Annotated in this window: 52 protein-coding genes and 5 pseudogenes (1 of these 57 cut by a window edge); 54 read left to right on the forward strand and 3 right to left on the reverse strand. The window is 41.3% G+C overall.

All coding sequences use genetic code 11. From position 1 onward, the window contains the following. Positions 1-285: 285 nt before the first annotated feature. The 9 genes from gap (at position 286) to fucO (ending at position 11,993) form a co-directional block, all read left to right on the forward strand. Entirely contained in the window at positions 286-1,302 is a 1,017-nt protein-coding gene (gap, locus tag DW650_RS15450; RefSeq protein WP_015521575.1) for a type I glyceraldehyde-3-phosphate dehydrogenase, read from the forward strand. A gap of 100 nt (positions 1,303-1,402) precedes the next feature. Continuing rightward, positions 1,403-2,626, forward strand: a complete 1,224-nt coding sequence (locus DW650_RS15455; protein WP_118210443.1) for a phosphoglycerate kinase — start codon at positions 1,403-1,405, stop codon at positions 2,624-2,626. 265 nt (positions 2,627-2,891) lie between these two features. Beyond that, positions 2,892-3,641 (forward strand): triose-phosphate isomerase, encoded by a 750-nt coding sequence (gene tpiA / locus DW650_RS15460; RefSeq protein ID WP_006858104.1) that lies wholly within the window; start codon positions 2,892-2,894, stop codon positions 3,639-3,641. A gap of 88 nt (positions 3,642-3,729) precedes the next feature. Beyond that, positions 3,730-4,740, forward strand: coding sequence for a hypothetical protein (locus DW650_RS15465; protein ID WP_118210444.1), 1,011 nt, complete (start codon positions 3,730-3,732; stop codon positions 4,738-4,740). Between the two features lie 93 nt (positions 4,741-4,833). Further along, the gene (gene gpmI / locus DW650_RS15470) at positions 4,834-6,375 is read left to right on the forward strand and encodes a 2,3-bisphosphoglycerate-independent phosphoglycerate mutase (protein WP_118210445.1); all 1,542 of its coding nucleotides are present in this window, start codon (positions 4,834-4,836) and stop codon (positions 6,373-6,375) included. 367 nt (positions 6,376-6,742) lie between these two features. Then, positions 6,743-7,621 carry a phosphoribosylaminoimidazolesuccinocarboxamide synthase gene (locus DW650_RS15475; protein WP_243102988.1) on the forward strand — a complete coding sequence of 293 codons (879 nt, stop codon included), beginning with the start codon at positions 6,743-6,745 and terminating at the stop codon, positions 7,619-7,621. Positions 7,622-7,752: 131 nt separating this feature from the next. Next, complete coding sequence (gene purF / locus DW650_RS15480) at positions 7,753-9,216, forward strand: amidophosphoribosyltransferase (protein ID WP_117922226.1); 1,464 nt, start codon at positions 7,753-7,755, stop codon at positions 9,214-9,216. Positions 9,217-9,241: 25 nt separating this feature from the next. After that, positions 9,242-10,693 (forward strand): adenylosuccinate lyase, encoded by a 1,452-nt coding sequence (gene purB, locus DW650_RS15485; protein WP_118210447.1) that lies wholly within the window; start codon positions 9,242-9,244, stop codon positions 10,691-10,693. Positions 10,694-10,847: 154 nt separating this feature from the next. Next, on the forward strand, positions 10,848-11,993 hold the full coding sequence (gene fucO / locus DW650_RS15490; RefSeq protein WP_118210448.1) for a lactaldehyde reductase: 1,146 nt from the start codon (positions 10,848-10,850) through the stop codon (positions 11,991-11,993). 139 nt (positions 11,994-12,132) lie between these two features. Here fucO and DW650_RS15495 read toward each other — a convergent pair whose 3' ends face one another. Further along, positions 12,133-12,702: a TetR/AcrR family transcriptional regulator C-terminal domain-containing protein gene (locus DW650_RS15495; RefSeq protein WP_118210449.1), complete on the reverse strand. Its 570-nt coding sequence runs from the start codon at positions 12,700-12,702 to the stop codon at positions 12,133-12,135. A 247-nt stretch (positions 12,703-12,949) separates the two neighbouring features. Here DW650_RS15495 and DW650_RS15500 point away from each other — a divergent pair, with 247 nt between their 5' ends. From DW650_RS15500 to DW650_RS15630, 27 genes and pseudogenes are all read left to right on the forward strand, one after another. Next, entirely contained in the window at positions 12,950-14,551 is a 1,602-nt protein-coding gene (locus DW650_RS15500; RefSeq protein ID WP_118210450.1) for a xylulokinase, read from the forward strand. 26 nt (positions 14,552-14,577) lie between these two features. Continuing rightward, on the forward strand, positions 14,578-16,074 hold the full coding sequence (gene araA, locus DW650_RS15505; RefSeq protein WP_117922221.1) for an L-arabinose isomerase: 1,497 nt from the start codon (positions 14,578-14,580) through the stop codon (positions 16,072-16,074). Between the two features lie 186 nt (positions 16,075-16,260). After that, the gene (gene fsa, locus DW650_RS15510; protein ID WP_015521585.1) at positions 16,261-16,914 is read left to right on the forward strand and encodes a fructose-6-phosphate aldolase; all 654 of its coding nucleotides are present in this window, start codon (positions 16,261-16,263) and stop codon (positions 16,912-16,914) included. Positions 16,915-17,441: 527 nt separating this feature from the next. Then, entirely contained in the window at positions 17,442-18,281 is an 840-nt protein-coding gene (locus DW650_RS15515; protein ID WP_118210451.1) for a transketolase, read from the forward strand. Further along, positions 18,269-19,216: a transketolase family protein gene (locus DW650_RS15520; RefSeq protein ID WP_118210452.1), complete on the forward strand. Its 948-nt coding sequence runs from the start codon at positions 18,269-18,271 to the stop codon at positions 19,214-19,216. Before DW650_RS15515 ends, DW650_RS15520 begins: the two co-directional genes overlap by 13 nt. Beyond that, a complete protein-coding gene (locus DW650_RS15525) occupies positions 19,210-19,905 on the forward strand; it encodes an L-ribulose-5-phosphate 4-epimerase (RefSeq protein ID WP_118210453.1) in 696 nt (231 codons plus the stop codon). Before DW650_RS15520 ends, DW650_RS15525 begins: the two co-directional genes overlap by 7 nt. A 42-nt stretch (positions 19,906-19,947) precedes the next feature. Then, positions 19,948-20,991: an aldose epimerase family protein gene (locus DW650_RS15530; protein WP_118210454.1), complete on the forward strand. Its 1,044-nt coding sequence runs from the start codon at positions 19,948-19,950 to the stop codon at positions 20,989-20,991. Between the two features lie 43 nt (positions 20,992-21,034). Further along, the gene (locus tag DW650_RS20355) at positions 21,035-21,481 is read left to right on the forward strand and encodes a hybrid sensor histidine kinase/response regulator (protein ID WP_117922216.1); all 447 of its coding nucleotides are present in this window, start codon (positions 21,035-21,037) and stop codon (positions 21,479-21,481) included. Between the two features lie 231 nt (positions 21,482-21,712). Beyond that, positions 21,713-22,192 (forward strand): AAA family ATPase, encoded by a 480-nt coding sequence (locus DW650_RS20360; protein WP_158570887.1) that lies wholly within the window; start codon positions 21,713-21,715, stop codon positions 22,190-22,192. Next, positions 22,129-23,565, forward strand: coding sequence for a PD-(D/E)XK nuclease domain-containing protein (locus DW650_RS20365; protein ID WP_118210456.1), 1,437 nt, complete (start codon positions 22,129-22,131; stop codon positions 23,563-23,565). Before DW650_RS20360 ends, DW650_RS20365 begins: the two co-directional genes overlap by 64 nt. Positions 23,566-23,582: 17 nt before the next feature. Further along, positions 23,583-24,173 (forward strand): annotated as a pseudogene (locus DW650_RS15550) (AAA family ATPase); the annotation flags it as partial. Between the two features lie 15 nt (positions 24,174-24,188). Then, a pseudogene (locus DW650_RS15555) lies at positions 24,189-24,410 on the forward strand (PDDEXK nuclease domain-containing protein); the annotation flags it as partial. 635 nt (positions 24,411-25,045) lie between these two features. Then, a complete protein-coding gene (locus tag DW650_RS15560; RefSeq protein WP_117922212.1) occupies positions 25,046-26,047 on the forward strand; it encodes a lysozyme inhibitor LprI family protein in 1,002 nt (333 codons plus the stop codon). 26 nt (positions 26,048-26,073) lie between these two features. Then, entirely contained in the window at positions 26,074-26,136 is a 63-nt protein-coding gene (locus DW650_RS20780) for a hypothetical protein (RefSeq protein WP_442969844.1), read from the forward strand. 213 nt (positions 26,137-26,349) lie between these two features. Then, positions 26,350-26,637, forward strand: coding sequence for a hypothetical protein (locus tag DW650_RS20150; protein WP_243006913.1), 288 nt, complete (start codon positions 26,350-26,352; stop codon positions 26,635-26,637). 570 nt (positions 26,638-27,207) lie between these two features. Beyond that, complete coding sequence (locus DW650_RS15575; protein WP_118210457.1) at positions 27,208-30,780, forward strand: PD-(D/E)XK nuclease family protein; 3,573 nt, start codon at positions 27,208-27,210, stop codon at positions 30,778-30,780. Position 30,781: 1 nt separating this feature from the next. Then, on the forward strand, positions 30,782-34,450 hold the full coding sequence (addA, locus tag DW650_RS15580) for a helicase-exonuclease AddAB subunit AddA (protein WP_118210458.1): 3,669 nt from the start codon (positions 30,782-30,784) through the stop codon (positions 34,448-34,450). Between the two features lie 67 nt (positions 34,451-34,517). After that, positions 34,518-35,144 (forward strand): Maf family protein, encoded by a 627-nt coding sequence (locus DW650_RS15585; RefSeq protein WP_117922208.1) that lies wholly within the window; start codon positions 34,518-34,520, stop codon positions 35,142-35,144. A 42-nt stretch (positions 35,145-35,186) separates the two neighbouring features. Then, complete coding sequence (locus tag DW650_RS15590) at positions 35,187-35,444, forward strand: glyoxalase (protein WP_118210459.1); 258 nt, start codon at positions 35,187-35,189, stop codon at positions 35,442-35,444. Between the two features lie 100 nt (positions 35,445-35,544). Beyond that, positions 35,545-36,945 (forward strand): NAD(P)/FAD-dependent oxidoreductase, encoded by a 1,401-nt coding sequence (locus DW650_RS15595; RefSeq protein ID WP_118210460.1) that lies wholly within the window; start codon positions 35,545-35,547, stop codon positions 36,943-36,945. Positions 36,946-36,971: 26 nt separating this feature from the next. After that, positions 36,972-37,961 carry a peptidylprolyl isomerase gene (locus tag DW650_RS15600; RefSeq protein WP_117922205.1) on the forward strand — a complete coding sequence of 330 codons (990 nt, stop codon included), beginning with the start codon at positions 36,972-36,974 and terminating at the stop codon, positions 37,959-37,961. A gap of 18 nt (positions 37,962-37,979) precedes the next feature. Further along, positions 37,980-39,329 carry an MATE family efflux transporter gene (locus DW650_RS15605; RefSeq protein ID WP_118210461.1) on the forward strand — a complete coding sequence of 450 codons (1,350 nt, stop codon included), beginning with the start codon at positions 37,980-37,982 and terminating at the stop codon, positions 39,327-39,329. Between the two features lie 61 nt (positions 39,330-39,390). Continuing rightward, on the forward strand, positions 39,391-40,947 hold the full coding sequence (locus tag DW650_RS15610; protein WP_117922203.1) for an ABC-F family ATP-binding cassette domain-containing protein: 1,557 nt from the start codon (positions 39,391-39,393) through the stop codon (positions 40,945-40,947). A gap of 91 nt (positions 40,948-41,038) precedes the next feature. Then, a complete protein-coding gene (gene fliB, locus DW650_RS15615; RefSeq protein WP_118210462.1) occupies positions 41,039-42,307 on the forward strand; it encodes a flagellin lysine-N-methylase in 1,269 nt (422 codons plus the stop codon). Positions 42,308-42,366: 59 nt separating this feature from the next. Continuing rightward, a complete protein-coding gene (locus DW650_RS15620) occupies positions 42,367-42,600 on the forward strand; it encodes a hypothetical protein (RefSeq protein WP_117922201.1) in 234 nt (77 codons plus the stop codon). Continuing rightward, positions 42,581-42,895 (forward strand): YbjQ family protein, encoded by a 315-nt coding sequence (locus DW650_RS15625; protein ID WP_117922200.1) that lies wholly within the window; start codon positions 42,581-42,583, stop codon positions 42,893-42,895. Before DW650_RS15620 ends, DW650_RS15625 begins: the two co-directional genes overlap by 20 nt. A gap of 105 nt (positions 42,896-43,000) precedes the next feature. Continuing rightward, entirely contained in the window at positions 43,001-43,438 is a 438-nt protein-coding gene (locus DW650_RS15630; RefSeq protein ID WP_118210463.1) for a cupin domain-containing protein, read from the forward strand. A gap of 103 nt (positions 43,439-43,541) precedes the next feature. Here DW650_RS15630 and DW650_RS15635 read toward each other — a convergent pair whose 3' ends face one another. Beyond that, positions 43,542-43,841 (reverse strand): hypothetical protein, encoded by a 300-nt coding sequence (locus DW650_RS15635; RefSeq protein ID WP_118210464.1) that lies wholly within the window; start codon positions 43,839-43,841, stop codon positions 43,542-43,544. Positions 43,842-44,279: 438 nt separating this feature from the next. Between DW650_RS15635 and DW650_RS20785 the strand changes: the two are divergent. The 9 genes and pseudogenes from DW650_RS20785 to DW650_RS15675 form a co-directional block, all read left to right on the forward strand. Further along, positions 44,280-44,402, forward strand: a pseudogene (locus tag DW650_RS20785) (YaiI/YqxD family protein); the annotation flags it as partial. Further along, entirely contained in the window at positions 44,389-44,607 is a 219-nt protein-coding gene (locus tag DW650_RS15640) for an aspartate dehydrogenase (RefSeq protein WP_117922197.1), read from the forward strand. The pseudogene DW650_RS20785 and the gene DW650_RS15640, both read left to right, overlap by 14 nt. A gap of 2 nt (positions 44,608-44,609) precedes the next feature. After that, the gene (locus tag DW650_RS15645) at positions 44,610-44,951 is read left to right on the forward strand and encodes an arsenate reductase family protein (protein WP_117922196.1); all 342 of its coding nucleotides are present in this window, start codon (positions 44,610-44,612) and stop codon (positions 44,949-44,951) included. Beyond that, positions 44,951-45,361, forward strand: a complete 411-nt coding sequence (locus tag DW650_RS15650) for a peptide deformylase (RefSeq protein ID WP_117922195.1) — start codon at positions 44,951-44,953, stop codon at positions 45,359-45,361. Before DW650_RS15645 ends, DW650_RS15650 begins: the two co-directional genes overlap by 1 nt. A gap of 39 nt (positions 45,362-45,400) precedes the next feature. After that, positions 45,401-45,919: a hypothetical protein gene (locus DW650_RS15655; protein WP_118210465.1), complete on the forward strand. Its 519-nt coding sequence runs from the start codon at positions 45,401-45,403 to the stop codon at positions 45,917-45,919. Between the two features lie 60 nt (positions 45,920-45,979). Then, the gene (locus DW650_RS15660; RefSeq protein ID WP_118210466.1) at positions 45,980-47,692 is read left to right on the forward strand and encodes an ATP-binding protein; all 1,713 of its coding nucleotides are present in this window, start codon (positions 45,980-45,982) and stop codon (positions 47,690-47,692) included. A 320-nt stretch (positions 47,693-48,012) separates the two neighbouring features. Beyond that, positions 48,013-49,713 (forward strand): IS1096 element passenger TnpR family protein, encoded by a 1,701-nt coding sequence (locus DW650_RS15665; RefSeq protein WP_118210467.1) that lies wholly within the window; start codon positions 48,013-48,015, stop codon positions 49,711-49,713. A 75-nt stretch (positions 49,714-49,788) separates the two neighbouring features. After that, a pseudogene (locus tag DW650_RS15670) lies at positions 49,789-50,148 on the forward strand (DUF6017 domain-containing protein); the annotation flags it as partial. Next, the gene (locus DW650_RS15675) at positions 50,129-50,494 is read left to right on the forward strand and encodes a DUF6050 family protein (RefSeq protein WP_118210468.1); all 366 of its coding nucleotides are present in this window, start codon (positions 50,129-50,131) and stop codon (positions 50,492-50,494) included. The pseudogene DW650_RS15670 and the gene DW650_RS15675, both read left to right, overlap by 20 nt. 9 nt (positions 50,495-50,503) lie before the next feature. On the opposite strand, the gene DW650_RS15680 is transcribed toward DW650_RS15675, so the two are convergent. Continuing rightward, positions 50,504-50,710, reverse strand: a complete 207-nt coding sequence (locus DW650_RS15680) for a helix-turn-helix domain-containing protein (RefSeq protein ID WP_035779437.1) — start codon at positions 50,708-50,710, stop codon at positions 50,504-50,506. 168 nt (positions 50,711-50,878) lie between these two features. Between DW650_RS15680 and DW650_RS15685 the strand changes: the two genes are divergently transcribed. The 9 genes and pseudogenes from DW650_RS15685 to DW650_RS15725 all read left to right on the forward strand — a co-directional run. After that, a complete protein-coding gene (locus tag DW650_RS15685) occupies positions 50,879-51,241 on the forward strand; it encodes a hypothetical protein (RefSeq protein WP_330414667.1) in 363 nt (120 codons plus the stop codon). A gap of 99 nt (positions 51,242-51,340) precedes the next feature. Further along, positions 51,341-51,781 carry a hypothetical protein gene (locus DW650_RS15690; RefSeq protein ID WP_330414668.1) on the forward strand — a complete coding sequence of 147 codons (441 nt, stop codon included), beginning with the start codon at positions 51,341-51,343 and terminating at the stop codon, positions 51,779-51,781. A 6-nt stretch (positions 51,782-51,787) separates the two neighbouring features. Next, complete coding sequence (locus tag DW650_RS20515; protein WP_330414669.1) at positions 51,788-52,009, forward strand: hypothetical protein; 222 nt, start codon at positions 51,788-51,790, stop codon at positions 52,007-52,009. A gap of 97 nt (positions 52,010-52,106) precedes the next feature. Further along, on the forward strand, positions 52,107-52,601 hold the full coding sequence (locus tag DW650_RS15695; RefSeq protein WP_118210470.1) for a hypothetical protein: 495 nt from the start codon (positions 52,107-52,109) through the stop codon (positions 52,599-52,601). 18 nt (positions 52,602-52,619) lie between these two features. Then, entirely contained in the window at positions 52,620-53,540 is a 921-nt protein-coding gene (locus DW650_RS15700) for a hypothetical protein (protein ID WP_118210471.1), read from the forward strand. 156 nt (positions 53,541-53,696) lie between these two features. Beyond that, entirely contained in the window at positions 53,697-54,500 is an 804-nt protein-coding gene (locus tag DW650_RS15710; RefSeq protein ID WP_118210472.1) for a hypothetical protein, read from the forward strand. 220 nt (positions 54,501-54,720) lie between these two features. Then, positions 54,721-55,197, forward strand: a complete 477-nt coding sequence (locus DW650_RS15715) for a PcfB family protein (RefSeq protein WP_118210473.1) — start codon at positions 54,721-54,723, stop codon at positions 55,195-55,197. 47 nt (positions 55,198-55,244) lie between these two features. Then, positions 55,245-56,327 (forward strand): annotated as a pseudogene (locus DW650_RS15720) (DUF3849 domain-containing protein); the annotation flags it as partial. Positions 56,328-56,424: 97 nt separating this feature from the next. Next, positions 56,425-57,671: the 5' portion of an RNA-binding domain-containing protein gene (locus tag DW650_RS15725; protein WP_118210474.1), read on the forward strand. 133 nt of this gene lie beyond the right edge of the window; only the first 1,247 of its 1,380 coding nucleotides appear in the window; it begins with the start codon at positions 56,425-56,427; its stop codon lies off the right edge, out of view.

Here is a 57,671-nt window from a genome sequence, read left to right on the forward strand (position 1 = left end):
TTGGGACGGGCGATTTATTTCATAAACAAACCAACATTTGGTAAGTAGCTTATGATATAGTATAGCCTATCCCACAAAAGAAAAGAAGTCATATTTGTATATTTTGTATAAAATTCATGAAAAAACGACCGGAAAATTGCATATAGTGAAAAATTTAACAAACACAGAATAAAGTAGAGAAAAAGGCTTGAACTTTCAAAAGAAATTGGTTAAAATAAAGGAAGCTTGGGACGGGCATAAGTCCCATCAAGTTATCACATTTACAAATTCTAGGAGGAATTAAAAATGGCAGTAAGAGTAGCAATCAATGGTTTTGGCCGTATTGGTCGTCTTGCTTTCAGACAGATGTTTGGAGCAGAAGGATATGAAGTAGTAGCAATCAACGATTTAACAAGTCCTAAAATGTTAGCACACTTGTTAAAATATGATTCATCTCAGGGTAAATATGAGCATGCTGATGAAGTATCTTCAACAGATGATTCTATCATCGTTTGCGGTAAAGAGATCAAAATCTACGCATTCCCAGATGCAAACAACTGCCCATGGGGAGATTTAAAAGTTGACGTTGTATTAGAGTGCTCCGGTTTCTATACAAGCAAAGAAAAAGCACAGGCTCACATCAATGCAGGTGCTAGAAAAGTTGTTATCTCTGCTCCAGCAGGAAATGACCTTCCTACTATCGTTTATAATACAAACCACGAGACATTAAAAGCTTCTGATACAATCATTTCAGCAGCTTCCTGTACAACAAACTGCTTAGCACCAATGGCAGATGCATTAAACAAATATGCTCCGATCCAGTCTGGTATCATGGTAACAATCCATGCTTATACAGGTGATCAGATGACTCTTGATGGACCTCAGAGAAAAGGTGATTTAAGAAGATCACGTGCAGCAGCAGTTAACATCGTTCCTAACAGCACAGGTGCTGCAAAAGCAATCGGTCTTGTTATCCCAGAGTTAAACGGTAAATTAATCGGATCTGCTCAGCGTGTACCAACCCCAACAGGTTCTACAACAATCTTAACAGCAGTTGTTAAGAAAGCTGGCGTAACAAAAGAAGACATCAATGCAGCTATGAAAGCAGCAGCTAACGAGTCTTTCGGTTACAACGAGGATGAGATCGTTTCTTCCGATATCGTAGGAATGAGATTTGGTTCATTATTTGATGCAACTCAGACAATGGTTAATCAGGTATCTGATGACCAGTACGAAGTTCAGGTTGTTTCATGGTATGACAACGAGAACTCTTACACATCTCAGATGGTTCGTACAATCAAATACTTCAGTGAGTTAGCATAATCGACGGGTTACGATAACTATATGCGACTTTTAGCAGGTCCGGTCCTATTGGACCGGGCCTGTTTTTATACCCCAATTATATAAAAGGAGGACATATTTTATGTCATTAAACAAAAAATCTGTAGACGACATTAATGTAAAAGGAAGAAGAGTACTTGTAAGATGTGATTTCAATGTTCCGTTAAAAGATGGAAAAATCACAGATGAGACACGTATCAACGCAGCTCTTCCTACTATTCAGAAACTGATCAACGATGGTGGAAAGGTTATCCTTTGTTCTCACCTTGGAAAAGTTAAAAACGGACCAAACGAAGGCGAGTCTTTAGCTCCGGTAGCTGAGAAACTTTCTGAGAAACTTGGCAAAAAAGTAAACTTCGTATCTGATTACAATGTAACAGGTGAGGCAGCTACAAAAGCAGTTGCTGAAATGAACGAAGGAGATGTTGTATTATTACAGAATACACGTTTCCGTGGCGCTGAGGAGACAAAGAACGGCGAAGAGTTCAGCAAAGAATTAGCTGATCTTGCAGACGATTATGTATGCGACGCATTCGGTTCCTCCCACAGAGCACATGCTTCTGTTGCAGGCGTTACAAAATTCATCACTGCAAAGGGTGGTTCTAACGTAGTTGGTTACTTAATGCAGAAAGAGATCGATTTCCTTGGAAACGCTGTTGAAAATCCGGTAAGACCGTTCGTAGCAATCCTTGGTGGTGCAAAAGTTGCAGATAAATTAAATGTTATCTCTAACTTATTAGAGAAATGCGATACATTAATCATCGGTGGTGGTATGGCATATACTTTCTTAAAAGCACAGGGATATGAGATCGGTAAATCTTTAGTAGATGATACTAAGATCGATTACTGTAAAGAGATGATGGCAAAAGCAGAAAAACTTGGAAAGAAATTACTCCTTCCGGTAGATGCTGTAACCATCGCAGATTTCCCGAACCCGATCGATGCTCCGGTAGAAGTTACTGTATGTGACGTAAAAGATATGCCGGCTGACAGAGAGGGATGCGACATCGGACCAAAGACTCAGGAGTTATATGCTGATGCAGTTAAGACAGCAAAGACTGTTGTATGGAACGGACCGATGGGTGTATTTGAGAACCCGACATTAGCAGCTGGTACGATCGCAGTTGCAAAAGCACTTGCTGATACAGATGCTACAACAATCATCGGTGGTGGTGATTCCGCAGCAGCCGTTAACCAGTTAGGTTTCGGTGACAAGATGAGCCATATCTCTACAGGTGGTGGAGCTTCCCTTGAGTTCTTAGAGGGTAAAGAATTACCAGGTGTCATGGCAGCCGATGATAAGTAAAAATAGTTGCAGTGTAAAGTTGGCTGCCATGACGCCTTAGTTATGGCAGCCGACGATAAATAAAAAGTTGCCATAAAGTGAAAATGGCTGCCATAACGCCTTAGTTATAGGCAGCCGACGATAAATAAGAACTGTCATAAAGAAAAAATGGCTGCCATAACGCCTTAGGTATAGGCAGCCGAAATAAAAAGCTGCCATAATGCCTTGGTATGGTAACAGATGATATGTCAACAAACTTTAAAAATGGGAAAAAGAGGATAAAATCATGGCAAGAAAGAAGATCGTAGCCGGTAACTGGAAAATGAACATGACTCCAAGCCAGGCTGTTAAATTAGTAGAGGAATTAAAACCATTAGTAGTAAGCGATGATGTAGAAGTTGTTTACTGTGTACCAGCAATCGACATCGTACCTGTTGTTGAGGCTGTAAAAGGAACCAACGTAGCAGTAGGTGCCGAGAACATGTACTATGAGGAGAAAGGTGCTTACACCGGAGAGATCGCTCCTGAGATGTTAGTAGATGCTGGTGTAAAATACGTTATCATCGGTCATTCCGAGAGACGTGATTACTTCAAAGAGTGCGACTGCATGTTAAACAAAAAAGTGAAAAAAGCTTTTGAGCATAACTTAACACCAATTCTTTGCTGCGGCGAGACATTAGAGCAGAGAGAGATGGGAATCACTTTAGACTGGATCCGTATGCAGATCAAATCTGACTTAAAAGATGTTACTGCAGAGCAGGTAGCTTCCATGGTAATCGCTTATGAGCCGATCTGGGCTATCGGAACAGGAAAAACAGCAACCACAGAGCAGGCTGAGGAAGTCTGCAAGGCAATCCGTGACTGTATCAAAGAAGTATACGGCGCTGACACAGCAGAGAAAGTACGTATCCAGTACGGCGGATCTGTAAATGCGGGTAATGCAGCAGAATTGTTTGCACAGCCAGATATCGATGGTGGTTTAGTTGGAGGAGCTTCCTTAAAAGCTGATTTCGGTAAAATTGTAAACTACAAATAAATCATAATCAGGTTAAGGGGATTCTATCTGGGAGTGAAAACAGAAAGAATCCCCTTTTCACTTGATATGTGTGGAAAAAGTGAAATATATGAAAAAGAAAATAATATGGATACTGATCTGCGTTCTGATACTGATCGGCGGGTGGAATGTAACTGCAAGAGAATGGAATCAGGCAGAAAGCGCGGATTTTGAATATAAAGAAAATAATGCAAATGCGAGAGCACAGAGTTCTGACGGGCAAAATATTTCATTAGAAGATGTTTTACAGGAAACTGAGACATCTATACAATATGGTGAGTTAAACAGTGAATCGAAAACTGAGAATATAACAGGTAATTCTGAAAATTCATCGACAGACAATGAAAAAGATGATGAAGAAAAGGATGCTGATGATAGTATAAAAACAGGGTCAACAAAGAATACGGCAGATGATACATATAATACAGTCAGAGAGGATAAAACGATAAAAAATGATCTGGAAGAAGATGAGTCAGACGAAGATTCCTATGAATATGAAACCGGATATATATTTGTGGGAGATTCCAGGTTTTATCTGATGAATGAAGAGTGTAAAATCGAAGATATCCCCAATTTTTTTGTGGTGTCCTGTCCGGGAATGGGATATGCATGGCTTGCTGATACGGCATTTCCGAAAGTACAGTCGCTGCAGAGACAGCATACGGAAATCAAAAACTGGGTTGTGATCTGTGGATTAGGAGTCAATGACTTGACATCAATCCGTTCCTATCTGAATAAATATCGCAGATGGCCGGACAGTTCAAAACTTTATCTGTTGTCTGTGAATCCGACAAATACAGGCGCTCCGGCAAGATGTAATAATCAGAGGATTGAATCATTTAATAACCGCATTAAGAAGGTTGAGAATGCTACATATATCGACTGCTACCGGTATTTGGCGAAACTTGGGTTTGGAACAAAGGGAGACGGAATTCATTATGATTCATATACCAACTGGGCGATTTATTCCTATATATTAGGACAGCTCAATAAGGATGCAGGTGAAGACCTTGTCACAGAAGTTGAATGTCAGGCAAAAGCAAAGAAACTGGAAAAACAGTTAAGCCAGAAAAACTATTGAAAACAAATGAGGTTATCAGTATAATGGTTCTGGATTAGGAGAATCGTATACTTGTGATAAATGGAAAGAGAATAGAAAGTGAGGAAACAAAACATGAGTAAGAAACCTACCGTATTAATGATCTTAGACGGATTTGGTCTGAATGAAAAAACAGAAGGAAACGCCGTAGCACAGGCAAAAACACCGGTGATTGACGGACTTATGAAAGATTATCCGTTTGTAAAAGGAAATGCAAGCGGTCTTGCAGTTGGTCTTCCAGACGGACAGATGGGTAACTCTGAAGTAGGACATTTAAATATGGGAGCTGGCAGAATCGTATACCAGGAGCTGACAAGGATCACAAAAGAGATCAGCGATGGTGATTTCTTCAAAAATCAGGCATTATTAGATGGTATGGAAAATGTAAAGAAAAACGGTTCTGACCTTCATTTATATGGATTATTATCCAATGGTGGTGTACACAGCCATATCACACATCTGTTTGGACTTCTTGAAATGGCAAAAAAAGAGGGCGTAAAGAACGTATATGTTCACTGCTTCTTAGACGGACGTGACACAGCTCCGACTTCCGGTAAAGAGTTCATCGAGGAGTTAGAGGCTAAGATGAAAGAGATCGGTGTTGGTAAGATCGCATCCATTTCCGGACGTTACTATGCAATGGATCGTGATAACAGATGGGATCGTGTGGAGAAAGCATACAAAGTGCTGACCACAGGTGAAGGAGAGGCTGCCGAGAGCGCAGTAGCAGCAATGGAAGCATCTTATGCAAAAGATGTGACAGATGAGTTCTTCGTTCCAACTGCAATTACAGAGAACGGCAAACCGATCGCAACAATCAAAGACAACGATACTGTTATTTTCTTTAACTTCCGTCCTGACCGTGCACGTGAGATCACAAGAACATTCTGTATGGATGATTTTGATGGATTTGACCGTGGCGCAAGAAAGAACGTAAAATACATCTGCTTCACAGAGTATGACGTGACGATTCCGAACAAAGAAGTTGCATTTAAGAAAGTAGAACTGAAAAATACGTTTGGTGAGTATTTAGCAGCACACAATATGACTCAGGCAAGAATCGCAGAGACAGAGAAGTATGCGCATGTTACATTCTTCTTCAACGGTGGTGTGGAGGAACCAAACAAAGGTGAGGACCGTATCCTTGTAAAATCCCCGAAAGTAGCTACCTATGATTTACAGCCGGAGATGAGTGCACCGGAAGTCTGCGATAAATTATGCGATGCGATCCGTTCTGAAAAATATGATGTCATCATCATCAACTTTGCAAACCCGGATATGGTTGGTCATACCGGAATCTTAGACGCAGCAATCAAAGCAGTTGAGACAGTCGATACCTGCGTAGGAAAAGCAGTTGAGGCATTAAAAGAAGTAGACGGACAGATGTTCATCTGCGCAGATCATGGTAATGCAGAGCAGCTTGTAAACTATGAGACAGGCGAGCCGTTAACTTCCCATACAACCAACCCGGTTCCATTTATCCTGGTAAATGCAGATCCTTCCTACACCTTAAAAGAGGATGGATGTCTTGCAGATATCATCCCGACTATGATCGAGCTGATGGGAATGGAGCAGCCGGCAGAAATGACCGGAAAATCTTTACTGATCAAAAAATAATAAAAAAGATGTGAAAGTCATATAGAAAGACAAAAAGAGGTGTCACAGTTGTGGCAGTAAAGCAGTTAAAACTTTAAAAATGTATCATTTATAATAAGAAGGCAGTCGCAAAAACTGGTCTATGATCAGAAGGTGTGGCTGCTTCTTTTTGTGAGAATAAGAGTATATAAATAAAAATATAAGTATTACTTATAATATAATAAAAATTATACAAAAATACTAATAAAAAGAACACAATTTTCTATATCGCAGATCCGGGTGCATATGGGCAAAGTCATTGACTTTCCAAAAGACTATGTATTATAATTTTTGGGTAACATCAGAAAATGATATGGTGTTCATAACACCGGAAAAGAGGACAAAGAGGATGAGTAGCAAAGTATTTCAGCCAGTTAAAGAGGGAAAAGTACGTGAAGTATATGATAACGGCGACAGCCTGATCATTGTAGCGACAGACAGAATTTCTGCTTTTGATCATATTTTGAAGAATAAAGTCACAAAAAAGGGTGCGATTCTGACTCAGATGTCTAAATTCTGGTTTGATCTGACAAAAGATATCGTTCCAAATCATATGATTTCTGTTGAGGTGAAAGATATGCCGGAGTTTTTCCATGAGGAGAGATTTGACGGCAACAGTATGATGTGTAAAAAATTAGAGATGCTTCCGATCGAGTGCATCGTGCGTGGATATATTACAGGCAGCGGCTGGGAGAGCTACAAAGAAAACGGTACCGTATGTGGTATCAAGCTGCCGGAGGGATTAAAAGAGTCTGATAAGCTGCCTGAGCCGATCTTTACACCGAGTACAAAAGCTGAGATCGGTCTGCATGATGAGAATATCTCATTTGAGCGCTGCAGGGAGATCTTAGAGAAAGAGTATCCGGGAAAAGGTGCTTCCTACGCAGAACAGATCAAAGATTATACGATTGCTTTATATAAAAAATGTGCCGAATATGCACTGACAAAAGGTATCATCATTGCAGATACCAAGTTCGAATTTGGTTTAGATGAGAATGGCAATGTTGTATTAGGAGATGAGATGCTTACACCGGACAGCTCCAGATTCTGGCCATTAGAGGGTTACAAACCGGGACAGGGACAGCCGTCCTTTGACAAACAGTTTGTAAGAGACTGGTTAAAAGCCAACCCGGACAGTGATTACCTGTTACCGGATGATGTCATCGAAAAGACAGTGAATAAATACAAAGAGGCATATGAGCTTCTGACAGGCAAGAAATTTGCATAGTGGAAAAATCCTCTGAACACCAGTGGGCAAATTTTACATGGTAAAATTGCATTTTTCTTCGAAAAACAAGGAGGAAAATCCTCTCCTCGCTGTGGGGCTCGGATTTTGCTTCGCAAAACAAGGAGGATTTTATGGACAACAATGGATTTGTGAAAGATACACCATGGCAGACAAATGGCGACAGCGGACTGCATGAGGAATGTGGTGTATTCGGAATGTACGATTTTGATGGCGGAGACGTTGCATCCACGATTTATTATGGTCTTTTTGCATTGCAGCACCGTGGACAGGAGAGCTGTGGTATTGCAGTCAGTGAAACAAACGGGCCAAAGGGAAAAGTAACCTCATACAAAGGGATGGGATTGGTCAATGAGGTATTTACGCAGGATAATTTAGAGCCTATGCATGGCGATATCGGTGTCGGACATGTCCGTTATTCGACGGCAGGAGCTTCTACCCGCGAGAATGCACAGCCATTGGTTCTTAATTACGTTAAGGGAACACTCGCGCTTGCCCACAATGGAAACCTGATCAATGCAATGGAACTGCGTAAGGATTTAGAGTATACCGGAGCAATTTTCCAGACGACGATCGACTCTGAGGTCATCGCCTATCACATTGCCCGTGAGCGTTTAAATTCAAACAGTGTGGAAGAGGCAGTGGGACGTGCCTGCCAGAAGATCAAGGGTGCGTTTGCACTGGTAGTGATGAGCCCGAGAAAGTTAGTCGGAGCGCGTGATCCGTACGGTTTTAAACCGCTCTGTATTGGAAAACGTGACAATGCCTACATTTTGGCATCCGAGACCTGTGCACTTGATACGATCGGTGCAGAGTATGTCCGTGATGTATTGCCGGGTGAGATCGTTACGATCACACCGGAGGGCGGTATCCAGTCGGATCTTTCCTTAGCACTGCCAAAAGAAAAAGAAGCACGCTGTATTTTTGAATATATTTATTTTGCAAGACCGGACAGCCACATTGACGGTGTGAGCGTTTATGCATCCAGGATCAAGGCAGGACGTTTCCTTGCCATGGATTCACCGGTGGATGCTGATCTTGTTGTCGGTGTTCCGGAATCCGGAAATGCGGCAGCACTCGGTTATTCCCTGCAGTCGGGAATCCCATATGGCACCGCATTTGTGAAAAACGGATATGTCGGAAGAACTTTCATCAAGCCGAAACAGAGCAGCAGAGAGTCAAGCGTGCGTGTAAAATTAAATGTTTTAAAAGAAGCGGTAGATGGAAAACGTATCATCATGATCGATGATTCCATTGTCCGTGGTACAACGTCAGACCGTATCGTAAAGATGCTGCGTGACGCAGGAGCGACAGAAGTACATGTAAGGATCAGTTCACCACCATTTTTATGGCCGTGCTATTTTGGAACGGATATTCCGGAGCGGGAACAGTTGATCGCATACAACCGTTCCATCGAAGATATCCGTAAGATCATCGGTGCAGATTCCCTTGGTTACCTTGGGATTGAGCGTTTAGAGGAGATGGTTGGCGGATTAAACATCTGTAAGGGATGCTTTACCGGTACTTATCCGATGGAGCCGCCGAAAGAAGACATCCGCGGAGATTTTGAGAGATAATTAAACACTATTAAGGAGAATAGAAATGAGTACAGACAGATATACAAGTCCATTATCTGAGCGTTATGCCAGCAAGGAGATGCAGTATATTTTTTCACAGGATAAAAAATTCCGTACATGGAGAAAATTATGGATCGCATTAGCTGAGACAGAGATGGAGTTAGGACTTTCCGAGAATGGAAAGCCGGTCATTACACAGGAGCAGATCGACGAGTTAAAGGCACATGCCGAGGACATTAACTATGATGTCGCAAGAGAGCGTGAGAAACTGGTTCGCCATGATGTTATGAGTCATGTATATGCATACGGACAGCAGTGCCCGAAAGCGGCAGGAATCATCCATCTTGGAGCAACTTCCTGTTATGTTGGAGACAATACAGATATTATTTTAATGCGTGAAGCATTGGAATTAGTTCATAAAAAACTGGTCAATGTTATTGCAGAACTTGCAAAATTTGCAGATACCTATAAAAATCTGCCGACACTTGCATTTACCCATTTCCAGCCTGCACAGCCGACGACCGTTGGAAAACGTGCGACACTGTGGGCACAGGAATTTATCATGGATCTTGAGGATCTTGAGTATGTCATGGGATCTTTGAAACTGCTTGGTTCAAAAGGAACAACCGGAACACAGGCAAGTTTCTTAGAACTGTTTGACGGAGATCAGGAGACGATCGATAAGATCGATCCGATGATCGCTGCAAAGATGGGATTTAAAGAATGTTACGCAGTTTCCGGACAGACTTACTCCAGAAAAGTAGATACCAGAGTTGCAAATATTCTTGCAGGCATTGCGGCAAGTGCGCATAAGATGTCAAATGATATCCGCCTGTTACAGCACTTAAAAGAAGTAGAAGAACCGTTTGAAAAGAACCAGATCGGATCTTCCGCTATGGCATATAAACGCAACCCGATGCGTTCTGAGCGTATTGCATCTTTATCACGTTATGTCATGATCGATGCATTAAACCCGGCGATCACCTCTGCAACACAGTGGTTTGAGCGTACCTTAGATGATTCCGCAAACAAGAGACTTTCCATTCCGGAAGGATTCCTTGCGATCGATGGTATCTTAGACCTGTGCTTAAATGTAGTAGATGGATTAGTAGTATATGATAAAGTCATCACCAAACATTTAATGGCAGAGCTTCCATTTATGGCAACAGAAAACATTATGATGGATGCTGTAAAAAATGGCGGCAACCGTCAGGAGCTGCATGAGAAGATCCGTACTTTATCCATGCAGGCGGGCAAGACTGTCAAAGAAGAAGGAAAAGACAACAATCTGCTTGAACTGATCGCAGCAGATCCAGAGTTTAACCTGACATTAGAGGAACTTCAGTCAACGATGGATCCGGCAAAATATGTGGGACGTGCACCGATCCAGGTAGATAAGTTTATCGCAAATGTGGTAAAACCGATCTTAGATGCCAATACAGCAGAGCTTGGAGTAAAAGCTGAGATCAATGTATAATCCGATCAGAAAATAAGTAAATGAAAATCCTGCTGGAAGTTCCGGCGGGATTTTTATTTTTTTTGTTACAATTTCACTGTTTTGTCACTTACAAATAAGATTTCGTCCTGTTACAATCAAAGTATCATAAGTATTGGAAAAGGAGAAGATTATTATGGCAAACAGAATTATGTTAAACGAAACATCTTATCACGGAGCAGGAGCAATCGAAGAGATCGCAACAGAGGCAAAAGCGCGTGCATTCAAAAAAGCGTTTGTATGCTCAGATCCTGACCTGATCAAATTTGGTGTCACAAAAAAAGTAACAGATATTCTGGATAAAAACGGACTTGCTTATGAGATCTATTCTGATATCAAAGCAAATCCTACGATCCAGAACGTACAGCATGGTGTAGAGGCATTTAAGAAAGCAGGTGCTGATTATCTGATCGCGATCGGAGGCGGCTCTTCCATGGATACTTCCAAAGCGATCGGAATCATTATCGCGAACCCGGAATTTGAGGATGTCAGAAGTCTTGAAGGCGTTGCTCCTACGAAAAAACCATGTGTACCGATCATTGCAGTACCTACAACCGCTGGTACAGCAGCAGAAGTTACAATCAACTACGTTATCACGGATGTGGAGAGAAAGAGAAAATTTGTCTGTGTTGATCCGCACGACATGCCGGTGATCGCGATCGTTGATCCGGATATGATGTCCTCCATGCCAAAAGGACTGACAGCTTCCACCGGTATGGATGCCCTGACACATGCAATCGAGGGATATACAACTAAGGCTGCATGGGAAATGACAGATATGTTCCATCTGAAAGCAATCGAGATCATTTCAAGATCTCTGCGTGATGCAGTGGATAATAAGAAAGAGGGACGTGAGGGAATGGCACTTGGACAGTACATTGCCGGAATGGGCTTCTCTAACGTAGGTCTTGGAATCGCTCATTCCATGGCACATACCTTAGGTGCTGTCTATGATACACCACATGGTGTGGCATGTGCGATGATGCTTCCGATCGTTATGGAATACAACGCTGACTGTACCGGAGAAAAATACCGTGAGATCGCCCGTGCAATGGGAGTCAAAGGTGTGGATGATATGTCAGTGGAAGAATACCGTAAAGCTGCAGTTGATGCGGTACAGAAACTTTCTGTGGATGTCGGAATCCCAACAAAACTTGAGGCATTAAAAGAAGAAGACCTTGATTTCCTTGCGGAATCTGCTCATGCAGATGCATGTGCTCCGGGTAACCCGAAAGATGCCAGTGTGGAAGATCTTAAGAATCTTTTCCGGAAACTGATGTAATTGCAGCGGTGAAATCATAGAATGTACGCTTTATGATTCGTATATTGTCATAAGTAAAAGAAAACCTTTCAGGCATAATTGTTTTGCCTGGAAGGTTTTTTTGTAACAGAAATGTTTATGAATGTAACATTTTCCTGCATCAAACCAACCCGTATTTATGAAATACAGTCTGCAGTTCTTCCGGCATGGCAGATGCAAGGGCATGTGCGAGTTCTTCGGCAGAGCATTTGCGATAGCCAAGCACCCACTGTACGGTCATATAAATGGAACCCTGGCAGTACATTTCTAACTGAAACAGCAGCTGACGGGAAAGTCTGCACGCCATGCGTGTCTCAAGCTGTTCGGCGTAAAAGGCACAGATCAGTTGAAAATCATGATCTCTCAGACAATTCTGATCGTCATTTTTAAAAGCTGCTTTAAAAAAGAGCTTTTCCTGCTGGATATAATGAAATTTATTTACCAGTCCTTCATACACAGTTTTCCCTTCACCCATATGTTCGAAAGATTCCAGTAAAATTTTATCAAAATACCAGTTGATAAGGTCATACTTATCCTTAAAATTCCGGTAAAAGGTCTGGCGTGTCACGCCGCAGGTCTCCACAATCTCCGTGACGGTGATCTTCTCTACGGAGGCGGATTTCATGCATTCTTTCATTGCGGTGGCAAGTTTGTATTTGATGGTTTCATTTGTTTTATGTTCTGATGGCATGGGAAAATCTCTTTCTTTTTACGTTGTGATTAGTTCGTGCTGGTCTGTATTTTATTCCGCAGTGTTCCTTCTTATCTGGCACTGCTCATAGCTTAATACATTATACCATACATGGTCAGGAACAAAGCGAATTTATAGAGATTTTATAAAGTGGTATTTTAAGAAAAAACAACTTGTTAACACATGCATACAAGTTGTATGCTGAAAGTATAGAAGAAGTAGTTTATATCTGAAAGGAGAAGGGATAATGAGTAACGCAAAGCAGACGATTGAAGCCGGAAAAGCGGTACTGGGGATTGAATTCGGTTCAACCAGGATCAAGGCGGTTCTCGTGAATGAGGCAGGGGAGCCGGTCGCATCCGGTGCACATGACTGGGAAAACCGTTTAGAGGAAGGAATCTGGACATACAGTCTGGACGATATCTGGACGGGACTTACCGACTGTTATGGCAGATTAGCAGAGGATGTAAAGGAAAAATACGATACGGTGATCACATCACTCGCAGCGATCGGATTTTCCGGAATGATGCATGGCTATATGGCATTTGACAAAGACGGGGAGTTACTTGTACCGTTCCGCACCTGGCGCAATACGATCACGGGGGAGGCTGCGGCAGCACTTACAAAGGAGTTTTCCTTTAATATTCCGCAGCGCTGGAGTATCGCACACTTATATCAGGCGGTCTTAAACGGAGAAGAACACGTAAGCAGTATTTCATATTTTACAACGTTAGCGGGATATATTCATTGGAAACTGACAGGCGAAAAAGTACTCGGTGTCGGCGAGGCATCCGGTATGTTCCCGATCGACGCGAAGACAAGAGATTACAATCAGGCGATGATCGATAAATTTGATGCGCTTGTGGCACCGAAGGGATATCCGTGGAAGCTTCGTGACATTTTACCGAAAGTTCTGGTTGCAGGAGAAAAAGCAGGAACATTGTCGGCTGAGGGGGCAAAATTATTAGATAAGAGCGGTAATCTTTCCGCAGGCATTCCGCTCTGCCCGCCGGAGGGAGATGCCGGAACCGGTATGGCAGCAACTAATTCCGTTGCAGTACGCACAGGAAACGTATCAGCCGGAACCTCTGTGTTTGCAATGGTTGTTCTTGAGGAAGATTTAAAGAATGTGCATGAGGAACTGGATATGGTGACTACGCCATCTGGAGACACTGTTGCAATGGTTCACTGCAACAACTGTACATCGGATCTGAATGCATGGGTTGGACTTTTTAAAGAATTTGCTGAAGCATTCGGATTAAAACCGGACATGAACGAATTGTTTGGAACACTTTACCGGAAAGCATTAGAGGGAGATAAAGACTGCGGAGGTCTGATTTCCTACAATTATTTTTCCGGCGAACCGGTAACCGGTCTGAATGAAGGACGTCCGCTTTTCGTGCGCAGACCAGACGCACATTTTACACTGGCAAACTTTATGAGAAGCAATCTTTATGCATCACTTGCCACTTTAAAGATCGGTCTTGATATTCTGTTAAAAGAGGAAAAAGTAAAAGTAGACCGTATTTACGGTCATGGAGGACTGTTTAAGACAAAAGGAGTCGGACAGGGAATCCTTGCAGCGGCTATGGATGCACCGGTAGCGGTTATGGAGACCGCAGGTGAGGGTGGCCCATGGGGCATGGCACTGCTTGCATCTTACATGGTTCACAAAAAAGAGGGTGAAACATTAGAGCAGTACTTATCTGATCGGATCTTTAACGGGGAAACAGGAACTGTCATGGAACCGGATCCTTTGGATGTGGCAGGATTCGATGCTTATATTGAAAGTTATAAAAAGACACTGGAAGCAGAAAAGGCAGCCGTAGAGACGATGCCGATCTTATAAAAATTATATCAGGAGGATATTTACACATGTTAAAAACAAAAAATTACAAATTCTGGTTTTGTACCGGATCACAGGATCTATATGGGGATGAGTGCTTAGAACACGTGGCAGAGCATGCAAAGATCATTGTTGCAAAATTAAATGAATCCGGGGTACTTCCTTATGAGGTTGTCTGGAAACCGACACTGATCACAAATGAACTGATCCGAAAGACTTTTAACGAGGCAAATATGGATGAGGAATGTGCAGGTGTGATCACGTGGATGCACACATTTTCGCCGGCAAAATCCTGGATCTTAGGATTACAGGAATACAGAAAGCCGTTATTACATTTACATACCCAGTTCAATGAAGAAATCCCGTATGATACCATCGATATGGATTTCATGAATGAAAACCAGTCTGCACATGGTGACAGAGAGTACGGTCATATCGTAACCCGTATGAGAATTGAACGTAAAGTAGTTGTCGGACATTGGTCTGATCCGGCAGTACAGGAAAAAATCGCTTCCTGGATGCGCACGGCAGTCGGCGTGATCGAGAGCAGCCATATCCGTGTGATGCGTGTTGCTGACAATATGAGAAATGTTGCGGTAACTGAAGGCGATAAAGTGGAAGCACAGTTGAAATTTGGCTGGGAAGTCGATGCATATCCGGTCAATGAGATCGCAGAGTCCGTTGCAGCAGTATCTGAATCCGATACCAATGCATTGGTCGATGAATATTACGATAAATATGACATTTTGTTAGAGGGACGCGATCCGGAAGAATTTCGACGTCATGTTGCCGTTCAGGCACAGATCGAACTTGGTTTTGAGCGTTTCTTAGACGAAAAGAATTATCAGGCGATCGTAACCCACTTTGGTGATCTTGGTGCTTTAAAACAGCTTCCGGGACTTGCAATCCAGAGGCTGATGGAAAAAGGTTATGGTTTTGGTGCGGAGGGTGACTGGAAAGTTGCTGCAATGGTACGTCTGATGAAGATCATGACCGAGGGCAAAAAAGATGCAAAGGGAACTTCTATGTTAGAGGATTACACTTACAACTTTGTCAAAGGCAAAGAGGGTATCTTAGAGGCACATATGTTAGAGATCTGTCCGTCAATCGCTGATGGCCCGATCAGTATCAAATGCCAGCCGCTTTCCATGGGTGACAGAGAAGATCCTGCAAGACTGGTATTTACATCCAAAGAAGGAAAAGGTATTGCAACTTCCCTGATTGATCTTGGCAACCGTTTCCGTCTGATCATCAATGATGTGGACTGCAAAAAAGTGGAAAAACCAATGCCGAAACTTCCTGTAGCAACTAATTTCTGGACACCACAACCGGATCTTTATACCGGTGCAGAGGCATGGATTCTTGCAGGCGGCGCACATCATACGGCATTTACTTACGATCTGACTGCAGAGCAGATGGGTGACTGGGCAAATGCAATGGGAATTGAAGCTGTTTATATTGACAAAGATACGAAGATCCGTGATTTTAAACGTGATCTGCAGATTGGGGAACTGTTTTACCGTTAAACAACAATAACATGCATGTGTATATTTATGATGAAAAAATTGTTTTGTGAAAAGTGTGCACATGCACGCAAAAAAGTTGTGCAAAATCATGAAAACATTAAAATACGGTTGAATTTTTATATAAAAGAGACTATCATATAGAAAACAAAATACGTGCACGTGCACACAAAGAAGGAGAAGTGTATTATGAAATTTTTTATTGACACAGCAAACGTAGAGGATATCCGTAAAGCAAATGATATGGGAGTGATCTGTGGTGTTACCACCAACCCGTCTTTGATCGCAAAAGAGGGAAGAGATTTCAATGAAGTAATCAAAGAGATCACATCAATCGTAGACGGACCGATCAGCGGCGAAGTAAAAGCTACAACAGTTGATGCGGAAGGTATGATCAAAGAGGGACGTGAGATCGCAGCAATCCATCCGAACATGGTTGTAAAAATTCCGATGACAGTAGAAGGATTAAAAGCTGTAAAAGTTCTTTCAGCAGAGGGAATTAAAACCAATGTAACACTGATCTTTACAGCAAACCAGGCACTCCTTGCAGCAAGAGCAGGTGCAACCTATGTTTCTCCGTTCCTTGGAAGATTAGATGATATCAGCACGGCAGGCATCGACCTGATCCAGGATATCGTTCAGATCTTCGATAACTATGGACTTGAGACAGAGATCATCGCTGCATCCATCCGTAACCCGATCCACGTAACTGACTGCGCATTGGCAGGTGCACATATCGCAACTGTACCATACAACGTAATCGTCCAGATGACAAAACATCCGTTGACTGATGCCGGAATCGAAAAATTCCAGAAGGACTATAAAGCCGTCTTCGGAGAGTAAAAATGGTTTGAAAAACTACAAAGACGGCTTTGCGGTTTTTGGTGACTAAGGTTTTACAAAAAGACTATAGAAACCGCTCTGGCGTCTTCGGAGAGTAGAAATAGTTTGGAAAACTACAAAGACGGCTTTGCGGTTTTTGGTGACTAAGGTTCTACAAAAAGACTATAGAAACCGCTCTGTCGTCTTCGGAGAGTAGAAATAGTTTGGAAAACTATAAAGACGGCTTTGCGGTTTTTGGTGACTAAGGTTTTACAAAAAGACAATAGAAACCGCTCTGCCGTTTTCGGAGAGTAATAAAAATCATTGCGAAACCCGTCAGCAGCTTAAGACAGTTGGGAGTATGGACAGATTTATAAGAAGGTGCTGGGGAGCCGCCGGTACTTAGCGAGTGTATTTTACTCGCTTAGTATCCGTTGCGAGCGACACGCAGCGAAAGCGTGCCTTCGTTAAACCTGTCCATACTTCCAACGTGAGAAGATTTAAAATCGGGTTTCGCAGAGTTTATATGACACTAAAGGAGGGTATCAATGACTATCACAGAATTGAAGCAGACTGCAGTTGAGGTACGCAAGGGCATTGTGACTGCAACGCATGCTGCGAAGTCGGGGCATCCGGGGGGATCGCTTTCGGCAACAGAAATTTTTACATATTTATATTTTGAAGAGATGAATATTGATCCGATGAATCCGAAAATGGAGGATCGTGACCGTTTTGTCTTATCGAAAGGACATACGGCGCCGGGACTTTATTCTACGCTGGCAAACCGCGGATATTTTCCGGTGAAGGATTTGGAGAGACTGCGCCATACCGGGTCCTATTTACAGGGACACCCGGATATGAAACACATTCCGGGCGTGGATATGTCATCCGGTTCTTTGGGACAGGGAATTTCCTGTGCAGTCGGAATGGCACTTGCAGGAAAGATGGATCACAAAGATTACCGTGTCTATACGCTGTTAGGTGACGGCGAGATTGAGGAAGGCCAGGTGTGGGAGGCATCCATGTTTGCCGGACATCGTAAGCTTGACAATCTGGTAGTGATCGTCGACAATAATAATATGCAGATTGACGGAACGTTAGATGAAGTCTGCTCACCGGATCCGATCGATAAAAAGTTTGAGGCTTTTAATTTCCATGTGATCCATGTCGCAGATGGGAATGATTTTGCACAGCTTGCGGAGGCTTTTAAAGAAGCAAGGGAGACTAAAGGCATGCCGACAGCAATCATCGCACATACCTTAAAAGGAAAAGGTGTTTCTTATATGGAAGGTCAGGTAGGCTGGCACGGAAAAGCACCGAACGATGAGGAATATGCGATTGCAATGGAAGAACTGGGAAAGGCGGGTGAAGCATTATGTCAGAAGTAAAAATGATCGCGACTAGAGAAAGCTATGGCAATGCACTGGCTGAACTTGGAAAAGAAAAAGACAATCTGGTTGTGCTGGATGCGGATCTTGCGGCAGCTACCAAGACAGGTATTTTTAAGAAAGCATTCCCGGAACGCCATATTGACTGTGGTATCGCAGAGGCAAATATGACGGGGATCGCAGCAGGACTTTCCACCTGTGGAAAAGTACCGTTTGTCAGTACATTTGCCATGTTTGCAGCGGGACGTGCCTACGAGCAGGTGCGCAATTCAATCGGTTATCCGCATCTGAATGTCAAGATCGGGGCAACACATGCAGGCATCTCTGTCGGTGAGGATGGTGCGACACATCAGTGCAACGAGGATATCGGACTGATGCGCGAGATTCCTGGCATGGTCATCATCAATCCAAGTGATGACGTGGAAGCGAGAGCAGCCGTGCGGGCAGCTTACGAGTATGTAGGACCGGTTTATCTGCGTTTTGGACGACTTGCGGTTCCGGTCATCAATGACAATCCAGAATACAAGTTTGAAATCGGCAAAGGTGTGGAACTGCGAAAAGGAAAAGATATTACGATCTTTGCGACAGGTCTTTGCGTATCGGAGACATTAAAAGCAGCAGAAACGCTGGCAGCAGAAGGCATTGACGCACAGGTCATCAATATCCATACGATCAAACCGTTAGATGAGGAATTGGTGTTAAAAGCTGCAAAACAGACCGGCCGTGTGTATACGGTGGAAGAACATTCCATTATCGGCGGACTTGGCAGTGCAGTGGCAGAGCTGCTCGGTGAAAAATATCCGACAAAGATCACGAGGATCGGTGTAAAGGATGTGTTCGGAGAGTCAGGACCGGCAAAAGAATTGCTTCATAAATATGAGCTGGATGCAGAGGGCATTGCAAAACGTATTATGGAGGAACAGAAATTATGTTAGAGGAATTAAAAAAACAGGTTTATGAGGCAAATATGGAACTGCCGCGCCGTGGGCTGATCACCTACACATGGGGAAATGTCAGTGGGATTGACAGAGAGAGCGGATATTTTGTGATCAAGCCAAGCGGTGTGGATTACGATGCATTATCCCCGGATGATATGGTTGTCATGGACTTAGAGGGCAATAGGATCGAGGGAAGATACAAGCCGTCATCCGACACGGCAACACATATTGAACTTTATAAAAAATACGAAGAGATCGGCGGAATCGTACATACCCATTCGCCGGAAGCTGTCGCATGGGCGCAGGCAGGAAGGGATATTCCTCTTTACGGAACCACACATGCAGACTACTTTTTCGGTCCGATCCCTTGTGCAAGAAATCTGACACCGGAGGAGATTGAGGAAGCCTACGAGAAAAATACCGGATTAGTCATCATCGAGACTTTTGAGACAAGAGGCATCAAACCGATGTATACACCGGCGGTACTCTGCAAGAATCATGGACCGTTTACCTGGGGAAAAGATGCAGCAGAAGCAGTCCACAATGCGGTTGTGTTAGAGGAAGTCGCTAAAATGGCAAAGAACACAGAACTTTTGAACCCGAAAGTACTTCCGGCGCCGGACTGCATCAAAGAAAAGCATTTTTACCGTAAACACGGCGCAAATGCATATTACGGTCAAAATTAAAAACAGCGGCGGAAATAAAGATGCGCGGAAATGAGGATTAAGATGAGTGGTATTGAGTTTGGAAAAACAAAAGAAGGAAACACAGTTACAAAATATCTGCTGAAAAATAAAAATGGTATGGAAGTTGCTGTGATGGATCTTGGGGCAACGATCGTATCCGTGCTCGTGCCGGATAAAAACGGTTTGAAGCGCGATGTCGTGCTTGGATATGATACACCACAGGAATATCAGGAGCATACCTGTTATTTTGGGGCAGTGATCGGACGTAATGCAAACAGGATCGGCGGAGCGAAAATTGTTTTGGATGACAGGGAGTATCTGCTTGAAAAAAATGACAATGGAAACAACCTGCACAGTGGGAAAAATGGTTTTAATTCGGTTATCTGGAATGTGGAACAGCAGAAAGAAGATGAGATTACATTTTCTTATCTGAGTAAGGATTTAGAACAGGATTTTCCGGGAAATATGACAGCAAAGGTTACTTATACGGTGACAGACGACAATGTGCTCTCAATTGCTTATGAGGCAGTTTCCGATCAGACCACAGTTGCTAATTTTACGAACCACGCTTATTTTAATCTGAATGGTCATGATTCCGGATGTATGGAAGATCAGGAGCTTGAGATTTTAGCATCCTATTATACACCGGTAAAAGATGGCGAGGCGATTCCGACCGGTGATGTGGAAAAGGTTGCCGGAACACCGATGGATTTCCGCAAGATGAAAAAGATTGGTCTGGATATCAGTGCAGACTTCGAGCAGCTTAAGTTTGTTGGCGGTTATGACCACAATTTTGTACTGGACAAGGCTGATGGGACAATGCAGCTTGCAGCCCGTGCAAGATCAGAAGAATCCGGTATTTGTATGGATGTTTATACGGACTGTGTCGGTATTCAGCTGTATGCCGGAAATTTCATTGGGAAACAGACAGGAAAAGGCGGTGCATCCTATGATTCTCGCCACGCATTCTGTCTGGAAACACAGTATTTTCCGAATGCAGTGAATGAACCGAATTTTAAATCCCCGGTTTTACATGTGGGAGAAACTTATCATTCTCAGACAAAGTATTGTTTTTCTGTGAAGTAACAGGCAGTAGGCTCAGACGTAGATCTGTCAGCATGAATAAAAGATGATGTATAAAACAGTGCCACATCTATTTGAAGAATTTGCCCGGGAGAGGACAAGCACTGAGACAAAAGTTGTCGGAACCGGACTTGGCATGCCGATCGTAAAAGCTTTAGTTGACCTGATGGGCGGTACGATCCGGGTGGAGAGCAAGGAGGGGGGTGGGACAAAGACTACGGTGGATCTGCCGCTTTCCATTGCAAGTGAAAAACAGATCGAAGAGAGCCGCAGACGACAGCGCAGGGATGACGTCAGGGAAGTACTTGCAGATAAAAAGATTCTTCTGGCGGAGGATAATGATCTGAATGCAGAGATCGCGATGACTGCCAATGCGTTTGAGGAGGATCGCAAGCGTGCACTTGAGGTAGGTATGGATGGTTATATCGCAAAGCCGATCCATATGGAGAGTGTGTTAGATGCGCTGCAGGAGGGGCTTGCAGGGAAACATTGAAAGAAAACTGATTGATACGAATTGACAATGGTTATGTATGGTTATATTATGGATATAACCATACATAACCATTTTTGATGCATAGGAGTATGAGATTGCAGATGGAGGAATAGAATACGAAATCCGAAAGATCGTATCAGAGAGATAGATAACCGGTTAGAACAACTGCCGAAGGGAACACTGACTTATAAGAATATTAACGGTAAAAAACAGCCGTATATCCAGCAGACAGTGGAGGGAAAGTCAGTCAGCTGTTATGTTAAGCTATCACAGCGGGAACAGGTACTGGCAGAGTTTGAAGAACGGGGAAAGCTTTCGGAAGAGAAAAAGCGGCTGCTTGCGTATGTGGATGGACTGCAGAATATTTTAAAACGAAATCCATATCTGAATGCGGGAGCCGGGTGCGGATATCAGGATTTTAAAGATTTTGCATGTGGCAGACAGTTTTATGTGGATAAGACACATTTTATTGCAGAATGGGTTTACAGGGATGCAAAAGTCACGCTGATCACGAGACCAAGAAGATTTGGCAAGACGACACTTCTTAGTACAGTTGAGACTTTTTTTGATCCGAGATTTGCAGACCATCCGGAATATTTTGAAAAGTTAAGGGTCTGGGGGATAAAGAGATCCGAAAACTGTTTGGAATGGTTCCTGTTATTTCCATCAGTTTTGGGAACTGTAAGGGAGCAGACTATAAACAGGCGGTAAAAGGAATTGCAGACAGTTTTTATAATATGTATGAAGCACACAGATATCTGCTGAAAAGCACCAGACTGGAAGCGGAGGATCTAAAGGAATATAAGAGTCTGAGAGAACTGTTCCGTGCGGGAGATACCGGAAGGATTGAAATTGCAATACAGAGGCTGTGCCGTCTCGTCTATCTGCACTACCAGATCCTGCCGGTCATTTTAGGGGATGAATATGATACACCTCTGCTTGAAGCATATACGGATGGGTACTGGAGTGAGATGATCGGTACCTGTCGTCAGTTATTTCACAGTACATTTAAGGAAAATCCTTACTATGCGAGGGCTTTGATTACCGGAGTGACGAAGGTTTCAAAAAATTCGCTGTTTTCGGATCTGAATAACCTTGAAACGGATACGGTTACCTGCGAGGCTTACAGTGATTGCTTCGGTTTTACGGAACAGGAAGTAATGGATGCATTAAAGTGCCAGAACATGGATACGATGCATGATGTGAAAGAAATGTATGATGGATTTATTTTTGGAAAACAAAAAGATATGTATAATCCGTGGTCCATCTGTAATTATATGAGGTCCGGGGAATTGCAGTCCTACTGGATCAATACCAGCAGTAACAAACTGATCGGGGAGATCATCCGCAGACATCCTGTGCGTAGCAAACATGAGATTGAACAGCTTATGGCAGGGGAAATCATTCATAAAGAGATCAATGAAAATATCACGTTTCAATATCTTGACGGTGACGAGAACAGTTTTTGGTCACTTTTTCTGGCAGATGGCTATATTAAAGCGGAAAATGTTGGAAAGCAGGGAGAGAGCACATGGTGCGATATGTCGGTCACAAACCGGGAAGTGATGGGAATGTTCCGCTATGAAATCCTTGCGATGTTTGAAAATGGAAATGCCGTTTATAATGATTTTACAAAAGCACTGCTCTCACACCGCATGGAAGATCTGAATGATATTTTGCTGGATATTGCATACACTTCCATGAGTTATTTTGATGTTGGAAAATGTCCCCCGGAGCGTACACCGGAAAATTTTTATCGTGGACTGGTGTTAGGACTCATCGTATCTCTGCGAGATCAATACCGGATCGTATCAAACAGGGAAAGCGGACAGGGGAGGTATGATATCGCAATGTATCCGTTAGAGAGAAATAAGGATGCATTTATCATGGAGTTCAAAGTGTTTGATGCGAAAAAAGAACGGAGTTTAGAGCAGACAGCCGCGAATGCATTAAAGCAGATCGAAGAGAAAAATTATGAGGCGGATCTGATCGCGGCAGGCATCGGACGGGGACAAATCTATAAACTCGGATTTGCATTTCAGGGCAAAGATGTGCTGGTGGTTTCAGGTGAAAATGGGGTATAATCCATATATACGAAAGAGGGGAAAATGGCAGCGGAAAGTCGACATTGTTAGAAGCAATCGCCGTTGCGTATGGGTTTAATCCCGAAGGCGGAACAAAGAATTATGTCTTTTCTACATATGATTCCCATTCAGAATTATGCAATGCGGTAAGAGTCATAAAGAGCATCCGCAGACCAAAGTCGGGATATTTTCTGAGGGCAGAAAGTTTTTACAATGTGGCGACCAAAGAGACAGAATATGCAGATATTGCGCATCCATCTGAAAGATATCATGAAAAATCCCATGGGGAGAGTTTTTTAGCGATCGCACAAAAATATATGAGACCGGATGGTATTTATATTTTTGATGAACCGGAGGCGGCACTGTCACCACAAAGGCAGCTGACACTGCTCATGGATATTTACCGGTGTGCGAAAGCGGGGGCACAGTTTATCATTGTGACACATTCGCCGATCCTGCTTGGAACTCCAGATACGGAGATCTATCAGTTTGACAGCGGGAAAATAAGACACTGTGAATATGAGGAGACGGACAGCTATATCGTGACGGAAATGTTTATCAATAACAGGGAGCATCTGCTGCACCGGCTGTTACAGGAACCGGAGTGAGAAAATAGAGGGCAGCTTAATGCTTATGTAGGATATTATAAGAAAAATGAGATGATAGAGGGAGATAATCCTCCAGTAGGAATACTGCTTTGTACAGATAAAGGTTCTCAGATGGTAGAATATGCCTTATCTGGAATGGATAACCAGTTATTTGTTTCAACGTATATGTTACATTTGCCTGACAAGAAGAAACTCGAAGAATTTATGTTAAAAGAGATAGAAGAAATGGAAATGTAAAGTTAAGCACTTTGTAATTATGGGTATGAAGTATTTTCTGTTAAATGTGGATAGTTTGGAATTTTAATATGGAAAATGAGATAAATTATTCTGATATTTGAAAGTGATCAGTCAGATGGGAAGTTATTTGACGCTGTCCGTTCGGTAAGATTTAAACAAATCTTCATCTGTTCTTAATACATCACATTATTACCTTTAAAACCACAGATATAAACGATATTATTACAAATACGGTTGGGACTATAATCAGATATTTTATTGCACGCTGGATAACAGGTAGTTAAAAAAAAGAGTATTGCTAAATTCAAAAATGAATGACTTTTATGTAATATGCAGTTCTGTCGTAGTTATTATGTTCTTGTTTCAACCTTTTGTTTCATCATTATTATGGGAAATGGCAGTGTAACTTCAAGTTTGGTTAAATATAGAGAGAAATGTTATACCTCGGCTAAAAAGATACAATATTAGATGTTTCATGAGCAGTATTTGAGTTTATTTTAAATTCAGGTATTGCTTTTTTATTTATGCAAAGTTTCACGGGGCCGCTGGTATTTTTTCTCATGTTCATTTATAATTGCTGATAGAGAAAACTGGAAAGAACACCCAATGAATCAGAAAGTAGAGAGTATAAACACATGAAAAAAAGAATTTACAGCATGATATTAATATTAATGACCGGACTTTGTGCCGGATGTGGCAAAGAAGGAGTAAAAAATAATAATACAGGAATAGAAAGCGAATCTTCCCAGGTGGAAGATTCGGTCAGTTTTGAAAACACAGAAGACACAGAAAGCACAGAAGACACAGAAAGCACAGAAGACACAGAAAGCACAGAAAATACAGAAAGTACAGAATACAATGACGTCGTATTAAATGAAGAAACGGATTTTACTTATGACTATTCGGAGGACATCAAAGCGGATGTTGACAATGTGGTATCAGGTTCCGCATCACTGCAGGACGAATTGGAGAATATTGAGAACATCGTAAAGAAATATACGCCGCTGGCGCAGGCAGCCCAGACACAGACAGAAATGAATCTGTCATCCAGATGGTTTTTCGACATATGGGATACGGAATTAAATAACCTTTGGAGCAGATTCAGTGATCTGGCAGATCCGCAGACAAAGGAGAAGATCCTTGCAGAACAGAGAAACTGGATCGCTATGAAGGAAGAAGTGACCTTGCTTCACATTGGATCTTACGAAGAAAACGGCAGTATGTATCCGCTTCTTCAGAATTCTTATCTGGAGGAGATCACGAAGAACAGGGCTTATGTTATTGCAAATGAGCTGGCAAAGATAAAGGGGGAATCCTTTGTTATGCCGGAAAAATCAGCAAAGTACGGTCTGTTTGTGGACAATCAGGGGACTGGCAGCGTATACAGTTCCCTGATCACCAGACAGGGGCTGGAAGGAGAGGATGAAGCGCTTATCTCCATTTACAGAGAGGGAGAAACAAAAGGAACATTTGTTGACAATGGAAACGGGGAGCTGGCTTTCACATCAGATGACGGAAGTGTAAAAGGAACCATCAAAATCAACGGATGGGATGGCGCAAGTTTTAAGGTTACAGAGACATCAGGAGAGGCTGTTTTTTCTGCAGGAGAGGAGGTCAATTTTCCGTTTGCATTTTGACAGCATTGTTTGATATGTTGTTTGTAATGATTCAGCGATATAACAGACAAAGAATCATGAAACTCGTAAATCGGCGGTTGCGGAGGTGAATAAAATATATGCTGAATGTGAAAAATGCTGATATGGCAGATTTTGAACAGATTATGAAAATTTATAAATATGCACAGGATTATATGATAAAGTCCGGAAATCCTGCACAATGAGGGCATTTTTATCCGGATGCAGAGCTAATAAAATCTGATATTTGTCAGAATGTATGCAGGGTAATATATGACAAAGATGGGAGACATGGGGTATTTGCATTGTTTAAAGGTGCAGAACCTGCTTATAAGCATATTGAGAATGGGAATTGGCTGAATGAAGAGCCTTATCTTACTATTCACAGACTTGCTGGGGATGGTCAGGTGCATGGTTTGTTTCAGTGTGTTTTAAATTATTGTAAAAATATTTCTCAAAATATCAGGGCAGATACCCATGCGGATAATCAAATCATGCAAAAGCTGATGGAAAAGAATGGTTTTATGAAATGCGGTATTATATATGTTAAAAATGGAACACCAAGAATTGCATATCATTGGACTGCTTCATAACTTTCAGTTGTGCGTCCGGCAAAGGGCAATTAACCTGGCAGGTGCAAATTCTCTCTGATACATGATATGACAGTGGAAATTTCCTGAATTGACAAAAGAGTTAGAATAGACTAACATTCAAAATAGAATGACAGAGCAGAAAGGGGCAGGAAATGGAAAGAGAGAAGAAAAAGAGGGCAATGATTGCGGGAATGGTCTCAATGACATACTGGTGCCGTTTATGGTATATTATCTGGTCGCAGATATCGGAATGCCTGTGGTAATTGCTGATGTTTTTGACGGCATTTCTTTTATTACAGGATTCGGGTGTGAAAAATTTGAAAACCACCTTTTGACACCCGAATCCTTACGATGTTTGAGTCGAATAGTGTATTCACAACATAACGGCTGACAAATTGCACAAAGTCGAGACTGCTTTTCGGACAACGGAACAAAACAGGCACGGCTTTGTGCAATTTGTCAATCAAGAAGTTTAAATGCACTATTTGACTCCAACCCGCAGGATAACATTTTTCAAAAGAAATAATGTGTGATACAATATTTTAAGATTGAATTTTCAGGAGAAAACAGATGTCCCTACAATTTATATTTGGCAATTCGGGCAGCGGAAAATCGGATTTTCTGTATGATTCCGTGCTGAAACAGGCGAAAGAAAATAAAGAGCAGCAGTTTTTAATCATTGTGCCGGAGCAGTTTACCATGCAGACACAGCGGGAACTGGTCGAGAGGCAAAAACAGCATGCAATCATGAACGTGGATGTGCTCAGCTTTGCGAGACTGGCATACCGCGTATTTGACGACCTTGGAAAACAAAATGTGGTCGTGCTGGAAGAGACTGGCAAAAATCTCGTCCTGCGCAAGGTAGCAGAACAGAAAAAAGCAGAACTTAACGTGCTTGGTGCAAATATGAATAAGATGGGATATGTCGGTGAGGTAAAATCCCTGATCTCAGAACTGATGCAGTATAATATACGCCCGGATGCGTTAGCAGAATTTCTGGAAAAAGAGCCGCTTGGAGAGGGACTGCGCTTAAAAATGCAGGATGTCCTTACCATGTATCAGGGATTTACGGAGTATTTGAAAGGCAGATATATCACAGCAGAGGAAGTGTTAGAGCTTCTCTATGATGTGGCAGAAGAGTCTAAGCTGCTTTGCGGCAGTGTGATCGTATTAGACGAGTTTACGGGTTTTACGCCGATCCAGAACCGTCTGATGGAAAAACTGTTCGTACTGGCAAAGAAGGTCAGTGTCTCTGTCACAATGGATGTCAGGGAAGATTTTTATCAGTGCAGAGGTGTGCATGAACTTTTTGCCATGAGTAAAAAAACGGTGGCATCCCTGCTTAAAGTGGCAGAATTATGTAAAGTTCCGGTCGAGGAGCCGATCGTGCTTCCAACTGGAGAAAAGAGACGTTATGCCGGTGCACCGGATCTTTATTTCATGGAGCAGAATCTATTCCGTCCGGGAGCAGGAAGTTACAGATATAAAGTGTCGGAAAAAGCAATGAGAAGCAATGAAAACCATGAAAAATTAACAGACAGCCAGTTGGAAGAGACACCGGATATCCGTATCACATCCCTGAAGAATCCAAGGGAAGAATTAAAATTTGCCGCCTGCGAGATCGTGCGCCTGACAAGGGAGCAGGGGTACCGTTACCGTGATATTGCGGTGGTCACAGGAGATGTGCAGCAATATGGCAATTATGTGCCGGAAATCTTTGAACAGTACCATATTCCATACTTTATCGATCAGACAAAAAATATCCTGTTTCATCCGTTTATTGAGTGCATCCGTGCAATTTTAGAGATGATCGAATATGATTTTTCGTATGAAAGCGTTTTCCGGTTTTTAAGATGCGGTCTTGCTGAAAAAATAATACCACAGGGGAAACTGTCAACCATGGAACTGGAATTGGATGGAGAAACCGGTGAAAAGTCTGCACAATGTAAAGAGCAGACAATTCACAGACTTACGGAACAGGAGATCGACCGTCTGGAAAACTATGTGCTTGCGCGCGGAATCCGTGGGGCATCCCGCTGGAGCAAGCCATGGACATTTGTGATGCCGGATGGAACATTAGAAGATATGGAGCGGTTAAATGAGATCCGCGAGGCGGTTTATGAGAACTTTAAACCGCTTCTTATGGATTTTCGGGGAAAGGAAAACACCGTCAGTACACAGACATTTGAATTATACAGCCTGATCCGGCGTCTTGACATGGAGCAGCTCCTAAAAGAACGCGGAGAGTTTTTTGAGAAAAATGGGAATCAGGCGAGGGCAAAAGAATACGACCAGATCTATAAGATCGTGATGGATCTGCTTGATAAAGTGACATCCCTGCTGGGCGATGAGACGATGACGATCCGGGAATACAGTGATATCTTAGATGCCGGATTTGAGGCGGCAAAGGTTGGTATTATCCCGCCGGGAAATGATACTGTAACGGTCGGAGACATTGAGCGGACAAGATTAAATCATATAAAGATTTTATTTTTTGTCGGTGTCAATGACGGAGTTGTTCCGAAAGCAGGAAATCAGGGTGGTATTATCTCACAGTTTGAGCGTGAGAAGATGGCAGAATATCATCTGGAACTGGCACCGGGGGCAAGGGAAAAAGTATTTATCCAGAAGTTTTACCTGTACTTAAACATGACAAAACCGTCCGAACGGCTTTATGTGACATTCTGCCGTGTTAATTCGGATGGAAAAGCACTGCGCCGTTCTTATCTGATCGGAACACTCTTAAAATTATTCCCTCAGCTTGTGGTGGAAGAACCATCCGAGGAGGAGACGTTAGAGGGCGTTCTGACTGCAGAGAGTGCCCTGCCGTTTCTGATGGAAGGATTAAACAAGCCGGTGGAAGATGAAGAAGCATGGACGGCACTTCTGGCGTGGTATTTATCGGATGAGGGAGACAGGGAGAAGGCATTGCAGCTTTTTGATGCAGCGTTTGGTGTGCATCAGGATGATGCGATCAGCAAGGCTGTCACGAAGGCTCTGTATGGAAATACGTTAGATAACAGCGTGACAAGACTTGAGCAGTTTGCAGCCTGTGCATTTGCACATTATCTAAGCTATGGTCTTAGATTAAGAGAACGTGAACTGCAGCAGTTTGCAAGCGTGGACATGGGAAATATTTATCATGATGTGTTAGAGCGTTTTGCAAAAGGGATCGAGATGTCCGAATATACGTGGTTTGATATTCCACAAGAAGCACAGGATGCCCTGCTTTCCCAGAGTATGGAAGATGCGATCGCAGGAAGCGGGATCGGGGATGTGTTTGAGGATGCAAGAAACAGCTATCTGTTAAAACGGATGGAGACGACGGCAAAACGGACGATATGGGCATTGATGTTACAGGTACGGAAAGGGAAATTTGTGCCGAGCGGGTTTGAAGTATCATTTTCACGCGCCGAACGGTTAGATGCGGTGCAGTTTCAATTAGGTGAGGATGAGAAAATGCGTCTGCGCGGCAGGATCGACCGTATTGATACTTATGAGACGGATGACAAAGTTTATGTAAAGATCATTGATTATAAATCCGGCAATACAAGTTTTTCACTGTTGAATTTTTATTATGGACTGCAGCTACAGCTCGTCGTCTATATGAACGTGGCATTAGAGCTCACTAAGAAAATATATAAGGGGAAAGACACAGAACCGGCTGGAATTTTTTACTATCACATTACAGATCCAATGGTGGATTCAGATGGAGGGGAGTCTGAAGAGGAGATCAGGCGGAGTATCTTAGAACAGTTGAAAGTAGGCGGTCTGGTCAATGAAGACCCGGAAATTTACGGCGCGATGGATACGGATTTTACAGGCACATCGTCAGTGATCCCGGTGGCATTAAAGGCAGATGGTTCCTTAAAGGCAGCTTCTAAGACGGCGAGCGCCTATGAATTTGGACTGATGTCTGATTATGTGCGCAAGAAGATCGAGCATGTAGGAAAAGAAATCTTTGCAGGAAATGTGTCAGTAAAGCCATATCTGTTAGGTGACAGAAGCGGATGTGATTATTGTCCATACCACACGATCTGTGGATTTGATGTGCGGATGCCGGGATTTTCCTATCAGCAGTTTGAAAAGTTTGACAGCAGTGAGGAGATCCTTGCACATATCCGGGAAGAGGTAGAAGATTAACATGGGAATGACATGGACGGATGACCAGAAAAAGGTCATTGAACTGAGAGACAGAAATATATTAGTTTCCGCGGCAGCAGGCTCAGGCAAGACAGCAGTGCTTGTGGAAAGGATCATAAAGATCATTACAGACAAAGAGCGTCCGGTAGATATTGACCGCCTTTTGATCGTGACATTTACCAATGCGGCAGCTGCGGAGATGCGCGAGCGAATCGGAAATGCACTGGAAAATGCCTTAAAAGATCAGCCGGATGATGAGCATCTGCAGCGTCAGCTTTCTCTTTTGCACAATGCCCAGATCACCACGATTGACAGCTTTTGTCTGTATGTGATCCGCAATCATTTTCATGAGATCGATCTTGAACCGAATTTCAGGATCGGGGATGAAGGTGAGTTAAAGCTGTTAAAAGAGGATGTACTCGCAAAAGTTTTATTGAAAAATTATGAGGAGAGCACACCGGAATTTTTAGCATTTGTGGATGGATATGCGTCCGGTAGAAATGATGCGGCACTCTCCGGCATGATCTTACAGCTTTATGAGTTTTCGAGAAGCTATCCGTGGCCGAAAAAATGGCTCCTTGCGGCGGCAGAAGGGTATGATACAGAGGATGCGGCATCTTTGGAAAGTGCATCCTTTATGCAGTCTTTTCTTCAGAATTTAAAACTGGTAACAAATGATCTTGTCGCACTTGCAAAGCGTGGTTATGAACTGACACAGGATGATGACGGACCTGATATGTATGCGAAAGCATTAGAGAGTGACCTGAAAAAATATCAGGAGATTGCAGAGAGTGAGAGTTTTGCAGCATTTTATCAGAACTACTGCAATTTATCTTATGACAGGTTAGCATCTTCCCGTGGATTTGAAGGGAATGAAGAAAAATTAGAACTTGTCAAAAAACTTCGTGATATGGGAAAAGATGCGGTCAAAAAAATAAACCGCCAGTATTTCTTTACATCACCGGAGATCATGGCGGAGCAGATGAAAAAAACAGCACCGATGGCGGCTGAATTAGTCCGTCTGACATTGGAATTTGATGAGGCATTTACAGCGGAAAAACGACGTAAAAATCTGGTGGATTTCCATGATTTAGAGCATTTTGCGCTAAACATATTTGTGGATGAAGAGACCGGAAAGATCAAAAAGACCGCGGAGGAGTTCCGGGATAATTTCAAAGAGATCATGATTGACGAGTATCAGGACAGCAATGAGGTGCAGGAGACGATCCTGCGGGCAATTTCTAGGGAAGAACGTGGCGAGTACAACCTTTTTATGGTCGGGGATGTCAAGCAGAGTATCTATCGTTTCCGTCTGGCAAGACCGGAACTTTTTATGGGAAAATATGATACTTACAGTCTTTCGGATGCAAAGATGCAGCGCATTGACCTGCATAAAAATTTCCGGAGCAGAAACGAGGTACTTGAATTTTCCAATGATATTTTTTACCGTATCATGAAGCGTGATCTTGGAAATGTGGAATATGATGCGGATGCAGCTCTTTATCCGGGAGCTTCTTATAAAGAAGAACCGGATATGTTTACGCCAGAGATCTTACTGGCAGACGGGGATGATGAACTGTTAGAGGATTCGGCAGCAGATGATAAGAAGCTGTTAGAAGCAAGGATGATCGCAAAGCGGATCAAAGAGCTTATGGAAACGCAGCTTGTGACCGATAAAGCGACCGGAGAACTGCGCCCGGTGCAGTATTCGGATATGGTCATTCTGCTGCGCAGCTTAAGCGGGTATGCAGACCGTTTTGCGGCTGTGTTAAATGATGCGGGTATTCCGGCGCATACGGTTTCCTCAACAGGATATTTCAGCACTGTGGAGGTGCAGACAGTACTTTCCATGCTGCGTATTTTAGATAATCCGAGACAGGATATTCCACTTACGGCAGTGCTTCGTTCACCGATCGGGGGACTTTCGGATGAAGAACTTGCAAAACTGCGTTTGAAAGACAATGAAGTACGGTTTTATGAATGTGTTTTGGAAGAATGTGAGCGTTTAAAACAGGAAGAAGAGGAGCAGCCGGGGCAGAACCGGGATGCTTCGGAGGAAAAGCTGTACCGGTTTTATACTACTTACGAAAAACTGCGCCGGCTTGTGCCGGATACACCGATTCATGAATTAATTGAATTGCTGCTAAAAGAGACAGGGTATGGGGATTATGCCACTGCCATGCCTGCCGGAGACAGGCGCCGTGCCAATCTTCTGATGCTTGTGGAAAAGGCGATCGCTTATGAAAATACCAGTTACAAGGGGCTGTTTCATTTTGTGCGCTATATTGATGAACTGCAGAAATATGATGTGGATTTCGGTGAGGCGGATCTGATCGGAGAAAATGAAAACGTGGTGCGCATTATGAGTATCCATAAAAGCAAAGGACTCGAATTTCCGGTCGTATTTGTTGCCGGAATGGGGAAAAATTTTAACCGGCAGGATACGAGAAGCCGTCTGGTCTTACACCCGGAACTTGGTATCGGTTTAGACTATATGGATGGAAAAAAACGTGTAAAATCCGTGACGATCGCAAAGCGTGCGATCGCAAAGCAGATTGATATGGAAAACTTAGGTGAGGAGCTGCGTGTTCTTTATGTGGCACTTACAAGGGCGAAAGAAAAACTGATCATAACCGGAAGCCTCAAAAAAGCAGAAGAGACAATCGCTTATGCAAAAGCGTTTCCGGAGGAGCTTTTATCCTATCTGGGGCGTGAGAGTGCGGCAGGTTATTTAGACTGGATCTTACCCGCAGTTGCATCTTATAAGGATAAATATCAGATACGCCTGATCGCGGCGGCAGAACTGGTGCAGGAAGAATTGAAAATGCAGATCAAAGATGACTGGAACCGGTCTGCCTGTATGGAAAAGGCTGCGCAGGCTGATGAAAAAAAGGTGCAGCAGTTTTCGGAGCGTTTTCACAGACATTATGCATATGAAAATGATGTACTCAGGAAAAATAAATATTCCGTGTCAGAGTTAAAGCACCGCGCCATGCGGGAGGCATTTGAAAAAGAAGAAGAGTCCGTCCCTGTTTTTAAATCAGAAGAGGTTGTGCCATATGTGCCTGCATTTGCAAGAAAAATAGAGCAGGAAAGCGAGGAGGTCAATCTTGGAGCACTGCGCGGTACGGCAATGCACCGCATTATGGAGTGTTATCAGTTTTCTTCCGGCATGTCTGCGAAAGAACAGGTTGCAGGTATGTTGGAGAATGAGCAGATCACACCGGAAATGAAAGAACTTATCCGTATTCCACAGGTGGAATACTTTGTAAATTCAGGTGTTGGAAAGCGGATGGGTGAAGCGGAAAAAAGTGGAAAACTGTATCGTGAGAAACCATTTGTCATGGGATTTTCAGATGATCAGTTAGAGGCTTTTGGTTTTGCAGAACATACAACAGTTCTGGAAAAAGTATCAGAAGAACTGACATTGATCCAGGGAATCATTGATGTATTCTGGATCGAAAAAGATGGTATTGTCCTATTGGATTATAAAACAGACCGTGTAGATACAGAAAAAGAACTGTCAGAACGCTATGCGGCACAGCTAAAACTGTATGGAGAAGCATTAAACCGCGTGTATGAAAATGAAACGGATGATCAGGGGAATCCACTTAAAGTAAAGGAAAGACTTTTGTATTCTTTCCGGCTTGGAAAAGTGATCCCGGTGTGAAAATTAAATTCTGCATAAAGTCAGGGAAGCAGAAAAGATACTTATAGAAAGACGAGGAAGAAAAAACGTGTCACAGATCATTTTAGCGTCCGCGTCACCGAGACGCCGTGAACTTTTAGAACAGATCGGCCTTAACTTCGAGATCTGTCCGGCAAAGGGAGAAGAGATCATTACAAAGAAAGAACCGAAAGATGTTGTCATGGAACTTGCAGCCGGAAAGGCAAGAGAAGTTGCATCCATGTTGAAAACGTATGGTAATGAGCACCAGAATTTAATGACGCCGCAGGATACTTTAGTCATCGGTGCAGATACCATTGTTGCCGCGGGCAGTGAAATTTTAGGAAAACCAAAAGATGACGAAGATGCATACCGCATGCTTTCTTTATTGTCAGGAAAGAGTCATTCGGTATATACCGGCGTTGCTTTTGTATTTATTGATCAGTCAGGCAGGGCAGGGGAACATATTTTTTACGAAAAGACTGACGTTTTTGTCAGAGAGTTAAAGAAAAGTGAAATTTTGCGTTATATTGCGACAGGAGAGCCGTCGGATAAGGCTGGAGCATACGGAATCCAGGGAAAATTTGCAATTTATATTGACAAAATCGACGGCGACTATAATAATGTGGTAGGACTTCCGGTCGCAGCAATCTACAGAGAACTTGACCGGCTTGGAATTGACCCATATACATGGTAAGCCGGCAGTGAAAAATTTTACACATGAAAATGGAGGATCATTATGTACGATGAAGTGGTAGTACAGTATTTTTTGGAAAATCAGTTACAGCTTTTGAAAGAAAAAGTTGCAGAAACGCCGGAAGAAGCAGAAGAGTTTTTAGAGGACTGCATGGCAGTTGTCTGTAAAAATATCAAAGAAGTCCGTGCTTATTTTGAAGATGAGGGCGCTGACATTGCAGGAATGAGCAATGAAGATTTAGCAGAGGCTGAGGAAGTGTTTTCAATTCCGGATGGCAGATACCTGATCGTGGAAGCGTAAGGGAAAAATCACTGTTGACCACGCAGTATACGTGAACAGTGGTGTTAAATGCAAGAGTACAGAAGACCAACAACGGAAAGAAAGTAAGAGAGGAAAAATAATGAAACAATACGATGTAATTATCATAGGAGCCGGACCATCCGGTATCTTTTGCGCATATGAACTGATCCATGCAGAAAAGGATCTTAAAATTTTAATGATCGAGAAAGGCAGACCGATCGAAAGAAGAGAATGTCCGAAGCGTAAGACGAAAGTCTGCGTTGGCTGTAAGCCTTGTTCCATAACGACCGGATTTGCCGGTGCCGGTGCATTTTCTGACGGTAAACTGTCACTTTCTCCGGATGTAGGCGGAAATCTGCCGGAAATTTTAGGTTATGATAAAACGGTAGAATTATTAAAAGAATCCGATGATATTTATTTAAAATTCGGTGCAGATACAAAAGTTTACGGCGTGGACAAAGAAAAAGAGATCCGTGAGATCCGCAGAAAAGCGATCAACGCAAACTTAAAACTCATCGAATGTCCGATCCGCCATCTTGGAACAGAAGAGGGATACAAGATTTATTCCAGACTGCAGGAGCATCTGTTAGAGCAGGGTGTTGAGATGGAATTTAATACCATGGTCAAGGATATTATCATTGAGGATAATAAGGTCAAAGGAATCATTACTGAAAAAGATGAAGAATATGCAGCTTCAGAGGTTATTTCCGCGGTTGGACGTGAAGGAGCAGACTGGTTTTCACATATCTGCGAACAGCATGGTATTGAAACAAAGGTAGGTACGGTAGATATTGGTGTGCGTGTTGAGGTTCGTGATGAGGTCATGGAGTTTTTAAACCAGAACCTCTATGAGGCAAAACTGGTTTACCATACCCCGACATTTGATGATAAAGTACGTACATTCTGTACCAATCCATCCGGCGAGGTTGCAACAGAGTATTACGATAACGGGCTTGCTGTGGTAAATGGTCATGCATATAAGTCCAAGGATTTAAAGACAAACAATACCAACTTTGCGATTCTCGTTTCCAAAAACTTTACCAAACCGTTTAAGACACCGATTGAATATGGAAAACAGATCGCACAGCTTTCTAATATGCTCTGTGATGGAAAAATCTTAGTGCAGACGTTTGGCGATTTCAAGAGAGGAAGAAGAACAACAGAGGAACGTCTCTGCAGGAATAACCTGATCCCAACTTTAAAAGATGCGGTACCGGGCGATCTTTCTTTAGTATTCCCACATCGTATCATGGTCGATATTGAGGAAATGTTAATGGCTCTTGATAAGGTAACCCCGGGTATTGCAAGTGATGAGACACTGCTTTACGGTGTGGAAGTGAAATTTTATTCCAATAAGGTAGTGGTCAACTCTGATTTTGAGACAAGCGTGAAAGGACTGCGTGCGATCGGCGACGGTGCATCTGTGACAAGAGGATTGCAGCAGGCATCCGCAAACGGAATTTCCGTTGCAAGAAGTATCTTAAAATTAATGGAACAGTAAGAATTTCATAAAATCGGGTAAACAGGATGAAGAGAAAATTTACAAGGGTTGCGGCTGTACTGTGCGGTGTGTCACTGTTATTGAGCGGATGCCGCATTGGCAATAAAAATATTGTGGTTTCAAATATATTAAATGACCGTCAGGTATTCAGGATCGAAGGAACTGTCTGCAGTTTAAAAGAGGCAAGGGTGTATATGACCAATTACCAGAATATCTACGGAACAGCGTATGGGGTGGATCTCTGGAAACATGATTTTGGGGATGATTCCCTCGTAAAGTATATAAAAGCGATTACAATGGAAGAACTTACGCAGGTGGTCAGTATGGATCTGCTTGCACAGTCAAGGGAAGTTGCACTTTCGGAGGATGAGCTTTCAGCAATATCAGAGGCTGCAGCAGAGTATTATGCATCATTATCCCAGGAGGAAGGCACTTACCTTGATGTGACAGAGAGTGATATCAGCGAATATTACCAGCATTACGCATTAGCCCAAAAACTCTACAATTCACTGACGAATAGTGTGAATGAGGAAGTAAGTGATGACGAGGCGCGTGTGATCGAGATCATGCAGATCTTTGTTGCGGACAGTACAAAGGCAAATGATGTAGCTGCAAAGTTAGAGCGTGGGGATGATTTTGCATCTGTGGCAAATAATTATAATGAACTGTCTTCCATACAGACCACGGTTGCGCGGGATGAGCTTCCAAAAGAGGTGGAAGAGGTTGCATTTAATCTCGATAACGGTCAGACTTCGTCTAAGATTGCAACAGACAAAGGTTTTTACTTTATCAAATGTCTGAATAAATACAACGAAGAACTGACAGAAGCAAACAAGTCGAATATCGTGGAAAAAAGAGAAAAAGAGGCATTTGATGATGTTTATAACCAGTTTGTGGCAGGTTTAGATTCCAGTATCAATAAAGATATGTGGGATGCGCTCACATTAGATACCACAGATGGTATACAGACAGACAGTTTCTTTGAGATTTTTGAAAAACATTGTGGGGAAATATAAGGGAAAAGAGGATGAAATATGACAAAAGATATGACGAATGGTTCTCCGATGAAGCTGATTTTAGGTTTCTCCATTCCACTTTTGTTTGGATATCTGTTTCAGCAGTTTTATAATCTGGTAGATACACTGATCGTCGGAAGATTTCTTGGTGTGGATGCGCTTGCAGCAGTAGGTTCTACCGGATCATTAAACTTTTTGATTATCGGATTCTGCATGGGTGTCTGCAATGGTTTTGCGATTCCCCTGGCACATAAATTTGGTGCCGGTGATTACAAAGGATTACGTGCATTTATGGTCAATGCTGTTTATTTATCTGCAGTTTTTGCAGTTGTTATGACGATAGTTACGGTAGTATTCTGCCGTCCTATCTTAGAGTTGATGCGTACACCGGACAACATTATCGATGGGGCATACCTGTACATTGTGATCATTTTTGCGGGAATACCGGCAACGTATCTGTACAACCTTATTTCAGCGATCATCCGTTCCATGGGAGACAGTAAGACGCCGGTTGTGTTTTTGGTGATCTCATCTGTGATGAATATTGTACTGGACCTTGTTTTTATCATAAATCTTCATCTGGGTGTGGCAGGTGCATCGCTTGCAACAGTGATCTCACAGGCAGTATCAGGAATCGGATGCATGATCTATAGCTGGAAGAAGTTTGAGATACTGCATCCGGATGCGGATGAACGCAGATGGAACAGTTCTTATATGAAAACACTCTGTGGTATGGGCGTGCCGATGGGACTGCAGTATTCGATTACGGCAATCGGAAGTGTTATTTTACAGAGTGCGGTAAATACCCTCGGATCTAATGCGGTTGCATCCATGACTGCAGGAAGCAAGATCGGTATGTTTTTCTGCTGTCCGTTTGATGCAATGGGATCAACGATGGCGACTTATGGCGGACAGAATGTCGGTGCAAAGAAAATGGATCGTATCTCAAAGGGATTAAAGGCGTGTTCCATGCTTGGAATCGGGTATGCGGTCATTGCATTTGGCGTGCTCGCACTGACCGGAAGGAATCTTGCGCTGTTCTTCGTGGAACGTGCTGAGGTGGAAGTCATTGAGAATGTATACCTGTTTTTATTTATCAACAGCGCATTTTATATTCCACTCGCATTTGTTAATATCGTCCGTTTCCTGATACAGGGAATGGGATACAGTAAATTTGCGATCCTTGCAGGTGTATGCGAGATGGTGGCAAGAACACTTGTCGGATTTGCATTAGTGCCGATGTTCGGATTCCCGGCAGCATGTTTTGCAAGCCCTGTCGCATGGATTTTTGCAGATGCATTTTTGTTCCCGGCATACCGTCATGTATACCATAAGACAGAAGAGATGCTGAATGTAAACATACAGTAAGTGGTAAAGACGTTTTCTGAACCTTGACATCATTATTATAACAATAGAAATGGAGAAAAATATGAGTATATTAAATGTTGAACATCTGACCCATGGCTTTGGAGACCGTGCCATTTTTGAGGATGTTTCGTTCCGTCTGCTTGCGGGGGAACATATCGGATTGGTCGGAGCCAATGGCGAGGGAAAGTCCACATTTATGAATATTGTTACCGGAAAGCTGATGCCGGATGAGGGAAAGGTTGAGTGGGCAAAAAATGTGCGCACCGGTTATCTGGATCAGAATTCCACGCTGCAGAAGGGAATGACGATCGAGAGTGTTTTAAAGTCAGCATTTGCATGGCTGTTCGAACAGGAAGAACGTATGAATGAGATCTGCGATCAGTTAGGCAGTGCCAATCCGGATCAGATGGATGCGATGATGGAGGAACTTGGTGTGATCCAGGATATGCTGACGATGCATGATTTTTATGTCATTGACAGCAAAGTGGAAGAAGTTGCGAGGGCACTTGGATTATTGGAATTAGGTCTTGACCATGATGTCTCGGATTTAAGTGGTGGACAGCGTATGAAAGTCCTGCTTGCGAAACTGCTTTTAGAGAAACCGGATATCCTTCTTTTAGATGAGCCGACAAACTATTTGGATGCAGAGCATATTGCGTGGCTGACGCGCTATCTGCAGGAATATGAAAACGCATTTATCCTGATCTCACATGATATTCCGTTTTTGAATGATGTAGTAAATATTATTTATCATATGGAAAATCAGAGACTTGACCGTTATGTAGGAAACTACGATAAATTTCAGGAAGTCTATGCAGTTAAAAAATCACAGCTTGAGGCTGCATACCGCAAACAGCAGCAGGAGATCAGTGAATTAAAAGATTTTGTGGCGCGCAACAAAGCACGTGTGGCTACGAGAAATATGGCAATGTCACGCCAGAAAAAACTGGATAAGATGGACGTGATTGAGCTTGCCGCAGAGCGTCCGAAGCCTGAGTTTGATTTTAAACTCGGACGGACACCGGGAAAATATATTTTTGAGACAAAAGATCTTGTTATCGGTTACGATGAGCCGTTATCAAAGCCGCTTAATATCTCTATGGAACGTGGTCAGAAAATCGCATTGGTCGGTGCAAACGGTATCGGAAAGACTACGTTGCTGCGCAGTATTTTAGGACTTGTTCCGGCACTTTCCGGGGAAGTTACACTGGGTGAAAATTTAGAGATCGGCTATTTTGAGCAGGAGATCAAGGGTGAAAATAAAAATACCTGTATCGAAGAGATCTGGGAGGAATTTCCGGCATTTTCACAGTATGAAGTGCGTGCAGCACTGGCAAAATGCGGACTGACGACAAAGCATATCGAAAGTCAGGTGCGTGTGCTAAGCGGTGGTGAGCAGGCAAAGGTACGTTTGTGCAAACTGATGAACCGCACGACTAATATCCTGCTTTTAGACGAGCCGACAAACCATCTGGATGTGGATGCAAAAGATGAATTAAAACGTGCTTTAAACGAATACCGCGGGGCAGTACTTTTGATTTGTCATGAACCTGATTTCTATCAGGATGTGGTAAATGCAGTGTGGGACTGCTCGAAGTGGACGACAAAGATTTTATAATAATTCAGATGCCGTTTTCAGAAGGTGATTCATAACAATAAAACACTTTCTGGAAATGGCATTTTATATTTTAAGAAGGGAGATGTGGAAAATGCAGCCAGATTATTATAAGGAGTTTACCTGTATTGCAGATCAGTGCAGCTTTACATGCTGCAGGGAGTGGAAGATCGGGGTGGATGATGTCACTTTTAAAAAGTGGAAACATACATGTATACCGGACGGGATGTATGAGGAAAGCCTGATCAGGCAGAATGTGGCTGATTGCAGCAATGGCGGAAACAGAGAAAGCTGCGTGCAGAAAAGACAGGATCTGAACACAAAGGAAAAAAAGTTGCAACTGAGTGAGTATGTGATAAAAAAGGATGGAAGCAGAGTTATAGGGTTAAATGAAGAGAAAAACTGTCCGTTTTTAAATGAAAAAAAATTGTGCAGATTAGTCCTTGCCTATGGGGATGAGATACTTTCACAGACTTGTCAGATTTTTCCAAGGGAGCTTCATACATTTAATGAAGATGTTACGGAATATTCCCTGATGTCGTCCTGTCCGGCGGTCGTTGATCTGTTATGGAAAAGAGATCATATTTCTTTTTCCGGGGAAATGGATGCATCTGCCTACCGGGAACTTGCTCCGCTTGTGAACTTACGTGCATTTCTGATGAAGCTGATGGAAGATGATGCACATACGCCGGAACATGATCTGATGAAGATTTTTTATGTACTGCTTGATCTATACGAACGGGTGGAAAAGGAGCCGGTAAATGATGCGGTAAAATCGTATCCGGACGGATTTCTCGAAGAACTTTCAAAGACTATCGATGACATTGAGCAGAACCCGCAGTATTCCATTGAGGAGCGCAACGAATTATTCCTTGATCTTGCAGAAAATTACCGCAGGGAAGGGTTGTATGAAAAATACTTAGAGCCAGTGGCACAGCTTGCAGAACAGTTGTCGGAACAGGGAATCAAGGAGGAGGTTGTAAAAGAATGGCAGGAGTTTGAAGTACATTTTTTGAAATACCAGCCTCTGATGCGCCGATTCCTTTTGATGGAATTATATGCGGACAGTTTAAAACCGGAGGGCAATATAGAAGAGATGGTCGTGCAGGTGCAGTGGATCGCCATGGAATATGCCACGATCCGGCATGCAGTTTTTTTGTACTGGCTGCTTGGCATGGAAAATAAGTTTTCGAATGGAAAATCTATTTCACAGGAAGCTCTTGCTTATGAGAATCTACGTGAGTATATCGTTGTGATTTCCCGCATGATGGGATATGAGGAAGAGGATATTTATGAATATCTGGGAAACAGCTTTGAGGATATCATCTGGGACTGGGGATATTTTTCGTTGATTTGTGGTTGACATCTGCTGTTAAATGTATTATTGTATTAATCAGATAATACACAAAGGAGGCTGGAGTTATGAAGAAAGAACATTGCAGTAAAATGATAGCTCCGATTATTATTGCGATTATTCTGATCGTGTATTACGTTGCAATTGCTGCCGCATTTGTGCTGATCCCGGATATTGCAGTCATAGTAAAAATACTTATGATAATCATTCCGCTGGCATTGGCAGGAGTAGCATTTGCGGTAACTGTAGAACGTGTGAATGAGATAAGGAGTGGAGAAGAAGATGATCTTAGTAAATACTGATTATATCAGCGGCAAAAATTTAGAAATGCTCGGTCTGGTAAAGGGAAGCACGATCCAGAGCAAGAATATTGGAAAAGATATTACACAGAGTTTCAAAACATTAGTTGGTGGGGAATTAAAGGCATATAATGAAATGATGAATGAGGCAAGAGCCCTTGCCACTAAACGTATGGTGGAAGAAGCAGAAAGTCTTGGTGCGGATGCGGTTGTAAATATCCGCTATGCATCTTCTGCAGTTATGCAGGGAGCCGCGGAAGTTATTGCATATGGTACGGCTGTAAAATTTGTAAATTAGTAAAAAATTCTTGACTTGTAGTCCACTTCAGGTTGTAGAATTTATAAGTACTTCCGGTGGGGAAGCAAGTGATAAAATTCGTCGACGGAAAGGAGTAATTTTATTATGAAGACTACAAGTAAAGAAGAAATTGAAAAACAGAACGTATTTGGAACAGGAGCGGAGAATACAGGATTTGCACAGTATTTTATCGGTAATTCTTATCTGAATCCACTGACAGATCCAAAGAACTGTGCAGTATTTATGGCAAATGTTACGTTTGAGCCGGGTTGCCGCAATAACTGGCATATTCATCATGCGACAAAAGGTGGCGGACAGCTTTTGATCTGTACAGCAGGTGAGGGATGGTACCAGGAAGAGGGAAAAGAGCCGGTCAGCCTGACACAGGGTACGGTGATCACTATTCCTGCAGAGGTAAAGCATTGGCATGGAGCGAAAAAAGATAGCTGGTTTTCCCATATTGCAGTGGAAGTTCCTGGAGAAAACTGCAAAAACGAATGGTGCGAACCGGTATCTGATGAAGTATACGATAAACTGAAATAAAATAATAGAAAAAAGGGGCTGTAAAATAAGCCCGTAGATAAAGAAACGTCCGGCGGGAGCGTCCAAAAGTTTGTGTAAACCTTCAAACTGATGTAAGATAAAATTACTCAGTTTGGAGGTTATTTTTATGGCAAGAAGAAAAGACAGCCCGTAAAAAGCAGCAATGAGAAAAATGATGCGTGATTATCTGAAAAATAATGATTGCCTGATGGACTGTACTCTTCCTGTATGATTTCTTACCCGTTGTTTCTGCTGCTTTTGCTCCAGCAATCTTAGGACCACGTTCTACTGTATAGATGTTACTGCCCTTTATCCTCGTTCCTTTTGGCTCATGAGAATGAATCTTGGCTTTCTCCTTTGTGAGAATGACCATAGGCTTGTCATCCACTTTTTTTATCTTCAATGTTCTCACCTTCTTTCAGAAAATTTCTGATTAAATCTTTATAAACTCGTTGCATAATTTGCTTCGTCTGTGTATACTATAGTTAGTAGATGGGCTATATGCCTATCATGTGGACTGACACATAAAATCCGAAATTCTTTCCGGACTTCGGGTGCCGGACAGTTGGCTGGCAACGGAAAAACCAGTTTGCTTATCGGACTTCGGGTGCCGATCAGTTGGCGGACAACAGAAAAATCAGTCATTAAAGGAAGGTGTCATCTGCTACGGCAGACGAACCTTCCTTTTAAATTTGCCAAAATACCATTTAGATATAAGGGACTTAATGCTTATGACTAAGAAACAGGCTATTGCCATCATCACCAAGTGTGCAAAACAATACCAGCAGTATTTAGAAGGTAATCAGGTTGTTTTTGTCTATCGTGACGAAAACAATAAGTCAAGAATCATATTAAGAAACCGAAGAAGCGGACAAGTGAAGATGATGAACGATTTGCACAGTCATTTGAGAAGCTTGTGCTGATGGCACAGGCGAGAGAAGGTGAGCAGGATGGGACTGTTTAAGAAGAAAAGTGTGGTTCAGTCTTATGACAAGGAAAATAAGAAGCCTGTAATCAAAGCCAGCATTTGTAATGGCGAGCAGGTTGCAGGTTTTAAGGATATACAAACAGGTAAGATTGAAGAGGTTATGCTGATAAAAAGTCCGGCAGACCTTGAAAGTTTTAAGGCTATGTATGGAATAGATGAAGAGATAGTAAAGGAATACTGATTATGAATATACAGATATTTGGCACTAAGAAATGTAATGATACTAAGAAGGCTGAGCGTTTTTTTAAGGAGCGTGGCATCAAGTATCAGTTCATTGACATGAAAGAAAAAGGAATGAGCAAAGGTGAATTTAACTCTGTTGCACAGGTAAATGGTGGTCTGGAGAATATGATCAACTGGGATGGCAAAGACAAGGATTTGCTTGCACTTATTAAATATACTACGGACGAAGATAAGCTGGAAAAAGTGCTTGAGAATCCGCAGGTAATTAAAACTCCGGCAGTAAGGAATGGAAAGCAGTCGACATTAGGTTATCAGCCGGATATCTGGAAAGGATGGAACTAATGGTAAAGAAAATAGTAAAAGATCCATTGTTTCTTGCACAGAAGTCGGTGGATGCAACAGAGGCAGATAAGCAGGTGGTAACAGATCTGATTGATACACTTAGAGCCAATCTTGACCATTGCGTAGGCATGGCTGCAAACATGATAGGTGTTAAGAAGAATATTATTGTTGTGGCAGCAGGACCATTTCAATTTGCAATGATTAATCCGGTAATCACAAAGAAATCCGAAGCATTTCAGACAGAGGAAGGATGCCTGTCTCTGGAAGGTGCTCGTCCTTGCACCAGATATCAGGAGATTGAGGTGGATTACTTTGACCAGAGCTTTAAAAAGCAGCATGGGAAATATTCCGGCTGGACGGCACAGATAATTCAGCATGAGATTGATCATTGTAATGGTATTGTGATATAAAATGCTGTCTATTATTTATGGTTGCGTGAGGATATTTCAATGGGCAGAATAGATAGAAGCTATCAAGATTTAAAGCAAAAACAGAAGAGTGCTATCGCTGATAAAACTTATAGCATGTATATAAGATTTTATCTTGAGAATCATAGAATGCCAAATGCTTTCGAAAAGAGCAGTATTTGCAGAAAACTATATGCAACAGTACAAGCACTTGCTCCTAAAACAGAGTATGAAGAATTTTGCAGAATTGTAGATAAGCGAGAAGCAGGCTATGAGGAGCGTATATTACGGGATATTCAGAATGGTATTACTCTTGAAAAACTGAATATGAAAAAGAGAAAGAAAACCCCAGAGGAAACCAAGGAAGCTGTTTTGAAAATGAAAAGAAAACAGCGGAGAGCAAAAAGGCAGTCTATGAAGAAACATGCAGTAGAAAATAATACTTGTCAGGATGACACATTTTTCTATATTGCAGGATATACTTCTGGTGGAGCACCATATGGAGTAGCATGGCACGAAATGGGACTGGAACCCTGGCAGGCTTTAGAAGAGGAGCAATAAGATGTATATAATAAAAACTATTTGCAGGCTGACAGTATAAATTTGAAGGAAGGTGAGCAAGTGAAATTTTTTGACTATGATAAAAATATAAATAATGTTGAATACTATGAGATATTAGAGGATTTAATGGAGCGCTGGGAGCATGAAATTGTAGAATTCAAAGAGGCAAAAGGTGGCTATGATACAGATAAAATTGGACGTTACTTTTCGGCAATTAGCAATGAAGCGAATCTTAGAAATCAGCAGTATGGCTGGCTTGTATTTGGCGTAAGTGAAAAGGATAAGGTTAAACATGTTGTAGGAACTGCTTATAAGAAAGGTGATAAAAGTATTCTTGAAAAATTCAAATATGAAATTGCAAGAGACACAACTAATGGTATGACATTTTACGATATTATTGAGTTGTTGCCAATTGTAAATGGAAAAGAACTGCGTGTGTTGATGTTTAAGATACCTGCTGCAGCAACAGGTATCCCAACAGATTGGAAGACAAATTACTACGAAAGATCTGGAGAAAGTCTTGTACCTCTAAAGCAGTATAAGATTGATGCAATCAGGTCGCAAGAAAGAAAAGACTGGTCTAAACAGATTATAGAAGGTGCAACTATCGATAATCTGGACCAAGGTGCGATTCTGTTGGCTCGTGAAAAGTACAAGGAAAAGATGGCACAAGAACCAATTTCTAAAGAAGTTGACGGTATGTCAGATGAACAGTTTTTGACGAAGATGAAGCTGTTAATAGGTGGCAAGGTTACAAATGCTGCAATGCTTTTGTTGGGAAATTCTGATTTTGACTATTTATTCACAGCCGCTCCAAGTATTATGTGGCGTCTCTATGGTGCGGATGGAACAGACAAGGATTATGCTATTTTTAAGATTCCGTTTATCAATGTTGTTGATAAGGTATTTGCAAAGGTAAGAAATCTGACATATCGGTATATGCCAAATCAAATGACATTATTTCCTATGGAAACAGAACAGTATGATAGTTGGTTGATGAGAGAGCTTTTAAATAACAGTATTGCTCATTCAAATTACCAATTAGGCGGTAGAATTTATGTAAACGAATTTGATGACAAAATTAAGATTACTAATCCGGGAGATTTTATTCCACAGAGAATAGAGAATGTTTTGGAAGTTAGCTACAATCCACCGTTTTATCGTAATCAGTTGCTGGCAGAAGCAATGGTAGCTTTTCATATGATTGATACTGCTACACTTGGAATTAGACGAGCTTACAATATTCAGAAGGCGAAGTATTTTCCGATGCCAGACTATGATTTTTCATCTGGTGTTCAAGTGGATGTAACAGTTTATGGCAAGACTTTGGATGATAATTATATGCATATTTTATATGATCATCCAGAACTGAATTTGCAAGATGCATTTTTACTTGATAAAGTGCAAAAAGGTATTCAGATTGAGAAGAAAGATGCTGATAGGTTACGAGCATTAAAGCTTGTAGAGGGCAGACTTGGAAGCTTATATTTGTCTGCATCAGCTGCAAAAAGCATAGAGGATCAAGCAGGTTATATTAAAAACAAAGGATTAGATGATCAGTATTATAAGACATTGATTATTGAGTATCTAAAACAATATACAAAGGCAAACAGAAAAGAAATTGATAGATTATTATGGGACAAGTTGCCAGACTCGTTGTCAGAGGTTCAGAAGAAGAATAAGATTCATAATTTGCTTACATCAATGAAAAACAAAAATATTATCGAAAAAGACAGCGACAATCAACAGAAATCAAACTGGGTATTAAAGTAGAGCTCGGTTTAGTTTGGATGTAATTTAACCAAGATTAACCAAGAAAAACCTAAATTAAAAAGAAATTAGGATGACCTCTTGGTTTGATCTCGGTTGAAAATTGTTTTTAACCGAGACTCTAACTGAGATTTAACCGATGTTACTATTGAGATGGCACAAAATAATTATTGCAAATGATGTAATTGATATTGATTTGGTAATGTGAGCGAATGGGCATAGACTTTATTTAGTAGTATATGCCCAAAATTTAAAACACAAATACTAGGTTGACACTAAAAAGAACCGCATATATACTATATCTAAGATATGGAGGTGCTCATATGGTTCAAGATGAAAAATTATATCAAAAAGTAATTGCAGACTATAGGATTACCAATTCTGTAAAGAAAACCGCACAAAATGTGGGGACTTCGCTTGTAAGAGCTCAGAGGATACTGATAACTGAGGGACTATGGAGTAGTCATACATCTGAACAAGTCGGAGAACTATTTCGGAAAGGGATGACTACATCAGAGATTGCAAAGCAGTTAGTGATATCAGAGAAAACAGTCCAAGCATATCTGCCATATACACGAACGGAAACTGGTTATGGAGAATGTCGGTCATATAATTCAAAAAAAAGTGAAGATTATCGAAGACGTATGTATATAGCGGCAGACAGTCAAGTTTCCAATAAATTCGATGAAATAGTCAGACAGAGTAAACAGCATGATGAGCCTGCTGGGACAATAAGGGTTATGACAGAGCATGAACTTTTACAGGTGCAAAAGAAATTAGATGGAGAAAGAATAAAGAAAAAGGAGAGTGAAGAAATGTCAGATCAGAAGTATTCTGTATTAAAATTATGTCTTTCCCTGAATCTGGAGGAAACAGATGTTAAAGACAGAGTTGTTCTTAATAGATATGGAAAAGTAAAGCAAGGTATTATTAGGGAGATACTTGTCCCGGCTGATATTACATTACATGCACTGCATTATGTGATTCAGCGTGCTTTTGGATGGCAGAACAGTCATCTACATCAGTATCTTTTGCCAGAAGAAGTTTTTCAGAAGATGACTGGTGGAAAGAATAGACCGGATGAATATGGAAGAACTCTATATGATGGGAAACTAACGGATTGGATAGATTTGTGTGGTGTGTATTTTCGCTTTCCATGCGATGATTATGAAGATATCTATTGGGATGATGATTATAAGCAAGGAGTCAGTATCAAGACATGGTTTCGCAAGAAATATACAGCACCTTATTCCTACGGTGGTAAGTGGGAACATTATGCATTTGCAAATGCTACAGCAAAAAGTTTAATTACAGAAAATCCGGTAATTAGAGTTACTCCATCTTTTGATGAATGGATGGAAATGAAAAAGAATGGAATTTATGTTTCTAAGCAGAAAGATAAAATGATTCCTGTGACGGATGCAACGATTGAACAGGTTGGACTGGGATTTGAGAGCAGAATGGACGAACTTCTGGAGCGATTGAAGGTAACTGAGGTCTTGGCTGCTAAAGATGAAAAAGTTCCAGATGATATTAGAGCAGCAGTACAGTTTGTTGCAAAAAGACTAGCAAAGGTGAACGAGGAAATCGAAGTAACACCAATTACAAAATCTCTAAAATATAATTATGATTATGGAGATGGATGGGAAGTTGATATTGTCATGGAGGAAAAATATTATACAAAGAATCGTTTAGACACAGCATTTGAGGGAAATGTAGACGGCTTTGTAGTAGTTCCTAATGAGGAAGGTCTTATAGAGAAAGCCAGAGCGTATGATATGAGTGATCATCTCCAAGATGAACTGTTATCAAAGATTATTCAAACAGTGGAGATAAAAGGAAAACCAATATGCATATTTGCAGATGGCCTCCCTGTTATGGATGATGTCGGTGGAGTACACGGGTATATTGATTTCTTAATGACAAGCAGACTGGGAAATCAGGAAGAAAGAGATGAAATAAGAGACTGGGCAAGTGGAATGGGTTGGACAGGACGCATGTATAAGCCTGAAAATATATTATAAAAATAATGGCACTAGAGAAACTTTCCTCTTACAGCTAATGTTGAAAGGTAAGCGATGAATAATCGGTTAGTATGGATTAAGGATAACATCGAATATGAGCATCACATGAAGTACGATGACTGGCAGAACAAGGCTTTGTATGAGGAGCTTTTTGAGGTTATCTGTGAGGTTGTATGCGTAAAGCGTACAACAATCCGGATTGCAGGAGAGGATTATCCTTATGAGCTTGTAAAATCTAAATTCCTGAAGCTGAACAGTGGACATCTGGAGTATGTGATTGGCTGTATGCATGATACAAATACGAAAATAACCAATATCAAGGCATATATGGTTACTGCTCTTTATAATGCACCCTCAACGATAAACCATTATTATCAGCAGGAAGTGCAGCACGATATGTATGGAGGTGGCTGGCATGAAAAAGGCATTGTTTAAAATAATTATTCCGCTGTGTGTTCTTGTTCTGTGGATGATTACCTGTTATCCGGTTTGCAATAAAGCTGATGGGTTTGATTATTTTCTTTATTGGATTTTGGTAGGATGTCCCTATGGTATCAGAAAAATGTGTTTGTTTCTTGTGCCGAAGAACTTTGGAATTGCAGGAAGTATGGGAATACTGGCACTGAATTGTATCGTTGGAGGTCTGATTGGTGGTATTATTGTTGTTGTTGTGAGGATTATCGTTATATTTACGGAGATAATAAAAGTAATAGCAGGACACAATGTCCAAAGGTGTAAAAGAAAAAAGGGCAACAAAAAAGGCATTGTCAATCAATCATAAACAATACCTCTACTTGTCATCTGGAACATATTCCATAATATCTTCAATCCGGCAGTCAAGTATCTGACATAGCCTGTTCAGAATAATGGTCTTTACTACCATATTTTGCCGGAGCCGCTGAAGCTGTGCTTTGTCAATGCCATAATCTTTAATGAGTTGGTACTGACTGATGTTTTTAGCCTTGAGCGTTTGCCAAAGGGGATCGTATTTAATCATATAGGCAACTCCTTTCCTACCTTGTATTTTAATGGCAGGAAACTTATAATAATATGGTGCGTGTATGCACCATAAGATATGCAAATGGTAAAGACGATAATGATTTTTTCTGAAGAATGAGGAAATAGATGCAGGTAGTGTGGTTTTGAAACAGGAGGATGGTTAATTGTGAAAGAAAAATACATTACAGACGATGAAAGGGAGAAATGCAGAAAAGTTGCAGATGCTTTTGCAGAGCTGTATGAGATTGAAAATATACTTGTCGTGGATGCGGGAAGATACGGTTTTGTCAAGTTACAGTATTATAGACCGCCACAGGGTTTTGAAGATGCAATTACCTTTACGGATAGTCGGAGCATGTTTGAAAACATGTGGGAGGAATGGCTTGACACGCAGCTTTTTCTTCTGGCAAAAGGAACACCGATGGCAGGAATGGGATATCATGAGATATTCCGGTGTCTGCCAAAGGAGAAACAAGAGGAACTTATGAATAGAAAAACCGGATTTGCAAAAACGGCAGGAATAGAATAATCAGGTAACAGCGTTAGGGCAGTTATGAGTGAAATACTTGTAGCTGCTTTTTTGTGCTTTTGGACACGATGTCCAGAAGCGGGAAGGAGAGATATATAGATGGAATCAATGAGAGATATTAACAGGGTAATGGAGCGTGAGATAGCGAAGGGGAGTTGCCCTTTGAAACTGGATCATATTGAATTTGGGAATTATTCGTATCAAGAGATTACGTCAAGAGAGAAATTGATGGAGGTGCTATCGTATTTGTTGCGGATAGGTGATTTCAAGCAGTATGCCGGAAAGACTATCCTAAATAATGTTTATATGGACCTTCGAGGGAAAAAGCCTATATTCAAGCGAACTAGGACAGCAATAGAAAGAAATAATATATTTGCAACAATCAAAAGGTGTGCAAAAAAGCTAAAGCCGGAGTATAATGGAGATGTATATCTGGAAACGGTCAGATGTTATTTCGACATACCGCAAGAAAATCTGGAAAAGTGCCGATATACATATCAGGGGAACGAAACATACGCCTTTCTGATGTCGGACAAGTAGTATATCATGGCATTGTATACGCATTGTCTCGTGGCAAGAAAAGAAGCTGCTATGCAGGGAATACAGATTGAAGGCTTTACGGAAAAAGAGTATGGAATGGTAAAGTTGGAGAATGTGGGAGATGTTTTGTTTCAGACGTTGTTACTCGATGATTTAAAGTTTGAAAATGGAAAGATATATGTGGAGCTTTGCACATGCCTTTTAGTCAGATTTAGAGTGTCAAAATAAAAATTCCTGATGTATCAAAATAAATAAAAATATTGAGTTGAAAAGGCAAAAGTGGTCGTATATCAGAAGTAGAAGAATATATTGCAGGAGGAAAATGATGCTCGATTTTAGTAATTTTAAGGATTTAGTGGGTAAATATTCAGAGTGCGTAGAAGTATTTCGATTGCAAAAAGATTGGGAAAATGAGAAGGCGTTTCAAAAGCTGATTAGTTTAAGAACTATAATACCAAAAGAACTATATGCAATGTGCTTATATAAATTGTTTGTTACAGATACTGACGAAGTGCTAATGGATACCTTAATTGAAGCTTTTTCGGGAGTGGATAGGAAGGATATAATGTTTGAAGAAGATTTGATAAAATATGAGGCATTTCCTGATAAGATTACAATTTATCGTGGTAGTCAAGATCCTAATGAAGAAAAACCACGAATATCTTGGAGTTTATTGAAAAATGTAGCCAAGAATTTTGGCCCTGCGCATATGTTTCAAGCAACTATTTCAAAAGAGAATGTTATCGCTTATTTTTCAAAAAACGGAGATGAAGAGGAAATATTGGCAGTAGTAGGTGATAACTTTAAAAGAATTTATTAAGTGAGAAGGTGTTTAGAAATGAAATCATTGATTGTAGGAAATGGGCTGAATATAGAGTTTGGAGGACTAGGAGTATGTGGAAATAAAGCTATATTGGATCGTGTTCACAATAACATACAGGCAGGACGTTACACAGACATATTAAAAGAAACACCTGAAACATTGATGAAACTTTTCGATGGATATAGGAGTATAATCAATCAGGTGATAAAAGGAACTTGGAACATTTCTGAGAATGATGGTTATTTATTTCTGCTAATGGAAATGGAAAGAGTACGGGATTATTATAAAGCAAATCCGGCTTTTAATGAAATCGGTCTAGAAGACTATTTCCTCGGACATGAGCTTTCAAGTCATATACAAGATTTTTCTGGGAATAAGGAACAAGAACGACAGTTGATGCAGATGATTATATTAGATGCCATATATAATGAAGGGAAAATTAATGAGCTGTATAAGGTTTTCCCAGATAAATTAAAAAAATTTTTGATTAATTATGATGCGATTTTTACATTAAATTATGATACGAATTTGGATAGCTATCTTGAGGGAAGTGTTCCCATTTATCATATTCATGGAAGCTTTGATGACATAAGTGTTGGTCATGAAGATGAGCCAGAAGAATGGAAGCATATGTATTGCAATGGAATCATGACTTGGTATTGGGTTGAAAAATATGGTCAAGAGCATAGTGACATAAGATATGGCATAAAAGAATTTAGTCAAATTGAGGATAGGGTTGATATAATAGGATTGTCAGCTTGTAATGATGAGCAGTTGTTTGTTCAGTTGTCACAGAATGGAAAATTGAACAAATGCGATTTCTATTACTATGATTCAAATGATGCTGTTGAAATTAGAAAGCATTTGTGCGGGACACTACAGAATCATATTACAATTAAGAATGTTCGAAATTTTTGGCGAAAAATTAGAACATAACTAATAGTGTATAAAAATGGTTATATTTTACAAGATGAATTATAGCAAGAAAAAGGTGCTGTTGCAAGAAGAATGTACTTATTAACGATAGTCAAATATCTTGAATAACATTTTGGGGTCTTTAGAATAAGAAATGAATATGTGGAGGATAAATAGATGTATAGTGTACCAAATGGTTTTTCTAAATATTTAGTTATATTTGTAGATATATTAGGGAGTCAAAATAGAACAGACTTTCAAGAAACATATCATATAAATAAAATATTTCATGAAGAACTTGAAAAAAATAAAAAAAATGATATGGAACATACAGTATATTTTAGAAAGATATATTCTTTTTCAGATTGCGCATATATCTTTTACGGATTTAAAGATGGGATATCTAATGAACGTAAAGCTGAAGATGAATTATTCAAGGTAGCATTATGTAATTGCGAACCAATATTTTTGAGGTTTATCAAAGAAAGAATTCTATTTCGAGGAGGTATATCATATGGTAATGCTTATGTTGATCCAGATAAGAGCATGTTTTTTGGTGAGGCTGTAAATAAAGCATATCAGTTAGAATCGGAAATTGCAATACATCCTCGTATTGTTATAGAGGATACGATTGCTAAAGCGGTTTTAGATAATATATCATCAGTAAAGTATAAAATGGCAGGAACTAACCCCAATTATATATCTTTATTAGGAGCGGGAATAATGCCTAAGATGCCTGAAACAGGTGATGGCATTATAGAAAAAGATATTGATGGAAAATACATTTTTAATTATTTACATTTTCCAGAAAACAATATTATTTTGAATGATTATTATTTATCTTGTGAAGATTTCATAAGTGAACTAATAGATTATTGTATTGAGCAAATTAATAAAAATACAAAATACAAGATTATTGATAAATATTTTTATCTCCAAAGATTTTCTCAATCGAAACTGGACAATCTTTTAGGGGATTAAATGTAGAATAACATGTCGATTTCAGTTTTAATGTGAATCTTTAAAAACAGTACAGCGTCAGGGCAGTTATAAGTCGAGAGATTTGTAGCTGCCCTTTTTTTATTGCTTTTGGACACGATGTCCAGAAGCGGAAAGGAGAATTATGAGGTATTTATTACATCGGCTGTATGTTCCACCTTAGCGGAGCATACACACAGGAAGATGCAGATCGGAGGTACTTATGCAGGAGGAAGTAACACAGAAAACAATCGCTCTTGTAATTAAGACCGCTAAACTGGATGCCAACGTGCTGAAAGCTGCCATGCGGATGTATCTGAACCATCGCAGACAGAAAGCACAGAAAACGCATGGTAAAACTTCTGTGAAAAAGCTGGTTGGCGAGGGCGTGGGAGTTTCGTCTATCGAAGTGACGGATGGCAATATCAAATCCTTTGAGCGGGTAGCTCGTAAATACAATATTGATTTTGCCGTCAAGAAGGATAAGACAACAGACCCACCAAAATATGTGGTATTTTTCAAGGGCAGGGATGCCGATGCAGTAGCACAGGCATTCAAGGAATTTGTTTATGGTAATGAGAAACGAAAGGGCAGGACTTCCGTAAGGGAGAAACTGAAACGCTTAAAAGATGTGGTATCACAGAATAAGAACAGAGAACGGAGCCGGGAAAAGAATAAGGACAGAGGGCAGAGCCTTTGAGTAACATCATTGAAGGAATAACCAAGGATCTGAAAGCAATCCCCCAAAATCCAAAGGTCAAGATTTTCCGCTATGTGACGGAAGGAACCTTTGACAGTTATTCGTGGCAGCTCATTGAGAACAAGCAGAAATTCATCGGTCAGATCATGACAAGCAAATCTCCGGTACGTTCCTGTGAGGATGTGGATGAAGCAGCCCTTACTTATGCGGAGGTTAAGGCTCTGGCAACAGGAAATCCCTACATCAAGGAAAAGATGGACCTTGATATTCAGGTTTCAAAACTGAAACTTATGAAAGCAAACCATACCAGTCAGAAATACCGTCTGGAGGACAACATTGCAAAGCATTATCCTCAGCAGATTACAATTTTAAAGGAGCGTATCAGCGGGATGCAGGCGGATATTCAGACTGCAAAAGCAAATCTTCCAGTGGACAAAGAGCAGTTTTCCATGAAAGTTGGGGATACGCTCTATACAGATAAAAAAGAAGCCGGAACAGCCCTTGTGGAGATGTGCAAGGAAATAAAAACAGCCAATGCCCCTGCGGTCATTGGCGAATATGCAGGTTTTAAGATGGCAGTAACCTTTGATGCGTTCAATCACAAATTTGTAATGAACCTGAAAGAACAGCTTTCCCACAATCTGGAAGTCGGTTCAGACCCACTCGGTAATATCTCCCGTATTAACCATGCACTGGAGTCCATGCCAAAGCAGCTCATGGAAGCCCAGACAAAACTTGAAACGGTGGAGCATCAGCTTGAAACCGCAAAGGTGGAGGTGACCAAGCCTTTTGCACAGGAAGCGGAACTTGCAGAGAAGTTAGAGCGTCTGTCAGCATTGAATGCCCTGCTTAACATGGATGAAAAGGGAAATGACGGGATTGATATGGATGATGAGCCGGAAGCTCCAAAGAGCGAAAAAGAGGTTGCAGACCGTCTGGCGAAGAATACACCGCTTGCAGAGAAAACAGTGGGTATAGGGCAGGATAAGAGCATCAGACAGTATGCAGATGTACCTGCAGAAAGAGTATCCATGAAGGCGAAGCTGGAGGTGATGAAAGCAAAGGTTGCAGGAGGAGATACAGAAAAGCCTATGCCACAAAAGGTAAAGGGAAAAGAAGAAACCTTATAAGAAAATCTGAAGTTTTTTTATTTTTATTCCCAACTTTATTCCCAACATGTTATAATTATTCTGGTTGGGAATAAAAGTTGGGTAAAGGAGCATACTAATGGATATTAAACAAATTGTTTTAGATTTATGTGCCTTAAGTGATGAACAGGAATGGTTTGAATTTAAGGAAAACTGGTTTCAGCCTGAGGCATTAGGCGAATATGTATCTGCTCTGTCAAATGCGGCGGCTTTTCATTATAAAAAATATGCGTATTTCATTTGGGGTGTAAATGATACAACCCATGAAATTGTAGGAACAACATTTAATCAGTATTGTGAATATAACAAGGAACCGTATCAGAATTATCTTGCGAGAAATCTGTCACCAAGCATAAATTTTAGTTTTGAAGAAACAGAAATTTATGGAAAGAGAGTCGTTGGTTTGGTAATTCCTGCGGCAACCGAGATTCCTACGGCATTTAAAGAAAAGAGGTTTTTAAGGATAGGATCATCAAAATGTAATATGAAAGATTACCCTAAGAGAGAAATTGAACTTTTCAAAATACTGGATGGAAGAACCGAAACGATAGAAACAGTACCGGCAAAATACCAGGAACTTACATTTCAAAAACTCTTTGGATATTACGGTTCCAAAGGTATTGTTCTAAATCAAAAGACGTTTATTAAGAATCTGGGGCTAAAAACAGAAGAAGGCGAGTTTAATATATTAGCGCAGCTTCTGTCGGATAATTCTCATTTTCCGCTTCGTGTATCTATTTTTGATGGAGAAACAAAAGGCTCTAATCTTTTCTCTGTACGTGAATTTGGAAATGACTGTTTATTATACAGTTTGGATGAGTTGTTGCGTTATGGAGATGTATTGAACCTGATTCAGGCGGATGAGACAGACAGGGTCGTTGAACGAAAGGAGGTTCCGTTATTTGATAACAAGGCATTTCGTGAGGCTGTCATTAATGCCGTCCTGCACAATAAATGGGTGGAAGGAAATGAACCTATGATTTCGGTATTTTCCGACAGAATAGAGATACTATCAAGGGGAACACTTGCTCCGGCACAGACCATGGAGGGATTTTTCTTAGGAGAATCAATCCCTGTAAATGAAAAATTATCCGAGATATTTCTTCAACTGCATATAAGTGAGAAATCTGGTCGAGGAGTCCCTAAAATTACGGAAATGTATGGAAAAGATGCATTTTCATTTAGGGAGAATTCCATTGTTGTTACTATCCCATTTGAGAGAATAAATAAGGTTGGGAATAAAGTTGGGAAAAAGGTTGGGGATAAGAAATCTTTAAATTCCAGAAGGCAAAAAATTATTTCAGAAATGAGGGACAACCCGAACAT

It is taken from the genome of Roseburia sp. AM23-20 (assembly GCF_003470905.1).
Taxonomy (GTDB): Bacteria; Bacillota; Clostridia; order Lachnospirales; family Lachnospiraceae; genus Roseburia; species Roseburia rectibacter.

What these genes read in the sequence shown, in the direction of transcription:
- DW650_RS20515 (WP_330414669.1), top strand. Translation starts at nt 51,788, where the DNA reads ATGGCATTGTATACGCATTGTCTCGTGGCAAGAAAAGAAGCTGCTATG.
- DW650_RS15600 (WP_117922205.1), top strand. Translation starts at nt 36,972, where the DNA reads ATGAAGAGAAAATTTACAAGGGTTGCGGCTGTACTGTGCGGTGTGTCA.
- DW650_RS20355 (WP_117922216.1), top strand. Translation starts at nt 21,035, where the DNA reads ATGATGTATAAAACAGTGCCACATCTATTTGAAGAATTTGCCCGGGAG.
- DW650_RS15475 (WP_243102988.1), top strand. Translation starts at nt 6,743, where the DNA reads ATGAGTAGCAAAGTATTTCAGCCAGTTAAAGAGGGAAAAGTACGTGAA.
- araA (WP_117922221.1), top strand. Translation starts at nt 14,578, where the DNA reads ATGTTAAAAACAAAAAATTACAAATTCTGGTTTTGTACCGGATCACAG.
- DW650_RS15690 (WP_330414668.1), top strand. Translation starts at nt 51,341, where the DNA reads ATGGAATCAATGAGAGATATTAACAGGGTAATGGAGCGTGAGATAGCG.
- tpiA (WP_006858104.1), top strand. Translation starts at nt 2,892, where the DNA reads ATGGCAAGAAAGAAGATCGTAGCCGGTAACTGGAAAATGAACATGACT.
- DW650_RS15630 (WP_118210463.1), top strand. Translation starts at nt 43,001, where the DNA reads ATGAAGACTACAAGTAAAGAAGAAATTGAAAAACAGAACGTATTTGGA.
- fliB (WP_118210462.1), top strand. Translation starts at nt 41,039, where the DNA reads ATGCAGCCAGATTATTATAAGGAGTTTACCTGTATTGCAGATCAGTGC.
- DW650_RS15645 (WP_117922196.1), top strand. Translation starts at nt 44,610, where the DNA reads ATGAATATACAGATATTTGGCACTAAGAAATGTAATGATACTAAGAAG.
- purF (WP_117922226.1), top strand. Translation starts at nt 7,753, where the DNA reads ATGGACAACAATGGATTTGTGAAAGATACACCATGGCAGACAAATGGC.
- DW650_RS15640 (WP_117922197.1), top strand. Translation starts at nt 44,389, where the DNA reads ATGGGACTGTTTAAGAAGAAAAGTGTGGTTCAGTCTTATGACAAGGAA.
- DW650_RS15525 (WP_118210453.1), top strand. Translation starts at nt 19,210, where the DNA reads ATGTTAGAGGAATTAAAAAAACAGGTTTATGAGGCAAATATGGAACTG.
- DW650_RS15680 (WP_035779437.1), bottom strand. Translation starts at nt 50,710, where the DNA reads ATGATTAAATACGATCCCCTTTGGCAAACGCTCAAGGCTAAAAACATC.
- DW650_RS15695 (WP_118210470.1), top strand. Translation starts at nt 52,107, where the DNA reads ATGCTCGATTTTAGTAATTTTAAGGATTTAGTGGGTAAATATTCAGAG.
- DW650_RS15520 (WP_118210452.1), top strand. Translation starts at nt 18,269, where the DNA reads ATGTCAGAAGTAAAAATGATCGCGACTAGAGAAAGCTATGGCAATGCA.
- DW650_RS20365 (WP_118210456.1), top strand. Translation starts at nt 22,129, where the DNA reads ATGGTTCCTGTTATTTCCATCAGTTTTGGGAACTGTAAGGGAGCAGAC.
- DW650_RS15495 (WP_118210449.1), bottom strand. Translation starts at nt 12,702, where the DNA reads ATGCCATCAGAACATAAAACAAATGAAACCATCAAATACAAACTTGCC.
- DW650_RS15605 (WP_118210461.1), top strand. Translation starts at nt 37,980, where the DNA reads ATGACAAAAGATATGACGAATGGTTCTCCGATGAAGCTGATTTTAGGT.
- DW650_RS15655 (WP_118210465.1), top strand. Translation starts at nt 45,401, where the DNA reads ATGGGCAGAATAGATAGAAGCTATCAAGATTTAAAGCAAAAACAGAAG.
- DW650_RS15620 (WP_117922201.1), top strand. Translation starts at nt 42,367, where the DNA reads ATGAAGAAAGAACATTGCAGTAAAATGATAGCTCCGATTATTATTGCG.
- DW650_RS15455 (WP_118210443.1), top strand. Translation starts at nt 1,403, where the DNA reads ATGTCATTAAACAAAAAATCTGTAGACGACATTAATGTAAAAGGAAGA.
- purB (WP_118210447.1), top strand. Translation starts at nt 9,242, where the DNA reads ATGAGTACAGACAGATATACAAGTCCATTATCTGAGCGTTATGCCAGC.
- addA (WP_118210458.1), top strand. Translation starts at nt 30,782, where the DNA reads ATGGGAATGACATGGACGGATGACCAGAAAAAGGTCATTGAACTGAGA.
- DW650_RS15700 (WP_118210471.1), top strand. Translation starts at nt 52,620, where the DNA reads ATGAAATCATTGATTGTAGGAAATGGGCTGAATATAGAGTTTGGAGGA.
- DW650_RS15675 (WP_118210468.1), top strand. Translation starts at nt 50,129, where the DNA reads ATGAAAAAGGCATTGTTTAAAATAATTATTCCGCTGTGTGTTCTTGTT.
- DW650_RS15530 (WP_118210454.1), top strand. Translation starts at nt 19,948, where the DNA reads ATGAGTGGTATTGAGTTTGGAAAAACAAAAGAAGGAAACACAGTTACA.
- DW650_RS15465 (WP_118210444.1), top strand. Translation starts at nt 3,730, where the DNA reads ATGAAAAAGAAAATAATATGGATACTGATCTGCGTTCTGATACTGATC.
- DW650_RS15610 (WP_117922203.1), top strand. Translation starts at nt 39,391, where the DNA reads ATGAGTATATTAAATGTTGAACATCTGACCCATGGCTTTGGAGACCGT.
- fucO (WP_118210448.1), top strand. Translation starts at nt 10,848, where the DNA reads ATGGCAAACAGAATTATGTTAAACGAAACATCTTATCACGGAGCAGGA.
- gap (WP_015521575.1), top strand. Translation starts at nt 286, where the DNA reads ATGGCAGTAAGAGTAGCAATCAATGGTTTTGGCCGTATTGGTCGTCTT.
- DW650_RS15590 (WP_118210459.1), top strand. Translation starts at nt 35,187, where the DNA reads ATGTACGATGAAGTGGTAGTACAGTATTTTTTGGAAAATCAGTTACAG.
- DW650_RS15575 (WP_118210457.1), top strand. Translation starts at nt 27,208, where the DNA reads ATGTCCCTACAATTTATATTTGGCAATTCGGGCAGCGGAAAATCGGAT.
- gpmI (WP_118210445.1), top strand. Translation starts at nt 4,834, where the DNA reads ATGAGTAAGAAACCTACCGTATTAATGATCTTAGACGGATTTGGTCTG.
- DW650_RS15560 (WP_117922212.1), top strand. Translation starts at nt 25,046, where the DNA reads ATGAAAAAAAGAATTTACAGCATGATATTAATATTAATGACCGGACTT.
- DW650_RS15500 (WP_118210450.1), top strand. Translation starts at nt 12,950, where the DNA reads ATGAGTAACGCAAAGCAGACGATTGAAGCCGGAAAAGCGGTACTGGGG.
- DW650_RS15515 (WP_118210451.1), top strand. Translation starts at nt 17,442, where the DNA reads ATGACTATCACAGAATTGAAGCAGACTGCAGTTGAGGTACGCAAGGGC.
- fsa (WP_015521585.1), top strand. Translation starts at nt 16,261, where the DNA reads ATGAAATTTTTTATTGACACAGCAAACGTAGAGGATATCCGTAAAGCA.
- DW650_RS15595 (WP_118210460.1), top strand. Translation starts at nt 35,545, where the DNA reads ATGAAACAATACGATGTAATTATCATAGGAGCCGGACCATCCGGTATC.
- DW650_RS15710 (WP_118210472.1), top strand. Translation starts at nt 53,697, where the DNA reads ATGTATAGTGTACCAAATGGTTTTTCTAAATATTTAGTTATATTTGTA.
- DW650_RS15625 (WP_117922200.1), top strand. Translation starts at nt 42,581, where the DNA reads ATGATCTTAGTAAATACTGATTATATCAGCGGCAAAAATTTAGAAATG.
- DW650_RS15715 (WP_118210473.1), top strand. Translation starts at nt 54,721, where the DNA reads ATGCAGGAGGAAGTAACACAGAAAACAATCGCTCTTGTAATTAAGACC.
- DW650_RS15665 (WP_118210467.1), top strand. Translation starts at nt 48,013, where the DNA reads ATGGTTCAAGATGAAAAATTATATCAAAAAGTAATTGCAGACTATAGG.
- DW650_RS15650 (WP_117922195.1), top strand. Translation starts at nt 44,951, where the DNA reads ATGGTAAAGAAAATAGTAAAAGATCCATTGTTTCTTGCACAGAAGTCG.